Raw genomic sequence first — 57,671 nt, forward strand, 5'->3', positions numbered from 1 at the left:
TTGGGCGCCGAGCGACTCAGGCCGCCGCGGGGCGGGCCAGGCGCACCGCGTGCATCCAGGCGCGGCGCAATACGGCAGGCGAACGCGATTCCTCCGGGATCAGCAGGAAGCCCTTGTCGCGCAGCGAGTTGCCAAGGGCGATCTGGCTGGTCAGCACCGTCAGCGGGATTGCGAGCAGCAGCGGCAGACCGACAGGCATCAGCCAGGCCAGTGCGCTTGCATCGATCAGCGCGATGCCCACGGCCAGCGCTGCGATCACCAGGGTCATCGGCGCCAGTTGAGCGACGGCGATCCGCCACGGCACGGCAGCGGCTTCTCGCGGAGGCGACTTCCAGTCGAGCTTGATGCCGGTCAGCGCGACGACCACGAACAGCGAGTGCGCGAGCATGCGAACGGGCGCCTGCACGATGGCGAGGGAGCTTTCGAGCGCGGCGCTCTTGAGCAAGCCGCCCAAGCCACCGAACTGGCGTTGTTCACCGCGAATCACCACGGCCACGATGCCCAGCACGCGCGGCAGGAACAGCAGGCACAGCGTCCACAGCCACAGGCCGGCCAGTTCCATCGGCATGGCGAGCCAATGCTCGACGACGCTCGAACCCGTGAGCCAGAGGGCGGTGCCCAGCGTGAGGAACGCCAGCCACAGCGGCGCGGACACATAGGCCATCGTGCCAGTGACGAACATGGCGCGGTGCACCGAGTGCAGGCCTGGCTCTGCCATCAGGCGAGCGTTCTGCAGGTTGCCCTGGCACCAGCGGCGATCGCGCTGCAACTCGGCCAGCAGGTCCGGCGGTTGCTGCTCGTAGCTACCGACCAGATCGGCCACCAGCCACACGTGGTAGCCGGCGCGGCGCATCAGCGCAGCCTCGACGAAGTCGTGCGACATGATGCCGCCGGACATGCCGCCCTTGCCCTTGATCGGGGCCAGCGCGCAATGGTCCATGAAAGGCGCAACGCGGATGATCGCGTTGTGGCCCCAGTAGTGCGATTCGCCGAGCTGCCAGAACTGCATGCCGAGCGTGAACAGGCGGCCCGTCATGCGCGAGGCAAACTGCTGTGCGCGGGCATGCAGCGTCACGTGGCCGATGGCCTGTGTCGCGGTCTGGATGATGCCGGCGGTGGGGTTGGCTTCCATCAGCTTGACCATCGAGGTCAGGCAATCGCCGCTCATGACGCTGTCGGCGTCGAGCACGACCATGTAGCGGTAGTCCTTGCCCCAGCGGCGGCAGAAGTCGGCGACGTTGCCGGCCTTGCGGTGCGTGCGACGGGTGCGCAGGCGGTAGTACACCTCGACCTGCGGCTTGTTCGGGCTGTCGGCCAGTGCGGCGCGCAGGTCTTCCCAGGCGGCGCGCTCGGCGGCGGCGATCTCGGGCGTGTAGCTGTCGGACAGCACAAAGACGTCGAACTGTTGCGCATGCCCGGTCGCTGCGACCGATTCGCAGGTCGCGCGCAGGCCCGCGAACACGGTGGCGACGTCCTCGTTGCAGATCGGCATGATGATCGCCGTGCGTGCCTCGGGGTTCATCGGGTGGTTGGCCACCTGCTTGGCGGACAGCGCGTGCTTGTCCCCGCGCACCGAGACGTAGAAGCCCATGAGCGCGGTCACGAACCCGGTCACGACCCAGCCCGACAGCAAGCCATACAGGGCGATCTGGCTGTATTCGAGCCAGAGGTTGTCGTAGTCGGGCTGCACACGCGCGAACAGCGTGGAGGCGATCACGGTGCTGACCAGCGCGAGCGCCACGAAGGCGAGCCGGCGCTGCGTGGCCGCGCGCTGCCATGGCTGCTGCGCGGGGGCCTTTGCCGAACCGGCGCGCGAGGCCTTCGCGGTGCCGCCGGCACCGAGCTTGACCAGCAGCGCGGTGCCGATGCTGTTCCAGAACCCGCGCCAGGGGCGGGGCGCCATCGAACCGCGGTTGATGGGGGGAGCGGTCACCGAGTTCGGATGGCGCTCTTCGCGGAGGTAGCTGCGGCGCGAAAAGTCGCTTTCCGACAGAACCTTCAGTTGGGAGAATTCATTGGGCTTCATGGCGCTTTTACCGTTGCTTCTGGACGGAAGGCGTGTCGCCGATTGCCGGAAAGCGCTTGAACACGCAATCCGGCGCGATGCCGCTGGAAGCTTCGAGTGCAGCCAGCGATTGACCCGCGGCGCGGGGCCGCGAGAGGGAAAACTGCTTTTGACGCAGGCCGTCGCGTTGCGGACGCATCGCGAAAGAGGGGCTGGTAAGTGCTGTCATGCCTCTACTAGGGCAATCCCTGTGCCAGCGCCAAAAAACCCTTTCAAATCAATCGCTTGGGCTGATTTTTCCGGGCTCGGCCGGGGCTTGGAGGCCTGAATGGCTCCAAAAGCCCCGAATCTGTCGCCGAATCCCGACAAGCCGTCGAGCCTGACTGACAAAAGTCAATCAAATCAACGATTTAGGGGTGTCGCTGGTCAGCGACCGCCTTCGGGTCCCGGTGACGGCACGTCCGCCTTGAAGTGGCCGGGCGTCAATTCGTGCTTCTGCAGCAGCCGGTAGAACTCGGTCCGGTTGCGGTCGGCGAGGCGCGCCGCGTCGGCCACGTTGCCGTCGGTCAGCTTGAGCAGGCCGACCAGGTAATCGCGCTCGAAACGCTGCTTGGCCTCGGCGTAGGTCTGCACCTCGACGCTCGGCACACGCAGCGCGCGCTGCACGAGCGCCAGGGGAATCAGGGGCGAGCTGGAGAGGGCGCACACTTGTTCGACCACGTTGAAAAGCTGCCGCACATTGCCCGGCCATGACGCAGTCGTCAGCGCCTTCAGTGCCTCGGGCGCAAAGCCGGACAGCCGCTTGCCGTACTTGGTCGACAGCCGCTGGAGGAAGTGATTGGCGAGCAGCGGAATGTCCTCGCGCCGCGCCGAAAGCGGCGGAAGGCTCAGTGTCACGACGTTGAGACGGTAGTACAGGTCCTCGCGAAACTGGCCGGCTTCCATCGCGGCGTCCAGGTCGCGATGGGTGGCGGAGATGATCCGCACATCGACCGCGATGGACTGGCTGGCGCCGAGCGGCCGCACCGCGCGCTCCTGCAGCACCCGCAGCAGCTTGACCTGCAGCGCCGGCGGCATGTCCCCGATCTCGTCGAGCAGCAGCGTCCCGCCATCGGCCTGCTGGAACAGGCCCTTGTGGTTGGCGACGGCGTCGGTGAACGCGCCCTTCATGTGGCCGAACAGCTCGGATTCCAGCAAGGCCTCCGGGATGGCGCCGCAATTGACCGCTACGAAGGGTTTGTCGGCCCGCGGACTGGCGCGGTGGATCGCGCGGGCGAGCAGTTCTTTGCCGGCGCCGCTGTCTCCCCGCAGCAGCACGCTGGCGTCCGACTTGGCGACCATGCGCGCTTCGGCCAGCAGTTCGGACATCCGATTGCTGCGGCTGACGATCTCCGCGCGCCAGCTTTCGTCGCCGCCCTTGCCGGGCGTCGCCGCAGGTGCGCCGAGCGCGAGCGCCTGCGCGATCTTGTCGAGCAGCTCGCGGCCGTCGTAGGGCTTGGTCAGGTAGGTAAAGACACCACGTGCCGTGGCTTCGACCGCGTCGGGGATCGTGCCGTGCGCGGTCAGCAGGATCACCGGCAGGGTCGGGTGCCGCTTGCGGATCTCGTCGAACAGCGCGAGCCCGTCGCGTCCCGGCAGCCGGACATCGCTCAGCACGAGCTGCGGGTGTTCGATCTCGAGTTGCGTCAGCGCCGATTCTGCGGAGGTCACGGCAGTGACCTGGTAGCCGACCGATGTGAGTCGCATCGACAGGAGCCGCAGCATGTCCGGGTCGTCGTCCACGACCAGCAGCCGCGCGCCGCGTGCTTCACCGCCCGGTGCCGAGGCGGGGTCCTTGGCGGGGGAAGGCGATGCGGGCGTGTTCACTGGGCGGGCTTCGTGTTGTTCGCCGGGGCCGGTGCCGCGGACGGGGTCGGGCGCGTAAAGCTGCGCTCGATGGCGCGCAACGCCTCGATCCGGTCGTTGAGCTGGTCGATGCGGCGTTGGCTGTCGCGCACCTGCTGCGCCTGCTTGTCGCGATCGTCTTCGACGCGCCGCTGTTCCGCGTAGCGCGCCGCGAGCACCCGTGCGAGGGGCTGCAGGGGCAGCGCATCGGCGGATGGGTTGGTGATCACCCGCTGGAGCAGTCCTTGCGCCTTTGCGAGGTCGGCCGGCACGCGCGTCTGGGCGAGCACGATGGCCGTCTGCATCTGCGTGGTGGGCGTCTCGATGAGGTCACCCAGGCGTGCCAGTTCGTTCGCGAGTTCAGGTGGGCCGAGTTGCCGCACCTTGTCGGCGTACGCAATCATGGCGCCGACCGGGCCTGGGGCCTGTTGCGTGAAGAGGCCGCCGGGCAGCGTGGCGGGCGCGATCGGCTCAGCCTCCACCGGCGTGATGGGCGGCGGCGCAGGCGCCGGGACGACGGCCACAGCGACGGCTTCAGCCGGCGGCTTGCGTGGCGATGCGCAGCCGGCAAGCAGCAGCGGCATGACGATCGTCACGGCGAGAACGGATCTGCGAAAGATCGGAAAGCACATGGGTCGGAAAGGCGCGTGGGGCGGTGGACGTCAGGCGGAGCGCGGCAACTCGACGCGGAATCGCGCACCCGGCCCAACGGGCAGCAGCGTGATGCGGCCGCCATGGGCTGCAATGTACTCCTGCACGATCGAGAGGCCGATGCCGGTTCCCTTGACCGCATGCTGCGGTTGCCGTTCGCCGCGGAAGAAGGGTTCGAAGATGCGATCGCGGTCGCCATCGGCGATGCCAGGGCCGGCGTCGTTGATGTCGATGTAGACGGTGTCGGCCGTGCTCGAAACCGCCATGGTGATGGTGCCGCCGCGCGCCGAATACCGGATCGCGTTCGACAACAGGTTGGCGAGCGCGGTGCCCAGCTTGACCGGGTCGACCACGACGGAGATCGGCTCGCCTTCGGCGCGGACGGTCAGCCCGTTGGCCTGCCATTGGAGGCGCTGCGCCTCGATCTGGTCCTCGATCAGCGGAATCAGCGGCGTGCGTTGGCGGTGCAGCTGTCGCGCCTCGAAGGCCGCGGCGTTGAAGCGCAGCAAGGCCTCGATCTGGCCCTGCAGCGAGATCGTGTTCTGCTGCAGGATCTGCGCGACTTCGCGCTGCGCGGGATTCAGCGCACCGGTCACGCCGTCTTCCAGCAGGGAGACACCTTCACGGAGGGCGGCGAGCGGCGTCTTGAGTTCATGCGAAACGTGTCGCAGGAAACGTGCCTTGTCGGCGTCCAGTTCGGTGAGCCGCAGCCGCAGCCATTCGAGCTGCTGGGAGACGCGGCGCACGTCGGAGGGACCGTGGATGTCGATCGGTTCGTCGAGCCGGTTTTCGCCCAGCCCGACGATGGCGCGCTGCAACCGCTTGAAAGGTCGCGCCAGCCACACCCCGAAAGCGAGCGCCAGTGACACGGCCAGTGCGCTGGCGGCCACCACCAGGCGCATCAATCGCGTGCGGGCGGTCTCGATGCGTTCCGCGAGTGCCTTGTTCTGCGTCTCGATCAGGAACTGCGCCTGTTGCGCGATGTCAGTGTTCACCGCATCGAGATCGCGAAACTGCATCGCCATGGAGCTTTCGCGCGCCAGCGCCGTTTCAGGGGCGCCGCTCATCAGCCCCTGGATCACGTCGAGCTGTGCGCGCCACTTGTCCGGGCCGACTGCCGAAAGACCATTCGTGGCCAGGCGTTCAAGCACCTGGCGGGCATCGCGGGCGGCGTCGTCGAAGCGGCGGCGCAGCACGGCGTCGTTCAGCACCAGCGACTGGCGGGCGGCGCGCTCCATCGCCGCGCTGCGTTCCGCCAGCGACTGCGCCGCACCCGACAGAGTAAGCGCACGCGCCGCCGCGTCGCGGCTTTCGGTCATCAGGAGGTCGTACTGGAAGACGGCGCGCAGTGCAACGCCCACCAGCAGCGCGGTGATCAGGAGGAACGCGAACAGCAGCAGTTGCTGGAAAGAACCGCGCGCGGCCTTCAGCTTCGCCATCAGGCAGCCGGCACCAGTGCACTTCGGTCGGCCGCCTGTGTCGACTCGGCAGTCACGACCTCGCCGCGCAAGGTGTAGGCCAACGAGCGCGTGATGCGCAGGTCGACCATCTGGCCCACGAGGCGCGCGTCGCCTTCGAAGTTGACGACGCGGTTGCACTCGGTGCGGCCCATCAGTTCGCTGGCGTCCTTGCGCGAGGCGCCCTCGACCAGCACGCGCTGCACCGTGCCGACGCGGCTTTCGCCGAAGCGCTTCACGTTGCCGTCGATCACGGCCTGCAACTGCTGCAGCCGTGCGAGCTTGACCGCATGCGGCGTGTCGTCGTGCAGCGCTGCGGCGGGCGTGCCGGGGCGGGGGCTGAAGATGAAGCTGAAGCTCGCATCGAATTCGAGGTCGTCGATGAGCTTCATCATCTTGCCGAAGTCCTCGTCGGTCTCGCCGGGGAAGCCGACGATGAAGTCGCTGCTGAGGGCGAGCCCGGGGCGAATCGCACGCAGCTTGCGCACCGTGCTCTTGTATTCCATCGCCGTGTAGCCGCGCTTCATCGCCATCAGGATGCGGTCGCTGCCATGCTGCACCGGGAGGTGGAGGTGGCTCGCGAGCTGCGGCACGCGTGCGTAGGCCTCGATCAGGCGCGGCGTGAATTCGTTCGGGTGGCTGGTCGTGTAGCGAATGCGCTCGATGCCGGGGATCTCCGCGATGTACTCGATGAGCAGCGCGAAGTCGGCGATCTCGGCGGTGTCACCCATGCGGCCGCGATAGGCATTGACGTTCTGCCCCAGCAAAGTGACTTCCCGCACGCCCTGGTCCGCCAGTCCGGCCACCTCGACCAGCACGTCGTCGAGCGGCCGGTTCACCTCCTCGCCGCGCGTGTAGGGAACGACGCAGTAGCTGCAGTATTTGGAGCAACCCTCCATGATCGAGACAAATGCGGTCACGCCCTCGACCCGGGCGGGCGGCAGGTGGTCGAACTTCTCGATCTCGGGAAAGCTGATGTCCACCTGCGGTCGGCCTTCGCGCTCGCGCTGGTTCAGCATTTCGGGCAGGCGGTGCAGGGTCTGGGGTCCGAAGACCACGTCGACATAGGGCGCTCGCGCGATGATGGCCGCGCCTTCCTGGCTCGCGACGCAGCCGCCCACGCCGATCTTCACGCCCTTGGCCTTGAGGTGCTTGACACGCCCGAGGTCGGAGAACACCTTCTCTTGCGCCTTCTCGCGCACGGAGCAGGTGTTGAAGAGGATCAGGTCGGCCTCGTCCACATTGGTAGTGGGCTCATAGCCTTCGGCGGCCCGGAGGACGTCGGCCATCTTGTCCGAGTCGTACTCGTTCATCTGGCAGCCGAAGGTCTTGATGAAAACTTTGGGGGTCATGGTGCTCTCCCGAAAAATTGGAACGGCGCTGAAATCGAGCTCAGGCGGCTCGCGAGACACCGCGGAACTGGCTCCGCCAGGCCGCAGGTGTCGCCCCCGGCAGGGGGTGGGCGGCTACACGAAGTGAGCAAGCCTGGGGGCGAGCGTCTACTGGCCGTATTTGGGCAGTTGGTCGAACGGCGTCTTGCCGTCGTCGCGTGGTCCGCTGTCGGCCACGAAAGGCCAGAAGTTCAGCAGCGGCTTTTCGGCAGATGCGCGCTTGGCCTTGGCTTCGTCCGGCGTGAGAATCCACACTTCGCGAACCAGGCCCGCAGCGTCGCGCGTGTAGTTCACGAGCAGGTTCTGACCGGTGATCGATGCGGGCATGACGAGCATGCGATTGGCGCTGAGGATGCGCGCGCCGGGTGACAGGCGTTCGGCCTGGCCGTCGAGCAGGATCTCCGGCGCATTCACCACCATGAACTTGCCGCGCAGCGTGCCGTTGGGAAAATTGCGACCACCGTTCGCGGCCTCGTTCTGGGTGGCCGACGGATCTTGCAACTGCGCGGCGGCGCTTGCCGAATAGAGAGCTGCAGCGGGCATCAATACTGCGCTCAGCGCTATTAAAATCAGAGCGTTCAGGGGGTTTTTGCAGCGGTTCATGGGGTACATCCAGAGGCTGTGGGAGCGGCGATTCTAGCGGCCGCATCTCGTCAAACGGAAGCCGCGGAACGTGCTGTCGTGCATGAACGCTTTACTTATCTTTACGGCGGCCATGGGCTCTTTTTTGCTTGCGCTGCTCCAATAGCTCCCGCCGGGAGAATAGTGCCACGCGTAGACCGGCGACCCTTTCGATCCAATATCAACGCCCCATGAAGAAGAATCTCGTTCTCACCCTGTCGGGTGTGCTGGTCGTGGCCGCGGCAGCGGGCACCTGGTGGTGGTCGGGCGCCAAGATCCGCGGAGCCGCCGAGGGCGGCACGGCAGTCAGCGCCAGCAAACCCGGCGCGGGGGCAGGCGCTCCGGCGCTGGTCACGCTCGCAGCCGCGAAAAAGCAGGATGTCCCGGTCATCGTGCAGGTCAACGGCAGTGTCGTTTCGCTCAACAGCGTCGACCTGCGGCCGCAGGTGACGAACACGGTGAGAGAGGTCCACGTGAAGGAGGGCCAGTTCGTCAAGGCCGGCCAGTTGCTCTTCACCCTCGACGACCGCCCCGACCAGGCCAATCTGGCCAAGGCCAAGGCGCAGCAGCAGCGCGACGAAGCCATGCTGGCCGACCTCGAACGGCAATACAAGCGCAGCCAGGATCTCGTGGCACAGAACTTCATCGCCAAGAGCGCCGCCGATGCCACCCTGTCGCAGCTCGAGGCGCAGCGTGCGGCGGTCGCCGCGGATCGCGCGGCGGTGCAGTCGGCGCAGGTGGCGCTGGGCTACGCCACTTTGCGTGCCCCCATCGCGGGGCGCATTGGCGCAGTCAATATCTATCCGGGCACGCTGGTCCAGCCGAGCCTGTCGCTGGTGACCATCACGCAACTCGATCCGATCGCCGTGAGCTTCCCGGTGCCTGAAGGAAAGCTGCAGGACCTGCTGGCGGCGGCGCGTTCGCACACGCCGGTCGAAGCGGTCGTGACCGGCCGCAAGGAGCCCTTGAAGGGTTCGCTGAGCTTCGTCGACAACACGGTCGATCCGCTGATCGGCACCGTGCGCGCCAAGGCGGTGTTCGACAACGGGGACCAGAGCCTCTGGCCCGGCCAGTTCGTAGAAACCCGCGTCACCGTTCGCACGATCCAGGACGCGACCGTCGTGCCGGCCTCCGCTCTGATGATGCTGGCGGACGGCGTTTCCGTCTACGTGGTCGACGCCGACAAGAAGGCGTCGCGGCGCAAGGTCGAAGCGCTCTACACCTTCGGCACGCAGGTCGCGGTGCGCGGCGTCGAGGCGGGCGAGCAGGTGGTCATCGAAGGCAAGCAGAATGTGCGACCGGGCGGCAAGGTGCGCCTCGATGCGCCGGTACCGACGCAAAGGCCTGGAGACTCGGCGGCGCCCGGCCCGGGCAGCGCCGCATCGGTTGCGCCCTCCAACGCCAGCCTCGTCGCCGAGCGGGAGCACACATGAACATCTCCGAGCTGTGCATCCGTCGTCCTGCGATGACGGTGCTGCTCTCCGCCGCGGTGGTGGTGATCGGCATCTTTGCCTATTTCCAGATTCCGGTCGCGGCCCTGCCCAGCTACAACACGCCAGTCATCAACGTCAACGCGCAATTGCCCGGCGCCAGTCCGGACACGATGGCGTCATCGGTCGCATTGCCGCTCGAAAAGCAGTTCTCCACCATCCCTGGCCTGCAGACCATCAGCTCGGTCAACACGCAGGGCGTGACCTCGGTCACCCTCGAATTCGTCAGCACGCGCGACATCGACGCGGCCGCGGTCGATGTGCAGGCGGCACTGTTGCGCGCGCAGCGGCAACTGCCGCAGGAGCTGACGCAGCTGCCTTCCTACCGCAAGGTGAATCCGGCCGACGCGCCGGTGCTGTTCATCGCGATGGTCTCGAATTCGATGACCCCGGCCGAGCTGAACGACTATGCAGAGAACCTGATCTCGCCGACCTTGTCGACCATCGACGGCGTGGCGCAGGTCGGCGTGTACGGGCAGAAGCGCTTTGCGGTGCGCGTCAAGGCCGATGCCAACCTGCTGAACGCACGCAACATCACCCTCGACGAACTCGCCAACGCCGTGCGCCTGGCCAATGCCAATACGCCGGTCGGCGTGCTCGACGGTCCGCGCCAGACGCTCACCATCCAGGCCAACGAGCAAATGCTCAAGGCGGCGGACTTTGCGAAGGTCATCGTCGGCCAACGTAACGGCGCACCGGTCCGCCTCGACGAGGTCGCGACCATCGAGGACAGCTTCGAGTCCGTCAAGACCGCCAGCAGCTTCAACGGCGAGAGCTCGATCTCGCTGGCCGTGCAGCGTCAGCCCAACGCCAACACGGTGCAGGTCGTCGATGCCGTGCGCGCGCTGATGCCGCGCTTCAAGGAAGAGCTGCCGCAGTCGGTCGAGATCAACCTGGTCAACGACCGCTCGTTGTCGATCCGCGAGGCCGTGCATGACGTGCAGCTCACGCTGCTCGGAACCATCCTGCTGGTGGTGCTGGTGATCTTCCTGTTCCTGCACCGGCTGGTGGCGACGCTGATCCCGGCGCTCACGATCCCGATCTCGCTGATCGGTGCGGTGGCGCTGCTCTACGCCTTCGGCTACAGCCTGGACAACGTGTCGCTGCTCGGCATCACGCTGGCCGTCGGCCTGGTGGTGGACGACGCGATCGTCGTGCTCGAGAACATCATGCGCTACGTCGAAAAGGGCATGGAGCCTTTCGCGGCAGCGTTGCGCGGCGCGCGCGAGGTGGGCTTCACCATCATCTCGATCTCGATCTCGCTGGTCGCGGTGTTCATCCCGATCTTCTTCATGCCTGGCGTCATCGGCCTGCTCTTCCACGAGTTCGCCGTGGTCGTGGGCCTGGCCGTGATGGTGTCGGCGATCGTATCGCTCACGCTGGTGCCGATGCTGGCGAGCCGGCTGCTCAAGCACACGCCACGCGAAGGCGGGACGGTCGACCACGAGGAAGAGCATCCCGAGCCAGGCACCGCCATTGGCCGGGCCTTCGAGCGCGGCTACCGCTGGGTGCACAGCAACTACATGCGCACGCTCGACTGGACCCTGGGTCACCGGCCGATCATGCTCGCGCTCGCCGCCTCGACCTTCGCGCTCACGGCCTGGATGTTCATCAGCATCCCCAAGGGCTTCTTCCCCGAAGAGGACATTGGCCAGATCCAGATCACGACCGAAGCGGCCGAAGACATCTCCTTCCCCGCCATGAAGGCCCTTCAGGATCGCGTGGCGGAGGCGCTGCAGGCCGACCCCAGCGTGGACTACGTCAATTCCTTCATCGGCGTCGGGGGCCCCACGGCTACGCAGAACTCGGGCCGGCTGTTCGCGGTGCTCAAGTCCCGCAAGGAGCGCCCGCCCATGCCGCAGGTGCTCGAATCGCTGCGCAAGCGCTTCCGCGAAATCCCGGGCATCGCCGTCTACATGCAGCCGGTGCAGAACCTGCGCCTCGGCGGCCGGCAGAGCAAGGCGCGCTTCCAGTACACGCTGCAGAGCGTGAATGCCGGCACCATGGGCGTCTGGGCCGACAAGCTGATGGAACGCATGCGCGCCGATCCGGTCTTCCGCGACGTCACCAGCGACTCGCAGAACCGCGGCCTCCAGGCCACGCTCGACATCGACCGCGACAAGGCCGGCGTGCTCGGCGTCGCGGTAGGCGACCTGCGCACCGCGCTCTACAACGCCTATGGCGACCGCCAGATCGGCAGCATCTACGGTGCGAGCAACACCTACCAGGTGATCCTCTCGGCTGCCGACAACGACCGCCAGTTCGAGGAAGACATGTCGCGCCTGTCCGTGCGCAACAAGGCCGGGCAACTGGTGCCGCTGTCGGCCTTCTCGACGGTCAAGCGCACGGTGGGTCCTACTTCGGTCAACCACCAGGGCCAGCTCCAGGCGGTGACCGTGTCGTTCAACCTCGCACCCGACGTGCCGCTGGGCAATGCCACCGCCAAGATCGACCAGTTCAAGGCCGAGCTGAAGATGCCGGCCTCGATCATCACCAGCTACGGTGGCGATGCGGCGGTGTTCCAGAGTTCGCAATCGAGCCAGGCGGTGCTGCTCATCCTGGCGGTGCTGGTGATCTACGTGCTGCTGGGCGTGCTCTACGAGAGCTACATCCACCCGCTGACCATCCTGGCGGGCCTGCCTTCGGCCGCGGTGGGCGCGCTGCTGTCGCTCAAGCTCTTCGGTTTCGACCTGACGCTGATCGCCACCATCGGCATCCTGTTGCTGATCGGCATCGTGAAGAAGAACGCGATCATGTTGATCGACTTCGCGCTCGAAGCGCAGCGCACCGAGGGCATGAAGCCGGTCGAAGCGATTCGCGAGGCCTGCCGGCTGCGCTTCCGTCCGATCCTGATGACCACCCTGGCCGCGATGATGGGCGCTCTGCCGCTCGCGCTGGGCCTGGGCGCCGGCGCCGAACTGCGGCAGCCGCTGGGTGTGGCGGTGGTCGGCGGGCTGATCTTCTCGCAGGTGATCACGCTCTACATCACGCCGGCGATCTACCTGGCGCTCGACCGCTACAGCGGCAGCGGACCGATGCAGGAATTGCCCGGCGAAAAGGTGCCGCACCCGGCTGGCGCGGCGACCTGACCGCCGCCCGTCGCGCGAGCGCGGCGGTCAGGGCAGCGCGTCGCGCGCGAACGCCTGCGCGGCGCGCGGCGCGGTGGCCCGTCCGGCGGGGCGGCCGGCTGCCGCCATTGCGGGCTGCGACAACGTGGACGTACCACCGTGCGTCACGCGCAAGACCCAGTCGCACACCACCGCCATGAAAGTCTGTTGCGCAGCCATCGACGTCAGGCCGTGGTCGATCTCGCCGATGAACTCGTATTCGAACTGGCGCATGAAGGGCTCGTTGGCAAACGGGCCGAGCTGATCGCGATTCCGGTCCGTGACGTGCATGGTCCCGGTGTAGAGCAGCAGCACGGCCAGGTTGCGCGCCGCCACCTGCGACATCGACCGGCGAAATGCCGCGGCGGTCACTTCCGGCGGATCGGGCTCGAAGATATGCGGCGCCGCGGCGGCGGCCGCGCTCGGCGACAGCTTGCGCTGGATCCAGCGCGCGGTCTTGCCGATGAAGGCCGGATTGGTCGGCGCTGCGAGCGCCCGGCGCAGCATGCGCTCCATGCGGGTGCGGCGTCCAGGGAACGCGTAGCCGTCGAACATCAGGAGCCCGACCACCCGCGCGTCGGCGACGGCGAGGGAGAGGCCGTTGGTTGCGCCCGAACACAATCCGATCACGATGAAGCGGCGCACCCCGAGCATGGTCTCGATGAGATTCATCGCGGCCTGCAGGTCGTAGACCGCCTGGGTGAGGAAGTGCTCCGACCCGCTCGCCGGGCCGCTGTCGCCCAGGCCCGCGAGGTCCAGCCGGATGCTGCTGATGCCGCGGGTCGCCAGCTGGCGGGCCAGCTTCACGTTGATGCGTCGCGGACCGATGTGATGGTTCGCACCCATGTTGAGCATGAGGCAGGCGACCGGCGCCATCGGCCCGTCGGCAGGGGTCGTGATGATCCCGATCAGCGAGCCATCGGCGCCGAACTGGACCGGGGTTTCCTTGCAATCATTCATGAACTTCTGCTAGCAAACGTTGCAGCGCTTCGGTCGGGACCATGGCGTTGTTGGGGTGCGGATCGGAGGTCCAGATCAGCGGGTGGTGGAACTCTGAAATCTTCACCGGCATGTGGCGACCCGCCTCCGCTTTCGCCCACTGGTGTGCTGCATGGTCTTCCGCGTCCGCCAGCATCACGGTTTCGTGCAACGCGGTCAACTGCAATGTTGGGGATGACAGCGCGCGCAATTGCTGCCGCATGGCGGGCGAGACGCCAAAGCCGAAGAGTTCGTCGGTGAATGCGTCCGGATCCTTCCCGAGCCGGCGACGCCACGTCGGATCGGGAACGCAGTAGGAGCGTTCGAGCGCGTCGACGTGGCCGGCGCGCAGCGTATCCAGATAGCGGGTTCCGTCGACGATCGGATCCCAGAGGATCAGCCGCGACGGGTCGCAGCGACCGCTCTTGGCCGCCAGCACTGCAACTGCGGCACCCAGGCGCGAGCCGAGCCAGATGATGCGCCGCGCGCCCGCCCGCCTGCGCAACTCTTCGTGCGCAGTGCAGACGTCGCGCCGCCAGCCCTCGAGTTCGCCGTCGGTGTCGTCGCCCGGCGAGTCGCCGGTGCCGTAGTAGTCGAACCGGAGCACCGCGACCCCGGCGCGCGCGAGCCGATCGGCGAGCACGCGGAACAGGCGGTGCGCGCGGATCGCTTCCTGGCCGAAGGGTTGGCAGATCAGCACGGAGACGTTGCCGTCGCGCTCCGGCGCGTGGTACAGCCCGAACAACTGGCGCGAGGCCGGGCCAAAGAGCATCGGGGTCATGCGTACAACTCGCTTTCCTGCATCATGGGGCGTGGCGCGATCGCCTCGACCGCCACCACGCGCGCGACCGCGCACACGACGCCCTGCCCGCCATCGAATGAACTCAGCGCCAGGCGCACGACGCTTCCGTCCCCGGTAATCTTCACTTCACGCGCATCGCCGGCAAGACCGACCTCGAAACTGCGGGTGTCGGCACTGAGGCCCATCCCCGTGGCTTTCAGGCAGGCTTCCTTGCGCGTCCAGCAACGCAGGAAGGCGCGGTCGCGCTCGTCGGGCGCAACGGCTTTCAGCGCGCGAAGTTCCGTGTCGGTGAAATGCATTTCGGCCAGTGCCTCGGCGTCCGGCAGGTGGCGCAACAGCTCGACGTCGACACCCACTTCCGAGTCCATGCTGATCGCGATCAGCCCCACCGACTGGCTGTGGCTCAGGTTGAAGCGAACGCCGACCGGGTCCACCAGCCTGGGCTTGCCAAATGCGCCATGCGAGAAATCCAGGAATGCGCCCGGGATGCCCGTATGGGCAGACAGCGCGCCGCGAAGCGCCGAATGGGCGGCGACGAAGCGATGGCGGTCCCGCGCGAAGACGAAGCGATGGGCCCTTTCCCACTCCTCGTCCGACAGGCATGCCGCCGCCTCGCGTCCCGGCACCACATCAAGGTCCACGCGCCACAACTGGCAGTGCGCCACCGAAGGAATCTGGACGATCGACATGGCAACCCTTCAGCCCTTGCGGCTCCAACCCGAAAACACGCGACCGAGAAGGCCGCGTTTCGATCCGCTGTCCGCAGTGGCCTCCGCGACAGCTTCATTGGCTTCGATGGCGGTACCCGCGGCGGCCGAGGCCAGTTGCCCCAGGCTTTCGAACACGTAGCGCCGCGGCTCCACCCGGAAGCCGAGCACTTGTTCCGCCTGCCGCAGCACCCGCATCGCCAGCAGCGAATCGCCGCCGAGGTCGAAGAAGTTGTCGTTGGCGCGGATGTCGTTGACGTCGATGCTCAGCGCGCTCGCCCAGATCTGCGCCAGGCGGGCCTGCTCGGGCAGCAGCAGCGCGGGCGGTCCCTTTTCCTCTTGAACGGGGGCCACGGCGGGCGCGGCCTGCGGCGGCATGTTGCCGGCGGCGAGGCGCTTCAGGTAGCTGGTGCTTTCGGATTCACCCGAAGCCCACAGCGCTTCCAGCGTGTCGTCCGGCCGTTGCGCCACGAGCGTCAGCAACTCGACATAGCGCTCCTTGAAGGCGGCGCCCGTTTCGCGACGGTAGATGTCGGCGTTGTACGTGATCGCGCCTTCCAGCCCCTTGGCCTTGTCCATGAGCCAGATGCCGAGGTCGTCCGTCGCGCCGCGCTGCAGCAGGTGCATCTGCCGGTCCTGGAGGTCGCCGATGCCCGGCGGCCGTTCGCGCGCATCCTGGAAGGAGAAGAGCGCCTGGTAGAGCCCCACGCCCTGGGCGCGCTCGACGAACTCGGGCTCGACCACCAGCCGCTCGAAGGGCACCTGCTGGTAGTTCATGACCGACAGCAGCTCCTGCTTGACGTAGCGCATGAACTCCCCGAAACGCAGTGACCCGTCGACCTGGAAGGACAGCGGCAGCACGTTGTTGAAGAAACCCATGATCGATTCGGTCTCGGGCGCCTCGCGGCCGCGCACCGGGGTCGCGATGACGATGGAGCGGGTGTCGATCACGCTGCTCATCATCAGGATGTAGACACCGAGCGTCAGCATGTTGAGCGTGACATTGTGGCCGCGCCCGACGTCGCGCAGCCGCTCGGTCAGCGCCTTGTCGACGCTGATCCAGTGCGTGCCGCCCTGGCCGCTCATGCCCGCGCGGCGCGGCATGTCGGTCTGGGGCGCCTTGGGCGTCGGCGAGTTCGCGAAGCGGTTCTTCCAGTATTGGAGCTGGGTCTCCATCTCCGGCTGCTCCAGCCAGTTCGCGTACCACTCGGCGTAGTCGCCGTGGGTGACGGCAGGCTCGGGCAGTCCGTGCGGGACGCCACGCACCATGGCGCCGTAGATCTGCGACAGCTCGGACTGCAGGACGTCGAAGGACCAGCCATCCCACACCAGGTGATGCGGCACGAAGACGAAGGCATGGTCGTCCTCCGCGACCTTGTAGAGCGCGGCATGGAAGAGCGGTGCCTTGTGGATGTCGATCGGGCGATCGGCCAGCTCCTGCATCAGCTCCAGCAGCTCGTTCTCTCGCTGGTCCTCGGGAAGGCTGCCGAGATCGACCAGCGGCAGTTCGTAGTCGATGTGGTCGGCGATCAGCGCCACCGGCTCTCCAGTCTGCGGATCGACGCCGACCGACGTGCGCAGCGAAGCCTGCCGGCGGATGATCTCGCGCAGCGCCGCATTGAACTTGGGAACGTCCAGCGGCCCGCCGAGCCGGTGCGCGGAAGGCGCGTTGTAGACCGAGCGGCCCGGGTGCATTTCCTCGACGAAGCGGATGCGTTCCTGCATCGGCGTGAGCGGCGCGCTGCGACGGCCGGCCTTGTGGGGAATGGGCTCGCTGTGCGGTGCGTCGTCGCCGCTGAGGCTGTCGATCGCCGCGGCCAGCCGTTCAGCGGTCGGGGCTTCGAACAGGGTGCGCAGCGGCACGGTGATGCCGAACTCGCGGCTCAGCAAGGTCGACACGCGTGCGGCCAGCAGCGAATGCCCGCCGAGCGCGAAGAAGTCGTCGCGGATGCCGAGCCCGGGCAGGTTGAGCACGCGTTCCATCGTCTCCATCACGACGCGCTCGCGGTCATTGCGCGGCGCGATACGTTCGGTCGTTTCCTGGCGGGTCGCGCTCGGCTTGGGCAGGGCCTTGCGATCGACCTTGCCGTTCGGCAGCAGCGGAATGGCGTCGAGCGTGACAACGTGCTGCGGCACCATGTACTGCGGCAGGCGGCTGCGCAGATGACGGTCCAATGCCGCGAGGTCGACCGTGGCGCCGGGGGAGTTCGCGAGGTAGGCCACCAGGCGCACATCGCCGGGCTGGTCCTCGCGCGTGACCACCACGCTGCGGGCGACGCCGGGTGCCTCGTTGCAGCGTGCCTCGATCTCTCCGAGTTCGATGCGATAGCCGCGCACCTTCACCTGGAAGTCGAAGCGCCCCATGTGCTCCAGCAGCCCGTCGTTGCGCCAGCGGCCGCGGTCGCCGCTGCGATAGATCAGCGTGTCCACGCCGTCGATGGCGGTGGTCACGAAGCGCTCTGCCGTGAGTTCGGGGCGATCGAGATAGCCCAGCGTCACGCCCATGCCGCTGATGCAGATCTCGCCCGGCACGCCGATGGGGCAGGGCTGCAGATTGCTGTCGAGGATCCAGACGCCGGTGTTCGCCATCGGGCGGCCGATCGAGACGCCGCGCGCCGCGATGCGCGGGCGCTCCATGCGCCAGACCGTGGACCACACCGTGGTTTCGGTCGGGCCATACAGGTTCCAGAGCTCCGAACTGCGGTCCAGCAGTTCGAGCGAAAGGTCCGCCGGCACGGGTTCCGCGCCGATCCAGGCCCGGAAGCCGCGTGCGCCCGACCATTGCGCGTCCAGCAGCAGACGCCACATGCCGGGCGTGGCCTGCAGGATGGTGATGGATTCCGATTCGAGCAGTCCGCGCAGGCGGTTGCCGTCCATGGCGACTTCGCGCTGCACGATCACGATCTCGGCGCCCGCCGCCAGCGGCAGCATGACTTCGGGCACGGCCATGTCGAAGGACAGCGTGGTCACCGCGGCCAGGCGGTCCTGCGCGGAGATGCCCGGTTCGCGCTGCATGGTCTGCATCAGGTTCGCGACGGCACGGTGCGGCACGCACACGCCCTTGGGCTTGCCGGTGGATCCGGAGGTGTAGATGACGTAGGCCGTGTCCTCGGCCTGAGCATCCTCGGGTCCTGCCGCGAGCGGCGTCGCCGGTTCGTCGAGCCAGGCAGTCTCGCGATCGAGCAGGAACACGCGCTGCGCGGCATCGGCGCACCAGTTGACCGGTGCGGCGGCGATCGACGAGGCGGTCAGCAACAGGCCCAGGCGTGCGTCTTCGGCGTAGTAGTCGAGTCGGGCCTGCGGGAACGCAGGGTCCAGCGGCACATAAGCAGCGCCGCTCTTGAGCACGGCGAGCAGGGCCACGAACATGTCGGTGCCGCGGTCCAGGCACAGGCCGACGCGCTGGCCGCGGCCCATGCCGCGAGCGCGCAAGGCGTGCGCCAGGCGGTTCGAACGCGCGTCGAGTTCGCGGTAGCTCATGCGCTTCTCGCCGTCGCGGAGGGCCGGCCGCTCGGGTTGCGCGGCTGCATGCTTCACGAAGCCGGCGTGCATCAGCGGCTCACCGTCGAGTGGCGTCGGGGCGGGTTGAAGCGCGGTGAGCGCACGCGCCTCGTCGGCCGACAGCACCTGCAACTTGCCGACCGGCTGCGCCGGATCATTCACCACGGAGCGCAGCAGGCATTCGTACATGCCCAGCCAGCGGCGCACCGTGGCATCGTCGTACAGGTCGGCGTTGTATTGCGCCTCCATCTGCATGCCGCCGATCACGGGCGTGATGTTGAGGAAGAGCTCGAAGTTCTCGTAGCGGCGCGCGATGGTGCTCTGCTCGACGCGCAGGTCCGGGAAGTTGCCTTCGTTGGGCGCGGCGTCGCGGTCGACGTTGAACAGCACGTTCACCAGCGGAAGCCGGCTCGGGTCGCGCGGCACCGGCAGCTTCTTGAGGAGTGAGCCGTAGGTCAGCGTCTGGTGCTCGAAGGCATCGAGCAGCAAGCTGCCCGACTGGCGTGCCAGCGCGTCGAAAGGGGCATTCGTGTCCACCGCCACCCGGATCGGCAGCAGGTTCACGCAGTGGCCCACGAGGCTGGGCATATCGCTGGGCATCTGGCCCGCGGCGGCGATGCCGACCACGAGATCGTCCTGCGCCGTCAGCCGATGGAGGGTCGCGGCGAAGGCGCTGAACATGGTTGCGAACAGGCTGGTGCCCGTTCCCGAGCCGACGCGGCGCAGGCCGTCGATCAGGCTCTGGTCCAGCACGTGGTCGATGCGGTAGGAACTGAAGGTGCGCACCGCAGGCCGCGGGTGGTCGATCGGCAACTCCAGCACCGGCAGGCTGCCGCCGGCGTAGCGCGACAGCCAGTACTCCGTGTGCGCCTGCATCTCCGGGCTCGCCGATTCCTCGGCCTCCCAGGCGGCGTAGTCCGAATAGCGCGCAGCCGGTTCGAGCGCCGGCCCTGCGCCGGTCTGTTCCGCGTAGAGCAGGCCGAGGTCCTGGCTGATGACGCCCCACGACCATCCGTCGCAGATCGCGTGGTGCGCGGTCATGACCAGCACATGGTCGGTCGGGGAGAGCTGGTACAGCGTGGCCCGGAAAAGCGGCCCCTTCTCGAGCGTGAAGGGTTCCTGCACGGCGGCGAGGCCGTCTTCTTCCAGTCGGCGCTGCTGGGCGGCCGCATCGAGATGGCGCAGGTCGTGCTCGTTCAGTCGCAGCGGTGTGGCCTCGCCGATCAGCAGCTCGGTGCCATCCGGAGAGATCGTCGAGCGCAAGGATTCGTGGCGTGCCACAAGCTGGTCGAGCGCCGCGCCCAGCGCGCGCGTGTCCAGCCGGCCCTTGAGGCGAAGCCGCAGCGACTCGTTGTAGGCCAGCGATGCCTGCGGACTCAGGCGATCGCCGAGCCAGACTTCGCGCTGCGCCTCGGTCGTCGCGACGACGCGCTCGATCAGGCCCGCCGCAAACGGGTCGAACTCGTCCACGGCGCTGTCGTCGGAGGGGGTGAGAACGGCTGTGGTCATGCTTGGAACTTCATGAATTTGCCTTGGGCAGTCGGATCGGGAACGAACCATGCGGGCTGGCCGTCCTTGTCACGACCCAGGCGTGCGTTGGGCACGGGCGGATGGGACGGGTCGAAGGCCGGCTTCGGTGCCGCGCGGCGCGGCAGCAGTTCGGCCTCCTGCATCTCGGCGATCGATTCCTTGAAGGCGGACTTAATGGTCGCGATGTCCTGCTGCGTGTGCGCGGTCGTCATGAAGCAGGGGAAGTTGTCCAGGATGTGCACGCCGCGGCTGCGCATCATGGCGAACAGCAGATCCTGCAACGGATGGTCTTCCAGCCAGCTCACGCGCCACAGCGACGAGAAGTAGCGAATCTCGAGCGGCGCGCCGACCTCGCGGCAGAAGGCCGACAGCTCGTCGGCCATGGCCGCAGTGTGCAGGTTCAACTGGGTCTGCAGCTTGTTGTTGTCCTGCTTCAGGTATTCGAGGGCGGCCTTCGATGCGGCAAGTGCGAGCGGGTGCCGCACGAAGGTGCCGGCGAAGTAGGTCACGCCCACGGTAGGCACCGAGTCGTCACCGTACTGCCACGGGCCGCCATCGAGCGCGTCCATGTAGGTGCGCTTGCCGGCGATCACGCCGACCGGGAAGCCGCCGCCGAGCACCTTGCCGTAGGTGGCCAGGTCAGCGCGGATGCCGAACACGGCCTGTGCGCCGCCCAGGTCGCAGCGGAATCCGGTGATGACCTCGTCGAAGATCAGGCAGGTTTCGGACTTCTCGGTGATGGCCCGCACCTCGCGCAGGAATTCGCGCGGCTGGAAGTCGGGTCGGCGGCTCTGCACCGGCTCGACCAGCACGGCGGCCAGGTCGTCGGCATTGGCGCGGATGAACTCCAGCGCTTCCGGCGTGCCGTAGTCGAGCACCCGGACGTCGCCGAACATGCCCTGCAGCACGCCGGGCGCCGCCGACATGCCCTTGGCATTGCGCCCCGCGCGCACCAGCACTTCGTCGAAGGTGCCATGGTAGGAGCCAGTGAACAGCACCACGGTGCTGCGGCCGGTGACCGTGCGCGCGATGCGCAGCGCGGCCATCACGGCCTCCGAGCCGGTGTTGCACAGGCCCGCGCGGTCGAAGCCGGTGAGGTCGCACAGGAGCCTTGTCACGTCGGCCGCGAGCGGATGCTGCGGGCCGATTTCGTAGCCCAGGTCGAGCTGCTTGCGCACCGCGTCGTTGATGAAGTCCGGCGTCCAGCCGAAGAGGTTCATGCCGAAGCCGTTCAGCGTGTCGACGTATTCGTTCCCGTCGATGTCCCAGAGCCGCGAGCCCTTGGAGCGTTCGATGACGATCTGGTAGGTGATCTCCTTGGTCGCCGGGCGGAAGCCATTGACCACGCGCGGATCGGCCATGTGCGAACGGTTGCGCTCGGTGAAGGCCTTGCTGCTGCGCGTGCGCTCCACGTACCGCCGCATGAAGGCCGCCAGGCGCGCCTTCTGCCGCTCGGTCGGGTCCTTGCTCTGCGTGTGGATGCGCGCGATGGCGCCGAAGGCTTTCTTGACGTCGTACTTCTGCAGAGGCGCGGCGGGCTCCTCGGCAGCAGCCGGCGTGGGGGAAGTGGACGCCGTGGCCGCGGCGGTGGCCATGGGCGTGGGTTGCTCCGTCGCCGGCGCCGGCAGCACGGGGCTGACCGGAACCGTCGGCGCCGCCGACAGCAATGCGAGTTGCTGTTGCATCAATTGCATCTGTTGCGCGATGACCTGCTGCATCAGCGAGCCATTGCCGGCGGCGAGACCCGCCACGGGCTGGATCGCCGGCATGGCGGGCATCGACATCGTCGCCGCCTGTTGCGGCACGGCCGCCGCTGCGGGCGCTGCCACCGGCGCCGCGACCGCCACCGGGTCGGGGGGCAACGTGGCATCCAGGAACTCCGCCAGCGCATCGAAGCTGCGATAGCTCTCCATCAGTTGCCTGAAAGTGAGGTTGACCTTGAAGTTCTTCTTGACCTGCATCGCGGCCTGCGTGAGCGTGAGCGAGTCGAGCCCGATCTCGACGAAAGGCGCCGCACCTTCGACGTCGGTCATGTCGACGCCCGAGAGGTTCTCGAACAGTTCACGCAGGCGCGTGACGAGGGATGCACGGCGCGCGGGGGGCGCGGAAGAGGCGACAGCAGCGACAGTCATTGTCAACTCCGGGATCGATGTGGAAAGTGGGACGGAAGGGGCGGAAAAGGCGGAAGCGTCGAAAGCAGGCGCAGCGGCAGCGGCCGGCACGCTGGTCGTCTCGGGCACGGCCGCGGCGGCAGGCACCGCCGCCATCTCGACCCAGAAGCGCTTGCGTTCGAAGGGATAGGTGGGCAGGCGCACGCGATGCTTGCGTCCGCGCGTGTCGAGGGCGCCGAGATCGATCTCGACGCCTTGCGCCCACAGGCGGCCGGCGGCGAGTCGCCATGCGGCGCTCTCGCCCTGCGCCGGGTCCGGCAGCAGCGACGTCGCAGGTGCGGGCACGGCCTTGGTGGCGTGCTGGCGCACCAGCGTCGCCAGGGTATTGCGGGGGCCGATCTCGACGAAGAGAGGATGCGCGAGCTGGCCGAGCACTTCGCGCACTGCGGGCGAGAAGCGCACGGTTTCGCGCAGATGCCGTGCCCAGTAGTGCGGGTCCGTGGCTTCCTCGTCCGTCAGCAGGCGGCCGGTGAGTGTCGAATAGATCGGCAGGCTCGGCGCCGACAGCCGTGTCTCGCGCACCAGCGCCTCGAAGGGCGCGACAGCCGCTTCCATCATGGCGGAGTGGAAGGCGTGCGAGGTCTGCAGCGTCCTCGCCACGATGCCCTTGGCCTCCAGCGCGGCGCGCAGGTTCTCGATCGCATCGCTCGGACCCGCGGCCACGCAGACGGCCGGGCCGTTGTCGGCGGCCAGCGAGATGCTTTCGGGCAGCAGCGGCAGCAGCTCGGCGGCCGCGAGCCGCACCGACAGCATCGTGCCGGCGGGCAGTGCCTGCATCAGCGCGCCGCGCCGTGCCACGAGCCGAGCGGCGTCTTCGAGGCGCATCACGCCAGCCAGCACGGCGGCGGCGAACTCGCCCACGCTGTGGCCGATCATGGCGGCCGGCGTCACGCCCAGCACCATGAGCTGGCGGGCGAGCGCGTATTCGAGCGCGAAAGTGGCCGGCTGGGTGACCGATGTGGGCGTGAGCGCCGAGGCTTCGTCCGAGAACATGCGTTCGCGAAGGTCGAAGCCCAGGACGCCGTCGAAGGCGCGCAGGCACTCGTCGAAAGCCGCGCGGAAGACGGCATCGCCAGCGTGGAGTGCACGGCCCATGCCGGCGTACTGCGCACCCTGGCCTGGGAACATGAACACCGGTTGCGGCACCCAGGCATTGACGGAGCCGCCTGCGCGCGCAGCCGAGTCGGCGGTGCGCAATGCCACAACGGCCTCATCGAAAGACTCGGCGACCACGCAGGCGCGGTGCGCGAACTGCTTGCGGCCGACTCGCAACGTGTGGGCGACGTCGGCCAGCGCGACATCGCGATGCGCGTCGAGGTGATCGGCCAGTCGCGTTGCCGCAGCGGCGAGCGCTGCCGGTGAACGGGCGGAGAGGGTCAGCAGTTGCGGCCCTGTGGCGGCATCGGAGGGCTCTCTCAGCGGCGCCTCCTCGATGACGATGTGCGCGTTCGTGCCACCCACGCCGAAGCTGCTGACACCCGCGCGCCGCGGCGTGGCCTCGCGCGGCCAGGGGCGCAGCTGGGCATTCACCCGGAAGGGCGAAGCGTCGAAATCGATGGCCGGGTTCGGCGACTCGTAGTGCAGGCTGGCGGGAATCGCCTCGGTGTGCATCGAGAGCGCGGCCTTGATGAGGCCTGCCGCGCCGGCGGCCGTGACCATGTGGCCGACATTGCTCTTCAGCGAACCGATGGTGCAGAAGCCGGTGTCCGCGGTGTGCGCCGCATAGGCGCGGGTGAGGCCTTCGACCTCGATCGGGTCGCCCATCGGCGTGGCGGTGCCGTGGGTCTCGACGTAGGAAATGCTGCGGGCCTCGACGCCGGCCGATGCCAGTGCGGCCTCGATGACCGCGGCCTGTCCGTCCACGCTCGGCGCGGTGAAGCTGGCCTTGGCGCCGCCGTCGTTGTTGACCGCCGCGCCGCGCAGCACGGCATAGATGGTGTCGCCGTCCGCGATCGCGTCGGACAGCCGCTTGAGCAGCACGACGGTCGCGCCATCGCTGAAGACCGTGCCCTTCGCATTCGCGTCGAAGCTGCGCGTATGACCGTCGGGCGACAGCATCGAGCCTTCGTTGTAGAGATAGCCGCTGCGCGGCGGGCAGGTGACCGACGCGCCGCCCGCGAGCGCCATGCGGCACTGGCCAGTGCGCAGCGCATGGAAGGCCTGTGCCACCGCCACCAGCGAGGTCGAGCAGGCCGTGTGCACGCTCACGGCGGGGCCTGTCAAGCTGAGCCGGTTCGCCACGCGGGTGGTGATGTAGTCCTTCTCGTTGCCGAGCATCACCTGGAATTCGCCGACCATGTCGATCAGGTCCGGGTGCGCCGACACGTGGCGCTGGAAGTAGGTCGCGTTGAACATGCCGCCGTAGATGCCCACCGGGCCGGGCGCCTGGTCGGGCACATAGCCGCCGCGCTCCAGGCATTCCCAGCAGATCTCGAGGAACACGCGTTGCTGCGGGTCCATCAGTTCCGCCTCCTTCGGGTTGATACCGAAGAAGGCCGCGTCGAACTGCTCGATGTCGTCGATCACGCCGCGTGCGCGCACGTAGGACGGGTCGGCCCGCAACGCGGCGCTGACGCCGGCGTCCAGCGTCGCATCGTCGAAGAAGGTGATCGATTCACGACCCGCCATCAGGTTGTCCCAGAACTGCTCGACGTCCGCGGCGCCCGGGAAACGGCCGGCCATGGCAATCAGCGCCACCGGCTCCATGCCCTGCGTCGCTTGCGGCGCGGGCTTGGCAGCCTCGCGTTGCGGCGTGGCGGGCTCGCTGTCCTGCATCCCGGTGGCCAGGGCCGCGGGCGTGGGCTGGCGGAAGAACAGGTTGGTCGACAGGCGGCGATCGCTGCCGCGCTGCAAATCCTTCAGTACCCTGAGCACCAGCAGCGAATCGCCGCCGAGGTCGAAGAAATTGTCATTGCGGCCCACCTGGTCGATGCCGAGGGCGCGTGCGAAGGCCGCGCATACCTTGCGCTCGGCATCGTCGCGGGGTTCCTCGAAGGTTTGCGCGAGTTCGGGGCGTTGCCTCGGAGGCTCCGGCAGCGCGCGGCGATCGAGCTTGCCGTTGGTCGTGACCGGCAGCTGTTCGAGCCAGACCTGCGCCGCGGGCAGCATCGCTTCGGGCAGGCGCTCGGCGAGGTGTTGGCGCAGCGTCGTCCACGGCACCTCGGTGCCGCGCGCCACCAGGTAGGCCACCAGGCGAAGTCGGCCAGACGGATCGGCGCGCGCGATAACCGCGCAGGACTTGACGCCCGGGTGCGTGAGCAGCGCGGCCTCGACTTCGCCGGTCTCGATGCGATGGCCCCGGATCTTGACCTGCCCGTCGATGCGGCCGATGTACTCGATGGTGCCGTCGGGCAGCCAGCGCGCCTGGTCGCCGGTGCGATAGAGCCGGTCGTCAGCCCCGCCGAACGGGTCGGGGACGAAGCGCTCCGCCGTCAGGTCGGGGCGCTGCAGATAGCCGCGCGCCAGGCCGCGTCCGCCGATGCAGAGCTCGCCGACGAGGCCGGCGGGCAGCATCGCCATCGTCGGGCTGAGCACACGCAGGGCGGTGTCGTTGATGGGCCGTCCGATCGGCACCGAACGCGCGTCGGCCGCCAGGTCGCGCGGGATGTGGTGCGTGGCCGCGAAGGTCGTGCATTCGGTCGGCCCGTAGCCGTTGATCAGCATGAGGCCGGGCAGGGCGGCCATCGCGCGCCGCACATGCGGCACCGACAGCGCCTCGCCGCCGGTGAGCAGTTGCCGCAGGCCGGCCAGTTGCGCGGGATCGTCGTCGACCACCGCATTGAAGAGCGCAGCCGTGAGCCAGGCGGTCTTGACCGAGTGCTGCGCAATGGTGCGCGCCAGTCCGCCGCCGGTCGGCACCTGTTCGTCATGGACCACGCAGATGCCGCCGTTCAGCAGCGGGCCCCAGATCTCGAGCGTGGATGCATCGAATCCCAGCGGCGCGGCGTGCAGCATGGCTTCGCCGGGCGGGAGTTCGACATAGCGGGCACCGACCACGAGACGAAGAATCGAGCGGTGGCAGATCTCGATGCCCTTGGGCGTGCCGGTCGAGCCCGACGTGTACATCACATAGGCCACCGATTCGCCGCTTGCCGCCGTGGTCGTGAGCGGCGGCAGCGATGCGTCGTCGTCCATGGCCTCGTCGATCGACAGCAGCGCCCGCCCGGCAGGGACGAGCGGCCGGTGCGCGGACTGGGTCACGACCAGCCCGACATCGGAATGCGACAGCATGAATGCGATGCGTTCGGCCGGAAAGTCCGGCTGCACGGGAACATAGACCGCGCCGGCCTTCAGGATGCCGAGCAGGACGACCACCGCGGCGCTCGACCGGTCGAGCATCACGCCCACGGTATCTCCGGCGCGAACGCCGCGCGCCTGCAGCCTGCGCGCCATGCGTCCGGCGTGATCGGACAGCGCGCGGTAGCTCACGGGGCCGTCCTCGCCGATCAACGCGATGGCGTCGCCTTGCGCCGCGACCTGGCGTTCGAACAGGGCGTGGACGGTCAGTGCCGGGTCGTAGTCGGACGCCGGGGTGTTCCAGACCTCCAGTTGCTGCCGCCGGTCGGATGCCTGCAGCGTGCGGATCTCGCGCATGGTGGCCATCGGCCGCTCCAGCAGATCGGATGCCGTGTCGATGAGTGCGGCCAGCAGGCTTTCGGCGACTGCGCTCTCGAGGACCGCGGCAGCGACCGTCATATGAAGTGCGGCTGTCTGGCCAGGCGGGAAAGCCGTCCCTAGCTGAAGCATCGGACCGTCATTGCCGACGTCGGGCGCTCCGTCGCGAAGCCACAAGGCAAAGGGAGGGACGTCGGTCGCTGGGACGGTGCCCGGGCTGCGACGCGCCTGATCGACATCCGAAAGCCACTGGCCCACGGTCGCATCGCCATCGCAACGGATCACGGCAGCGACCCTGCGGGCAGGCCCCGATGCGTCGACCACGGATTCGCGAAGCTCCACCGTCGGGGTTCCCAGCCAGCGTGATTGCAGGAGGCACCAGGCTGCTGCAAAAAGCGTGTCTGGGAGCAATCGGGATGCGTGGGCCCGCTCCGCCTGCTGGACGGCGAGGACCGCAGGCAACGCGGAGCTGCTGGTTTGACGAGTCTGGGGCGCGCTGCCGGAGGGGCGGACGAACAGGTCGATCAGCGAGAGCGACTCCGCCTCGGGCGATGTGGGGGAAAGAGGCTGTTGTTCCATGGACTGCTGACTCCGCGAATGAAATGACCGTTGCCCTTCGGGTAAGCCCTGCTTGTTTCAACCGTTACGTCTTTTCAGCGGAAGATGTATCAGAGCCAAGAGTAATCACAAAGCGCTAATTTTTCAGCCGAGACTCCATATTGCCCCCTGCAACGCCCCGGCGCCACCGTACGAAAGGCCATGTCGGCCAGCCTATGTCGTTTGGACGCTCTGCAACATTCGACGCACTTGGTTGCGTTTTGGCTGTCGGAAGAATCCTTCAACGCAGATACGATTCTGCACTCATTTATACAAAATGAATACAAATGGCTGACATCATTCGTCAGGTCGCGCCGTGAAAAAAGGCTCAGACGGTCGCTTCGTCCAGCGTTCCGTCGCCAAGAAGATGGGCGGTGTCGGCCCAACCCACCAGCGTGAATCCTTGCGGCGTCCACAGCAGCCTGTTGATCGCCGCGTTGCCCAGGTCCCAGGTACGCGGCGCCTGCAGTTCCTGGCGCGTGGCAGCACGGTAGAGTACGTCCATGACGCCACCATGGGCGACCATGACCACGAGTTCACCGGGGTGCCGCGCTGCCAGCCGGGCCGCCGTGCCCGTCACGCGTTCACGGAAAGTGAGCAGGGACTCCCCGCCTTCAGGCATGAATTCCGGGTCACGGGTGCGCCAGAGGCGCGCCTGCTCCGGCAACTCGGCGTCGATCTCGGCGAAAGTGCGGCCTTCGAAGAGCCCGAAGGCCCGTTCGCGCAGTCCCGTGTCGGCGGTGACCTCGATGCCGTGCGCCTGCGAGATCGCCTGGGCGGTCTGCCATGCCCGGGCGAGGTCGCTGGCATAGATGGCCGTGATGGGCTCCTCCTCGAGCGCCTGCGCGACGCGCCGGGCCTGCCACAAGCCCGTCTCGTTGAGCGCGATGTCGAGTTGGCCCTGGAGGCGGCTGTCGGCGTTCCAGGCGGTCTCTCCGTGACGGACGGCGATGAGTCGGGTGGGCTCCATCCGCAAGGATTCTAGGGTGAACCCCTAATCCTCAATTCCTGGCCGTCGGGATCTCGATGTTGACGCGCCGTTCGCCCTCCGGCGGGTTGGGAAAGCCCTGGAGGGCAGCCTGGAACATCACGGGCAGGACCGCGTCGCTCGCGGTGTAGGGTCCGTCATTGCGCGCATGGGTTTCGTAGACGACGCGGTTGGACGGCAGCTCGCGCAGCACGACGCTGACTTCTCGTGCGTACCAGGGCGACGGGGGCGGGAAAGCGGGACCCCACCATCCGCCTGCGCCATACCAGCCGCGGCCGTACCAGCCGGGACCATAGCCCCATCCGCCGAACCGGGGGCCAGGGCCCCATCCCGGGCCCCACCCGGGGCCCCACGGCCCACCATAGAACCACGGATCGGCCCAGGGCGACAGCTCCGTGGTCACGCGGGCGCCGATCAGCGCGCTGAATTGGGCTTCGGTGTCGTCCCGGCGCAGGCCCGCGCCTTCGAGCGCCGGCACGGCCATCGCTTCCAGTCGCTGCTGGGCCGCCTCGTCGTATTGCTGTGAAGGCAGGCGCTCGAAGCGGAACGTCGATCCGGTCGGCACCGTCTCGATCTTCGAGAAGGTCCGTACATCGCTGTCCACCACCCAGCGGGTCGCGCAGCCGGTGAGGCTGGCGACAAGCAGCAGGGCCGCGAGCAGGCGATTCATGGTGTCAGAGTTGCACGATCCGGAGCGGCGAAGCTGCCGTCGGGAATTCGGGCGCGTCGAAGGCCTTGTCCCCGTCGGCGTCCGCGACGCCCGTCGCCTTCAGACCCTTGAAGTCAAACGACGTTCCGTCGAGCAGGTGCGAGGGCACGACGTTCTGCAGCGCGTTGAACATGTTCTCGATGCGGCCCGGGAACTTGCGGTCCCACTCGCGCAGCATCTCGCCGACCTGCTTGCGTTGCAGGTTCTCCTGGCTGCCGCACAGCGTGCACGGGATGATGGGGAACGCGCGGTGCTGCGCCCAGCGGATCAGGTCCTTCTCGGCCACGTAGGCGAGCGGGCGGATGACGATGTGCTTGCCGTCGTCGCTCACCAGCTTGGGGGGCATCGACTTGAGCTTGGCCGCGAAGAACATGTTCAGGAAGAAGGTCTGCAGCATGTCGTCGCGGTGATGGCCCAGCGCGACCTTGGTGGCGCCGAGTTCGTCCGCCACGCGGTACAGGATGCCGCGTCGCAAGCGGCTGCACAGGCCGCAGGTGGTCTTGCCCTCGGGAATGACGCGCTTGACGATCGAATACGTGTCCTGTTCCTCGATGTGGAAAGGCACCCCCAGGGCGCTCAGGTAGCCCGGCAGCACGTCCTCGGGAAAGCCAGGCTGCTTCTGGTCGAGATTGACCGCCACGATGTCGAAGTGGATCGGCGCGCGGGCCCGGAGCTTGAGCAGGATGTCGAGCAGCGCATAACTGTCCTTGCCGCCCGAGACGCACACCATGACCTTGTCGCCTTCCTCGATCATGTTGTAGTCGACGATCGCGCGGCCTACTTCGCGGCACAGCCGCTTCTCGAGCTTGTGCGTCTCGCGTTCGATCTTCAGGTTGTCGGTGGACGAGGGCGTCTCGTCGATCCATACGGCACTCATTTACTTGCTCCGAAATACTTCGACGCCTACGGCATCACAGTCGGGGTAGACGTCGGGTTTGGCGGTCGACACGCGCGCGGCCTGCACTTTGGGATGCGCCAGCACCTGCGTGAGGATGTCGTCGCACAGCGTTTCCTGCAAGTGGATGTGGCCCTTGCTCAGGCGCGTGGCGACGGTGCGGCGGATGAAGTCGTAGTCCACCACCTCGTCGAGCTCGTCCGACTTCGGTGTCGAGACGTCGAGCGGCACGTAGAGATCGACGTTGATGATCACGCGCTGCTCGGCGCGCTTCTCGAATTCATGCACGCCGATGTTGATCCACACCTCGTAATCGCGCAGGAATACGCGCCGGCATGAGAGCAGCAGGGGGTCGAGGGCGGCAGTGGTCATGGGGAGGAAGCTTTCAGCAGGTCGTCGACGACGAACATGATGTCGCGCGGCAGCGGCACCAGGTGCTGGCCGTTGTCGACGCAGAGGGTGGTGCCGGTCACGCTGGGCGTGCCGGCGAGGAAGACGCAGGTCCTGGCGACATCGGCCGGGTCGGTCGGCCGGCGCATCAGGTTCGCGCGCGAGGCCTTCTCGAAATTGTCCGCGGTCTGCGGCCCGCTCCTGAAGAGGATGCCCGGCGCCACGCCGCAGACGCGCACTGTCGGCGCCAGGGACTGGGCCTGCAGTGCGACGGCGCGCTCCAGGGCCAGCTTGGACACGGTGTAGGAGAAATAGTCGGGGTTGAGGTTGTAGACCTTCTGGTCGAGCACGTGGATGGTCGACCGATCGATGCCGTCGCCCGCAGTGGCTGATCTGGCGAGCAGCCGCGCAAAGGAAAGCGGCGCTATCAGGTTCACGCCGATCTGGCGCATCGCCGCGTCGGCTTCGAAGTCGAGCCCCGTGTCGGGCTCGAAGGCGGACGCATTGTTGACGATGCACGCCAGCGGACCTTCTGCCGAAATTTGCTCGACCAGCGCGCGCCGCTGGTCCTCGGAACCGATGTCCGCTTCGACTGCCGTGGCGTCATGGCCTTCGTCGCGCAGCCGCGCGCACAATGCCTGCGCCTGTACCCGCGAGTCGCGGTACTGGCACCACACCCGCCAGCCCGCGCGCGCGAAGGCCTCGCAGACAGCGGCACCGAGCCGCTGGCCGCCGCCGGTCACGAGCACGCCGTGGCGTGGGGTTGATTCAGCCATCCTGATAGATTTCCTGCAAATGAACCTGGAGCAAGGCGCCGAGCGCGCCACCCCTTTGACCCGGATTATCGATGCCGCGTTGCAGCGCGCCGGTGGCTGGCTGCCATTCGACCGCTTCATGGCATTGGCTCTCTACGCACCGGGACTGGGCTACTACGCCAACACGAGCCGCAAGTTCGGGCAGATGCCGTCCTCCGGCAGCGACTTCGTGACCGCGCCCGAACTCACGCCGATTTTCGGCCGCACGCTGGCCATTCAGGTAGCGGAAGCGCTGGAAAAGACCGGGACGAGCGAGATCTGGGAGTTCGGTGCCGGCTCCGGCGCGCTGGCCCTCCAACTGCTCGATGCGCTCGACGATCGCGTGACACGCTACCTTATCGTCGATCTCTCCGGCACGCTGCGCGAGCGCCAGCAGCAGACCCTGGGTAAGCACGCCGGCAAGGTCGAATGGCTCGCCGAACTTCCCGAAACCATGCACGGCGTGGTGGTCGGTAACGAGGTACTCGATGCGATGCCGGTGCAACTGCTGGTGCGCAGCCAGGGCCGATGGTTCGAGCGCGGCGTGGTCCGGCAAGACGATGGCTTTGCATGGGAGGACCGCACCACCGACCTGCGTCCACCCTTGGAAGTGCAGGGCGCTCACGACTACCTGACCGAGATCCACCCTCAGGCCGAGGCCTTCATCGCCACCCTGGCCGACCGCCTGAAACAGGGCGCGGCCTTCTTCATCGACTACGGCTTTCCCGAGGCCGAGTACTACCACCCGCAGCGCCACATGGGCACGGTCATGTGCCATCGCGGCCACCAGGCCGACCCCGATCCGCTGGCGGATGTGGGCGCGAAGGACATCACCGCGCACGTGAACTTCACTGGCTTGGCCCTCGCCGGCCAGAACGCCGGCCTCGAAGTGCTGGGCTACTGCAGCCAGGCGAGGTTCCTGCTCAACGCCGGCATCCTGCCTCTGATGGAGCAGGCCACGCTGGCCGAGCGCACGCTGGCGGCGCGGCTGATTCACGAACACGAGATGGGGGAACTGTTCAAGGTGATCGGCTTCGCAGCCGGCCCGCACTGGGACGCGATCGGATTCGCCGAAGGCGACCGCACGCACACGCTGTGAGGCGTGCATAAGCTATGAACAATCATTTCCTTTGAGTTCGACCGGGCGAGTCCTAAAGTGACTGCTTCGCCGCGCGGGCGAGGACCCGCCCCGATGCGCGGCGCCACGATGGATTGACATGACAGCTACTCTCTCTCCCGAAGCCAGCACGCGCAACGCGCCGCCGCAGAATTTCGAAGTTCGCCCATTCGATGCGCCAGTCGGCGCCGAGATCGTCGGACTCGATATCTCCAGGCCAATCAACGACGCCGATTTCACGCGCATCCACCGCGCACATCTCGACCATCACGTGATCGTGTTCCGCGACCAGCAAGTCTCGCCCGCGGATCACATCGCTTTCAGCCGCCGCTTCGGTCCGCTGGAGATCCACGTGCTCCACCAGTTCCACCTCAAGGGGCATCCAGAGATCCTGATCGTCTCCAACATCAAGGAAAACGGCGAGCCCATCGGGCTGGGTGACGCGGGCGTGTACTGGCATTCCGACATCTCGTACAAGCCGAAGCCCAGTCTCGGCTCGCTGCTGCATGCGCAGGAACTGCCCAGCGAAGGCGGCGACACGCTCTTCGCAGACCAGCATCTCGCGTGGGAGGCGCTCAGCCCCGATTTGCAGAAGCGCATCCTGCCGCTCAAGGCCGAACACAGTTACCTCGCCAAGTACGAAGAGTTGCGCGCGAAGAACCCGTGGCGCCCCAAGCTCTCGCAGGCGCAAATCGACCAGGTGGCGCCCGCCGTCCAGCCCGTGGTCCGTACGCACCCGGAGACCGGTCGCAAGGCGCTCTTCGTCAGCGAGCATTTCACGACGCGCATCGTCGGCCTGCCGCAGGATGAGAGCGACGCGCTGCTGGCCGAGTTGTTCGCGCACAGCGTGAAGCCCGAGTTCGTGTACCGCCACCACTGGGCGGCGCATGACCTGGTGTTCTGGGACAACCGCTCGCTGATGCACCTGGCGGCCGGCACGCCCGACGAACTGCGCCGCAGGCTCTATCGCACCACTGTCGAAGGGGACGTGCCTTTCTGACTTTCCGCCGGGAAGGTCGATGGGCGGCTGGGATCGGCTGGGGTCTAATCGGCCCTCATGAGCCCGAACTTTTCTCCTGAAGAAGACCTGCGCGTCGCCCACGCATTGGCTGGCGCCGCTGCGGCGCATTCGCTGCGCCTCTTCCGCACCCCGCTCGACATCATCGCCAAGGCCGACGAAAGCCCGGTCACTCAGGCCGACCGCGCCGCGGAGACGGCGATGCGCGACATCCTCGGTGCCGAACGTCCGTCCGACGGCATCTTCGGCGAGGAGCATGGCCAGGTGCGTGTCGACGCCGAGCGCGTCTGGGTGCTCGACCCCATCGACGGCACCCGAAGCTTCATCACCGGCTCGCCGCTGTGGGGCACGCTGATCGCCCTGGTGCGCGGCGGCCGTGTCGAACTGGGCATGGTCGACATGCCAGTGCTCGGCGAGCGCTGGATCGGCCAGGCGGGCATCGGCGCGCAGCGCAACGGACACCCCGTTCGCGTGCGGGATTGCAAGGCGATTGCCGAGGCCCGCATCGTCACGACCTCGCCCGACATCTTCAACGCGGCCGACTGGCAGGCCTTCGACCGCCTGAGCCGCCAGTGCGCGATGCGCCGGTTCGGCGGCGACTGCTACGGCTACGCGCAACTGGCCGGCGGCACCATCGACCTGGTCGTCGAGACCGGCCTGCAGCCCTACGACTACCTCGGCCCGACCGGCCTCATCGAGGCGGCGGGCGGTGTCGTTACCGATTGGGAGGGCCGTCCGCTCGGCCTGCAGTCGGATGGGCGCGTGGTCGCCGCCGCAACGCCCGAACTTCACCGACAGGCGCTGGCCCTGCTTGCGGCCTAAACTGCACCCATGATTCGCTGGCTGATCGTCGTTGTCCTGGCGCTGGTGCTGATGAGCGGGCTCACCGCCTGGCTGCGCCGCTTCGGCTTCGGGCGGCTGCCCGGCGATTTCGAGTTCCGCGCCTTCGGGCGCGAGTGGCAGCTGCCGATCGCGAGCACCGTCGTGCTCAGCATGATCGCGGCATTGATTGCACGATGGATCTGAATCGATGAAAGCTTGCGTCGACCTCGGCGGAACCAAGGTGGCCGTGAGCCTGTCCGCGACGGGTGTCCCGCCGCTGATCGGCCGCCGCAGCGAACCCACCGCCAAGACCGGCAACAACGATGCGGTGGCCGTGCAGATCATCCGGCTGATCGAAGAGGCCTGTGCGGAGCAGGGCTTCGACGTCGTCGACATCGACCGCGTCGGCGTTTCGTCGGCGGGCCCCTTCGAATTGCGCGACGGCATGGTCGAGCTGGCGACGCCGAACATCTGCGGCGGCATTGCCGGCCCCGCGCGCGGGCTGCCCAACCAGTGGATGACCGCGCTGCTCGAGGCTCCGCTTCGCCGCCGCTTCGGGCATGTGCGCGTCGAGAACGATGCCGTCGCCGCGCTCGAGGCCGAGCGGCGCTGGGGCGCCCTGCAGGGCGTGAGCCATTGCGCCTACGTCACCTGGAGCACCGGCATCGGCGTCGGCCTGTGCGTGGACGGTTCGGTCCTCCACGGCAAGAACGGCAACGCCGGCCACGCGGGACACAGCTTCGTCGCCGACGACGACAGCAATGCGCTGTGCGGCTGCGGCAACTTTGGCGATGTCGAGGGCCTGAGCGCAGGCAACGCGATCGCGCGGCGCTTCGGGCAATCCGCGCGCGACCTGTTCGCGGCGGCCGTGAGCGGCGATGCACAAGCCATTGCCACGGCGGACGGCTTGTGCCGCGTCATGGGGCGCATGCTCTACAACCTGATCGCGACGCTGGACTTGGAACGCATCAGCCTGGGTGGCAGCGTGTTCTGGAACAACCGCGATTTCCTGTTGCCGCGCCTGCAGGCGCAGATCGACGGCAAGCTTGTCGCATTGACGCGCGGCGCCGTGCTGATACCCGCCGGCCTGGGCGACACGGTGGGCGACTACGGGGCGCTGGCGTTGGTCGCTTGAGGTTGGGGGTCAGCGGGCTCCCGGCTTTCCGATGGACCTGCGGGCGATGCGCAAGCGGCGTTGAACTTCCGAGTCGATGAGCGCGTGCAGGGCGTTCAGTTCGGTGCGTGTGAAATGGCGGTGGGTGGTGGGCACGTGTTCCACATGGATGAGTAGGCAGCGGACGCAGGCAGCGGCGTGATATGCCTCTTGCAGTGCGGCGAAGGCGCGTGTTGGTTGCATGGTTGGCTTCAGGCCTCGCGCTCAGGCGCTTGCAGCGTGGCCTTTGGCCTCGTCCCATCGAAAGTCCTGCGCCTGTCGATCCTTGAATTGCTGGATGCACGCGCGAGCGCACGGGCTGACTTGGCCATTTCTTGGGCCTCCCTAGTGAATGCGGTTTGCCTAAACCGACGCACCCGCTTCCAAACGAAGGCGGCGGCTCGAACGGGTTGGAAGACCGGGCATTCACTACGGCAAAAACCGGCAGGGCTCGCGCCCTCCCGCTCGAACCGCCAAAAAAGAGGCACGAGCGACGAAGCCGCAGGCCGATTGGCAACTGCGGCTTCCGCCGTAATTAATGCTGCGGGCTTCCAAACCCGATTACGCCGTTGCCGACGTGACTTGGACAGTATGCCAGCACCTGACTTGTCGATCGCGCGTCCGCAAGCTACTGCAGGTGAAGACTGATTGCTGAAGTTCCCCCGCGAGGCGCGAAGGTCGCAGATGGGCCCACAAGAGACATCCACTCCGCTCTGAAGCGGTCGTTCGCCGCTATTCCCAAGACTCAGGCGAAAGGCATGACGAAGACGCCGCCTGAACCTCAGAGCCCCACATCGAAGAACTGATCGACACTCGTGCTTGTCCGTTCCTCGAATTCGCAGGCTTGCCGGTTTCCCCCACGCTGGACCCTTGTGGCCTCGATGGTGATACCTTGCGTACGCCGGATGTAATAGCGGCCGTTCACCTTGTAGATATTCTCGATGGTGTTGCCGAGCTCTTGAAGCCTGGTATTCAACGGCCCCTTCACGCTCTGGCCATGGTCCTGGGAAAGCACTCGCAGCCATTGGGGCTCTGAGCCGCAGCCCGAGGCCGAGGCGTATTTGAAGAGGCCCAGTTCCTTCGGCTTGCCCGAGCCGTCAATGTCCACGCGGAGCAACGTCAATGAATCGGCATACTCGCCGTACCGCGCCTCGAATTCATCCCTGCGGCTGGGCAATGAATTGAAAGGCAATTGCTGCGTGATGTCGCTCCCCTTGATCGGATTGATCGTTTGTCGCGCGATGGCGTTGCACACAGCCGGCTCCGCTGCCTTTCTCACCTCCAAGCGGTCGATCTTTGGAGAGAGCAGGCAAAGGCGCCGAACTCTTCCGTCGGGCTTGATCCACGAGACCATGTACAGCTTGTTTGGATCGCTGAGGCTGGTGGTGACCATGAAGTTTCGGTTGCGGTGAAAGATAGGATAGTCGCCTCCGTCCCAATAGCTCCAGCGGATCTGCTCGTTCGGATCGGGCACCTCGTCGATTCCTTCATCCTTGCCATTCGAGTCCAAGAGCCGTTGGACCCCAAACACCTCCAAGGAGGGGCACGAGCCTCCCGTCGCAAATTGTGCGAAACGCGTGGAGGCCGGGTCCGATGTGAGCCGCAGCCTATAGCTGGTGGCGGCCCCGTACTGATGCGGAGCGTCCCCGGTCCGCAAGCGGTCCCACTCTTCATCGGAAACGTCCCCCGCTGGCATCGCCGGAACAGCGAGATCGCCGAGGGCCTTGCCATCGGCCAACGCAGCAAGCTCGCGACAGACTCTCTGCGCCTCCTCGTTGGTCAGAGGCGCTTCATTCACCCTCTGCAGGGCGAGGCTCTTTTCGATCGAGGCCGCCCGCCGTGCATCAGTCACGCGCACTCGTGCCTCGATCGCCTCGATGCGAGCCTGGTAAACCTGCAGTAGGCAGTAGGGCGTCTTGCAGACGTCGCGCGTCTTTCTCCGCCACTGACGATGATCGGCGGCTAGCGCCGCAGCATCTTTCCGAGACAGACGCAGGCGCGACTCCGCCAAATCCAGCGACAGGTCCAGGCCGGAAAGCGAGGGATCCGCACAAATCACTGCGTTGGCCGCCTTGCCGGATGTCGGCGGACATTGAGGCATCGCGTTGGCTGCCGCGGCTGAAACTAGCCAGGCACCGGCAAAAACAAGGGAAGCGAGGCACCGGATTCGATGTATCGCTATGGTCATTTTTTTATCGTCGCGCATGCGTGCTTTTCAAATGGGATGCGGAATTTTGGCCAACCCGTGGGAAGTTAGTGTGAAGTCGGAGGATGGAATAAAGAAACTCCGGCAGGATAGAAATGCGCACTTTCGATGCCCGTCCTGTAGCTGGCGCACGGCGTCATCGACCTGAATTGTGCGAATCGCACTTGGCAATTCAACGTCCGCTTCCCCGCGGTTTCCGACCCAATGTTGAGCGGGCCGCTTCTGTTGGCCGAGTCGCTATCCAGAAGACCGCCGCCAGGAGCGACCCGTAGAAGGCCATGCCAACCAAGGTGAGCCCGGCGACCGTGACAACTCGCCTTCCATCCAGAACGAAAGTTAGCGCTCCTGCGGCATGGATGCGAGCCTCATTGCCGTTCAGTGCTTCGCCGCGCCATCTTCCAAAGGAAAGCAACCGCACAAGCCTGACCCCAATCAGGACACAAGTTGCTTCAGCGATGGCTGGAACTACCGCAAGGAATCGCAAGGATGGCTTTCATCAGGCTCTGTGGAACGTGTGGTCTTTGGCAATTATTCATGCGTCCGCAGCCGAAAGCGGCTCGGATGGCTTCTGACGCACGTCATGAGGTCAATGAAAGGCACGGAGTGACCGCATCAACAATGGCCGGCACGCCACCGGCAACCACAAACGCCTTCCACAAAACCTCCATGGCGTCGACTACTGAATCGACGTCGGCCTCTTCAAGCTTCTCGTCCTTGCGCCAGATGCGCGTGTAGGTTGGGCTGATAGCCGCATTGACGTCAGAGCGAAAAGCGCTTCTCACCCGTTTCACGACGTCCGCGCGCAATCCTGTTTCCGCATACTTAGGCAGCAGGGGGCCGATCTCGAGGTACATCCGCAGCCGCTTCTCCTGTTGCCATTCGTACCAGAGGTGAACCGGGGATGCGCCTCCCCAACCGGGCGCGGCGAGCGCGAAGCCTGGGAGCTCCTCCAGGTCCTTGACAAGAAGATCGACCCGGTTCGAACTTCCTCTTGAGGCCGTCGGCATCAGTTCGGGGTGGTTCAGAAGAAACCGGCGCGCACCTTCTTGTATCGGTGAGGTGCGGCCGTGGGTGATTACTGCTTCGATGGCCGCGCGGTGTCTGATGTAGAGAGCCTTGCAGGCGGCAACTAGGTTGGGATCCACGATGACCTCATTCCTCAGGAGTTGGCAGTAGTGCTTGAGCGCCATTCGCACGTCAGGCATGGCCGTGAATGTCGGGTCGGCCTGCAGCGTTTGCAGTTGCGCATAGACATGTTCGTAGCTGATGCAGATCCAGCTGTCGTCCGCGCCTTCGTATCCGTTGACGGTGAGAAAAACGCCCAGAAAGTGCTGCTCGGGATAGAGCTGCTTGACCTTCTCCCGGTACTTTTTAAGCTGGCCGTCGCTTTGTTTGGCTCCGATCTTGTTCTCGACGACAACGAGCAGCTCTTGGGCGGGCAGCCAAATGGTGATGTCGAAATGGTCTCGCTCGGCGTAGACCTCTGCTTGCGAGATGTCTGCCAGCAGCAGCTCGAGGCGCGAGATCGGCGCATCGCGAGCGAACTTCATCACGTCATCGAGAAATGCCCGCAAGAAGGCGTCTCCGAGCCCGTGCGGGCCGGATGGACGCAGCATGTGCGCAAGGAAGCGCGTGTGCTTGATCTCGCTCCTGCCCATGTCCACGGCATCGAAAAAGTTGAAGCTCGCGTCCAAACCGTGCTCGCGTTCAAGCGTCTTCACGTCGTCGAGGAGAGCGATCAGCTCGTCTTGTTGGTGTGTCAAGCCGGAAATCCTGAGTTCGGATGGAGAACAAAACCAAGAGCGGAGTATCGCTGGGGAGGCTGTCGACCAGGTGTCCGCAAAACCGTGGGCGATGCCCACAATTAAACGGCAAGGCTGCGAACCAATCCTTCGCGCGCCACGGGCGTCCGCTATCTCACGAATTCTGCGGCGAAGCCGACCGGCCGCTTCTGGCCGACTTCAGCCTGTCGTTTGAACCCGACCCGCAGTGGGACTGGGCGTCAAAGCATGCTCCCTACAGTGAAGTGGCGTCCTTCGACGTCTCAGAAGGAAACCACAATGCGTCCTCCTAGAAGTTGGCCCAGGCGAGCGCTAATACAAGTACGCCGCTCCCGCCCCGGTCACGCTGTTGTCCTCCCTGTCACCATCGATACCCGTCGCGCTGCTGCTTTCCGCAAACGAGCCCACGGCAAGCGTAGCTCCGTCATCGGACATGCTTACAGCCCACCCGAACCTGTCCAAGGGGTCCGGATTCGGTGCTTTGATGAAAGCAGTCTTTGTCCATCCGCCTGCGTCCCGTCGGTATTCCTGGACGCCCCCCGAAACATACCCACTCGCGCCCGGCGCAGGGGTGCTGATACCGCTTCCCGTGGAGTAGTCGCCGGGAGAGCCGATTGCCAGTACGGAGCCGTCTCTCGACAGCGCCACAGAGTAGCCAAAGCCTCCTTCGTAAGAAGGCGAATCAGGCTTCACGAAGGCCTCTCGGGTCCACGATGAATCGCCCTGCTTCGCAAAGACGTAAGCGGCTCCGTCGCCGGTCAAGACATTCGTTTGCGCGGGAGCTCCAACCGCGAGGGTCTTTCCGTCCTTCGATAGAGACAACGCAAAGCCAAAGTCAGCGTAATCCAACTCAAGAGCGAGTCGTACTGGGGGCGCCATGGAGAGCGCGCGTGGCTGGTTGAATACATACACCGCCCCTGGGGACGTGCGCACTGTCGAAGCGCTGCCTGAGGGATATTCAGTCCTTGCGCCTACGGCCAACGTACTTCCGTCGCCCGACAGGGCCACAGTCCATCCGAATGACGACCCGGCTTGGTGAGTTGGCGCCGCGGCTTGATTCAGCGCCCACCAATGGCCGGCTTGCTTGAAATAGACCGTGACAGCGCCACCGCGAGAGGGGGTTGATGCCAAGCCATCCCCAGGGGCGCCAGCAGCAATCAATGAGCCATCGTCTGAAATGGCGACGGAGTGCCCGAAGTATTTAGCTGATTCCGTGCCCCAGTTCTTGAGATAGGCCTCCTGGAGCCAACCAGAGGCGCCGTTTCGAAAGACGTAGACGGCCCCAGCACCGGGGGTGAAGTTGTCATTGCCGGGCACATCCCATCCGCCCTGACTTGCCCCGGCTTCGCCTTCAGCTCCAATCGCCAATACTGAGCCGTCCTTTGAGAATGCAAGTGACGTGCCGAACTTGTCGGCAGCCTCGCTGTTCGACCCCTGTAGCGCCGCATGGAAACGCCATGAGAAATCATCTCGAGCGAAAACATAGACGATTCCGGTCTCGCTCATGAATCCCGGCGAGCCAACGGCCAACCAACGGCCGTCGCCGGAAACAGCGACGGCTTGTCCCGCATGCCCATTGATAAAAGGACTCAGCCCCTTGAAGTAGCCGATGGCCTTGCCCATATCCGGCGTCACAGGCGCTGACCTCGTGCAACCGGCCGCGTTGCAAGCATTGACAACGAAATTAGGATTGGCGAGCGACGCGAGGTCGATGTTGACGAGCTGGTAGCTCGTGTTCAAGAGGTCATCTGCCCGCAGGGCAAACGCGGAGTTTCCAAGTGGGGCATCATCAAGGATTTGGTAGTACGTCGCACCCGGACTTGTAGCCCAAGTGAAAGTCAGCGACTTGACGCCATAGTTGACTGCAATTCCCTGTGGAGCACTGGGAGGGGTAGACGCCGCGTTCTCGGTGCAGGTGACCACAATGCTATTCACGTCCGCAGCAACACTGCCTGCGGCATTGCTCACAGAGCAGGTCTGGCCCGCGGGTTGGGTCCGCACGGCGACCGAGTACGCCGACCCGGCAGGCACCTGCGAGGCAAAGCGAAATGAGCCATTCGCCGTGATGGTGAGTGTCTCGCCGTTGTTGCGCAGCACGAGCGCGCCGCGCAGCAGTCCTGCGACATTGCCGCCCACGCTGTATGAAAGAGTCGAGCACACGACACGAACGCTTCTGACATCGTTGCCCGAACTCCCCGACCCATTGTTTACCGCGCAGGTCTGAGATGTCGGTTGCGAGACCACGGAGACCGAGTACGGATTGCCGTTCGGAACACGGGTGGCGAACTGGAAGGCGCCATCGCCGGTCAGCGCAAGCTTCTCGCCGCCGGCATTCTGAAGTACGAGCGTGCCGACGAGGCCTGCAACTGACCCGCTGACCGAGTAAGTTGCCGCGACGGGGTTGGTCGATGGATTTGTCGAGGGGTTCGACGAAGAATCCGATGACGAACTTGTCGTAGAGACTTCAGATGAAGACGAAGTACCTGCAGTCGTTGCAGGGCTGGTGGCTGGAATCGCGGTCGGCACGACTGCGCCTCCTCCACCTCCACCCCCGCCGCCCCCGCACGCAGCCAGCATCAAAGCCACTGCACTGCTCGTAAGAGCACGCCCGATTGGCGCACGGCTTTTCCCGCCCGCGCGGGCCGACAGTTCTCTTCTATCCATCTCCGACCCTCAAATGAACAGTTAGTTACATTCGCAATGTAACACTGAAGTGGTCAGTAGTGGGGCAGTTTGATGGCAAGCTTGTCTAGCCTCCGCGGCGAATCGAGCGGCGCGAGTGACCGGCTGGTTTTGGCTGCGGATTCAGTAGCACTTGGGAATGACCGCTACTGGCCGAGTCCGTGTGGAAACGGCTTTGACTTGCGAGTATGCCGAACGCGCGGCGTTGTGGTCGTCATCGGCGCGAACGATTCATCCAGTAGTCTCGTCGCACAAACGCGTAAGTGATCTGGTGGAGAGTGGCTGCGCGAGCTGCGAAGGGCCGTTAATGAGGCTCACGCCCCCACCAGCCTGACTGCCTTCATCGTTCCGGCAATATCGAGGATCGCGATCACCCGCTTCAGGTTGTAAGCCAGCACGTGCAGGCTCATCTCGGTGTTCACGTGCTCAAGTTTTCTCGTCAGGAAGTGCGTCCAGCCCATCCAGTGTTTGAGCGTGCCGAACACGTGTTCCACGGTGCACCTTCTCAGCGTCATCGCGACAGGCTTGCGGTCCAGGCGCTGCTGAACGCGTTCGAGTACATCCTCGTGCTCCCATCGACGGATGCGGCGATAGTCGCCGGTCGTGCACTGCTTTTTCATCGGGCATGAGGGGCAGGCACTGGTCCAGTAGAGGCGCGCTTGGAGCCCACTTCGCTCGAGCGTGCTGAACCTGTAGATCGCCCGTTCACCTGCGGGGCACCGGTACTCGTCATCCTTGGCGATATAGATGAAGTCGCTCTTGTCGAAGCGGCCCTCGGCCTTGGCGCCTGAGGTCATGGGCTTGGGAACGTAGGCCGTGATGCCTGCTTCCTCACAGGCCTTGAGCTCCGTGCCATTGAAGTAGCCACGGTCGGCGAGCGCTTGCAGCTTGGTTTTGCCCATCGCCTCGCGCGCAGCCTGTGCCATCTTGCTGAGTTGCGCACGGTCACTGCCGACATTCGTCACCTCGTGTGCAACGACCAGGTGGTGCTTGGCGTCAACCGCCGCCTGCAAGTTGTAGCCCACCAGGCCCGAGCCCTTGGCCTGCGAGTTCATCGAGCGCGCATCGGGATCGGTGAGTGAGCGTTGCCCGTCGGGTTCCTTCTTCAACTCTTCCCTGGTGTCGTCGAGCTGCTTCATCTGCTCGCGCAGCTTCTTGATCTTGTCCTGCAGCCGCTCGGTCTTGGCCTCGACCTCCGGGGGCTGCGTGCGGTCGGCCGTCTCCAGGGCGTCGAGGTAGCGCTGGATGCTCTGCTCGATCTGCCGCTGACGCGCATCAATCTTGCCGGCGGTGAAGTTGCGATCACGGCTGTTGACCGCTTTGAACTTGCTGCCGTCGATGGCCACGATGGCGTGAGAGAACAGTTTGAGATCGCGGCATAGACCGATGAAGCGACGGCAGACGTTGCGGATGCCCGCTGCGTTGTCATGACGGAAGTCTGCGATGGTCTTGAAGTCAGGCGCGAGCCGGCCAGTGAGCCACATCAGCTCGACGTTGCGCTGCGCTTCGCGCTCCAGGCGGCGGCTCGACTGAATCCGGTTCAGGTAGCCGTAGATGTAGAGCTTCAGCAGGACTGACGGGTGATAGGAAGGCCGACCGGTTGCTGCGGGTTCAACGCCCTCGAAGCCCAGTGAACAAAGATCCAGTTCCTCGACGAAGGCGTCGACGACTCGTACGGGGTTGTCCTCACCGATGTAGTCGTCAAGACATTCGGGCAGCAGCGTCACCTGCTGTCGATCTTCGCCTTCGATGAATCTCTTCATGGGCCACCACCTCGCTAAGACGGGTTGGCTCAATATAGGCGACCATCAAGGGAGTTTCCACACACCCTCGGCCAGGAGCGGACGGTCGACATCGCCGCTCAATCACGCCAGCTCCCCGCCCATTCACCGAAAAGAACATGCCTAGCTCTGACGATTCGTGGCCCTTCGAGGATGCACCAAACGTTGCCTGCTTCACCGTGAACTCAATCATGAACGGCGCTAAGCCGATTCTGATGGTGTCGCACGACGCCGACGACGGGTCGTGGCAGATGCTTACCGGCGACGCGTTCGACATGTCAGAAGCGATGCTCGTAGGGCTAAAAGAGTTGGTCGAGCGCGACGCAAGCCTGCTAGCGCTTTCCGACCTGCCATTAGGTTGGTCGGCTTGGCGCGAGCGGCCTGGTGTGCCGTGGGTTCGTCGCGCAGACGCGGAGCAAACGGCCGAGTAAGACGGGGGAGCAGGACGCGGCCATGACCAGCCGTTCGTCAATGGCGCTCAATTTGCCCCGGAGCCGACCTTCGCGGCGCGCACACAACGATTTCTGCAAATCTGGGAACTGCTGACTCTGAAGCGCGTGCACACCTACTGACGGCACATAACAATCGGGCGCCGACCTCTCACGTCCACACGTCACATGCCCCAAGATTCCGCAGCACCAGCCAACCTGCGAACCCGGCCACAAAGCCTCAAGTGGCTTGCGCGCTATGCCGTCTGGGGCATGCCCCTTGCGTATCTCGTCCTGGTCGGCCTGGCCGTGCTCGGCCTCAATGTGCCGACGGTGGTTTTCAAGGTGTTCGTCGGCGGGGGAGCGTTGTTTGGCTTGCAATCGCTGCTCAAGAAGGAGCCGGACAACGAATACGCGTCGGGCGCGCGCAAGACCGCCCGAATTCAGATGGCTGTGATGCTCCTGGCCGAACTCATTACGCTTCCGTTCTTGTTTGTTTTGCCACGCGAGCATTGGGCGTCGGCAGCAGGTATCGCGGTGTTCGCAGCGTTCGGGGTACACATCCTCGTGGGCATCCTGGGGTCGAATCGGCTTCAGGCGATTGCCGAGCGCTTCGCGTAACGGCCAGAACCGGAACTTCGTCGCCGGCTCACAACGAAGCCATTGTGAGCGTGTGCGCACCAACCCCTTCGCGGCCAACAATCAACCAAAGCAGCCGTTCACCGGGACGGCCCAGCCAGTCTGTGCATGCAACACTACGCGCGCACCTACAACTTGACGGAGAGGGAAACCAATGCGATTTACGTTTGCGATGGCAGCCTGCGTTGCTTTGGCAGCATGCAGTACGCCAACGGGCGTCGTCCCCATCGGGGACGGCATCTATATGGCATCGGACATGGATGGGATGTCTTGGTCGGGCGGCTCGGTCAAGGTTGGGCTCTACAAGCAGGCTGGAGAGTTTTGCGCCAAGCAAGGCAAGGAAGTTGTTCCGTTATCGGACAAGTCGAACGATGCTAGTACCTTTGGCAATTACGCCTCAGCCGAGGTCAAGTTTCGTTGCCGATAGCGCCTTGCGCATCCGGCTGTTTGCCGGGCCTGATGAACGGCCCTAACCGGCCAATTCTGTTGAAAAACTCGTCTCGAACGCCGGGCCGCCCATGAGACGCGCACTAGCTTTTAGGTTCCGAGTTCGTCACCAGGATCGATTCTGTCGCGAAGTTCCTTCGGTGCTTTCACGCCGTCTTGAGCTCCATTGTTTGTACGCTTGGCATCAATCGCTTTGCCATGCGTCTCAGGTTCTGAGCGGTTGCCGCTAACAAGAATTCGTCATGTGCTCCGCTCAATCCTCGTAGACGCAGCCGATCGAGTTTGAGAATGCGCTTGAGGTGCGCAAAGAGCATCTCGACTTTCTTTCGATCGCGCCGCGACTGCTTGTACTGCGGCGTGTCGGCGAGCTTGCGGGCGACATCCCGTGATCGCTCATGCACGCTGCGCGTGATCTTTCGGTTCGGCACGTTGGGACAGCACTGTTGCTTCATCGGGCATGCGGCGCAGTCATGCTGACTGGCGCTGTAGAGGATCGTTCCGGCCTTGGTGATACGCATGCGCGGCTTGATGAACTGGCGGCGATCGCTCAGGAGCGCGTGGCCTTGCGGGCAGCGGTATTCGTTGGCTTGCTCATCCCAGCGGAACTCACTGCTCGACAGCGTGCCGTCTTTGCGCTCGCTCCTGTCCCACACGGGTACGTGCGGCGCGATGCCCTTGTCCTCGACCATCCACCCGAGCATCGGGCCTGTTCCATAGGCCGTGTCGCCAACCAGGCGCTGGGGCTTCATGCCGAAACGCTTCTCAACGCGATCGATCATCGTCTTGGTCGATTCCACTTCGGATGTGCGGTGCGCGGGCGTGGCCTCCACATCCACGATGATTCCTGCCTGCAAGTCGATCAGGTAGTTGGTTGAGTACGCGTAGAAGGCGGGGCCGCCTGGAGCGGCCGTCCATTGCGCTGCAGGGTCGGTCAGCGAGATGTTCTTCCCGGAGGTTGAGGGTCCCGGCGGATCATCGGAATCGTCGCCCGTCGGATTGCTCTCTTCCAAGGCGGCAAGGTATTCGCGTACAGCGCGGCTTGGACCATCGCCCTGGCTCCACTCACTGGTGTCGGCTCCCACGCCACCCCGACTGCGTTTGGCGTCCGCCTTGATGATGCTAGCGTCCACCGCAAACCCTTCGCCGCGTACAAGACCTTCGCTCATGCAGCGCAGCAGCACGATCTCGAAGACCTGCCGCAATGCGTCGCTATCGCGGAAGCGCCCGTGCCGATTCTTGGAGAAGGTCGAATGGTCGGGCACAGCGTCCTCCAGGCCAAGGCGACAGAACCATCGATAGGCCAGGTTCAAATGGATCTCTTCGCAAAGCCGACGCTCGGAGCGAATTCCAAAGCAGTAGCCCACGATCAGCATGCGCATCATCAATTCGGGATCGATCGATGGCCGCCCAGTGTGACTATAGAAAGGCGCGAGATGGTGGCGCAAATCGCTGAGATCAAAGACCCGATCGATGCCCCTCAGCAGGTGACTTTGCGGAACATGATCATCAAGGTTGAATGAGTAGAAGAGCTTGTCTTGCACGCCACCTTGATGACCCATCATGTCGATGCACTCCTCAGCTAGATGCAACCAACATAGTCGAGACGGGTTAAATTTCCAGTGGGTTTTTCAACAGAATTGGCCACAACCAGTCATTCGACGGATCACCTCAAATCCGCCCGAAAGCGGTCACTGGGACCGCCAACTCTGCCCGCCTTGAAGTAGGGGTACTGGCCACTGCTGCGGTCCGGCGAATGCGTCCCCGATGACATTGCCAAATGCATCACGCAGGTTGCCGCTTGGCGGCCGGGCTAACCACTACCTGTAGCTTTCCCAATCAGTGGGCTCGTCGCTCGGATCTTCTTCTTCCTTTTGAGCCCACTCTTTCAGTTTTTCGCCCTCAAGCCACAAGGGTACTCCCGGCGTACCAAGTGCTTCATCAATTCGCGTCAAAAACAGTGACTCGTTGGCAGATATTTGTCTGCATATGCGATAACAGTCATTCTTCAACTTGATATCTACTATCCGATGAAAATCGGGATAGTCAACTGCGCCTGGCGGAACTTTGGAAATCAATTCCGGGTGCGATCTAATTAGCTCCAGAATTCCAAGAGAATCCCCGGAGCCGATGAATTTGTTCAGCTCCATTTTTAGCAAAACTTGAGCGTCATTCATTGCTAGTTTAGTCAGTTAGAGTAATAGATCCAGGCGGAGAGTCGCCGAAAGGACGGAATTTTATTGTCAAACCTTGCTTTCCTGGTTTGAGTCCTTCGAACAGGTCGGGATACTGTTGTACTAGGGTTTGTCTCAATGCGGGTGCTGGTCGCAATCTGGAGCCAAACTGTTCTAGCAACGTATCACTTTGCACGAAGAGATCCAAGTCAAATGCCCCCGGATTGATCGGTTGACCAAACGTGGCCTTGTTCGGATTTCCGACGCGACCTGTAGCGGCACTTCCCGTTAACCCGACTTTGGCTGAGGGATCAATGGCTCGAAGATCAGCCAGTTCACCGGCGGCTGCATTTTGTCTCAAAGCATCGTGCACCCGGCCCACGAATTCATCGACGCTACCGCGCCGAAACCCAGTCGCGCCAACCGCCACCGCTCCCGAGTTGACGACCTGCGCGCCTATCTTGCTCCAGTCGCGATCGGGGGCGTAGAGCGATTCAACAAGTCCGATTCCAGGCGCACCACGCACTGCACCCACGATGCCGCCCCCCACCGTACCCGCTACACCGTTTCGCTGGAAACTCTGAATCAGCCCGCTGGTGGGTTGATATGGAACGGTCTCGCCAGTTAGCGCGCTCCGCTGCGGGAACAGTGCATTGCCGGCATAGCCCGCCGCATCACGTACTAGGTTGCCAACGCCTACAGCGGCCCGCGGCAAGACTGTCGCTGCGTCGTACGCAGCGCCGGCTGCACCTTTTGCAAATCGGCCAGCTGGATTGAAGGTGAAGAAGCCCTCAACTTGACCGATCGGAGTGATCGTTCCGGTAGCCGCCGCCGAAGGAGATTTGCCCAGGCCATTTGCCGCATCAAATGCTGCTGCTTCGGCTGCCGTCATGCGCTCGCCCACCATGGTTCCACCGATGTCCTCCGGATACCAGCGGTCACCGCTCAGTGGGAGACTCTCCGTCGCGTCGCCAGTGGCCCCTGTCATGCCACTGGCCTTGTACGCCGCCGCCATGTCCGACATGTTGTTGAGTGCGCGCTCGGTCTCCATCTGAGCCGCCAGCGCCTTCAGATCCTCCGTGGTTTTCGCGATCGTGTTTATGCGGTCCGTCAGGGCTCCACGAGATGCGGCGTCGCCTGAGCCAGGCACAAGATCGACATGGAGTTGGCTCTTCGCTGCGACGTTTTCGCCACTGAAGGTGTCGACGTACTGCTGACCCCTCGGAGCAGGAGTGTTCCAATAATCTGCCTCGCTTAGGCCACCGCCTGGATTGGCGGCGAAGTAGTCGAGCGCCGCATTGCTGCCTGTGCCCGGCCCATCGGCGAAGTACCCGACGATGCGTGACCTTTCATCGGCGCTCACCGGCCCAGGCATGGCACCACCGCTAACGCTGCCCCTTGCCAGCGCATCCCCGATGACATTGCCAAACGCATCGCCCAGGTTTAGCAACCCTCCCCTGGAAGCAAGTCAAGCGCTGCTGCTTTTACTCAGTTGTCGTTGTCATGATCGTCTGGCCTTCGCTCTTTTGCCAGGCCGGGATGTGACTGTGCGTGTACTCGCTGTAGTTTCCGGATGGACACGTGCGCATAGATCTGCGTGCTGCTGATGTCCGCGTGCCCGAGAAGTGCCTGGATGAATCGAATGTCTGCGCCGCCCTCGAGCATCAGGGTTGCTACTGTGTGCCGCCACAGATGGCAGCCACCCTTCTTTTCGATTGCGGCGGCCTTGACGCGCGCTGTCACTAACGTCGACAGCCATACCGGTGAGAGTCGACGTCCCTCATTGCCCAAGAACAGGGTGCGATCCCGAAGATCCCAACATAGCTGGTCGCGCGCCTTGTCCAGGTACAACTGCAGCCACTTCAAGGCCCGACCGCCCAGTGGGCACAAGCGGTCTTTTTGCCCCTTGCCCTGGCGGATAAGCACCAACTGCCGCTCCGCGTCCACGTCGTCGATGTCTAGGCCGACAATCTCCATGCGGCGCATTCCAGTCGCGTAAAGCACTTCAAGCATTGCCCTATCCCGAATTCCGATTGGGCTGCCAAGGTCAATACAGGCCATGACGCGCTCCACTTCTTCCGCGGAGAGGACTGCACGGGGAAGTCGCTTGATTTGACGCGGAAGATCCAAGTCGGCCGCTGGATTGATCGAGATTTCCCCTTCACGGGCAAGCCACTTGAAGAAGCCACGCAATGGGATGATCTTCGAGCGCTGGCTTGCCTGAGCAAGCGACGCGCCATTCTTCTTGCGATAGTGGAAGATCCAACGCTGATAGTCCTCAAGGACCGCGCGGGTGACATGCTGTGGATGTGTGACGCCTCGAGTGTCGGCCCAGGCGATGAACTCACGGATGTACCGCTCCGCGCCAAAGCGCCCAAGGGCGGTGTAGCCCTTGATGCCCAGGTGCTCGATGTAGTGGACCATGACTGAGGCGAGGCCATGCGGGTCGTCTTGAACGGACGAGGAGCGGATACTTGCAAAACGGCGCCGGGGATCCGCCTTGCGTTGGTAGGGATGGGCACCGGTGCGCATTGCCAGTCCCATGCTCAGGTGGCAACCACTATCTCGATGACGAAGAAGACTTGCGCCCTGGGCCTTCGTCTACTGCGTTGGCGCGCTGCAACCGCGAAACCTCGCCTGTGATCCAGATGGTTGTTGCTGAACACTACTTTCATTTGTTCCCCAGATGTGATCGCAGTCCAGCTCAAACATCGGCCAGCCTGCGTCAAATAGATCGGAGGAACTGGGAGAACGTTAAGGGATGACCACAGCGTCACTGGGTGATTGTCAATCGCATGGAACCTACTACTCCGGCTCGCAACTGCCGTCCGGCTGATGCGTTGGCGAGCGACCGCTCTCAGCCGGCTCGGAAGACTGCTTAGGGCACGGAGCGCCGGGTGGCCAACAGGCTACAGTCGGCCAAATCCGGACTTTCCGGTAGGCTTCGCGGTTGTAACCGGCAGATGCGTAAAGCTCCATGTCGCAACTTGTCTTCGTTTTCGGAACGCTGAAGGAAGGGTTCCCCAATTTCGCGACCAACAAGGGCGCGCGAGTCGCGGGAGACTTCGTGACAGTCGAACGCTATCCGCTGTACCTTGTCGGCGAGCGGTTCTCACCTTGGCTTATCGATGCCGCGGGGGAAGGTGAGCGAGTCGTCGGCCAGGTGTTTGAGGTCGACGAGGCGACGTTGGTCGCCATGGACGAGCTGGAGCGCGTTACGAAGGCAGACGGATACCGTCGCGTGATGCTCGAGGTAGAGCCGCTGCAGGATGGCCGGAGGGCCCCCTGCAGCGTGTATGCGTACATCAAACCTCGAGAACAATTCACCGCTGCAGCGGCCCAGCTCGGGCCCTTGCAGGAATACACGCGCGAGCACGCGGCGCTGTACCGCAGTCGCGAGACGACATAGGTCGCCGGACGGCCAAAAGCGGGCCTTCGTGGCAGCCTCACAACGAGGCTATGGTCAGCGTGTGCGCACTGACCGAAGCGCCGGCAACAATCGACCATTCTTCACCCTCACCTCAGCTCTGCGCATGACGTTGCTTCGACTTCTCGGCATTCCTTGGCTGGCGTGCTTGTTCCTCATCTCTTTGCCGGCGATGGCTCAGGGGCCGGCGGCTCCGGAATTTTCTAAGGCTGAGCTTTCCACCACTCCAGCAGCTGTTAAGAGCTTTCTCACGCTTATCGACAGCGGGAAGTATTCGGAAGCTTGGCCTATGGTCAGTAAGCACGTCCAGGCTCTATCAGGCCCAACCGTTTGGGCCGTCGGCATGCGCGGACTTCGGACCGCTGCTGGTCCGTTGAAATCCAGAAACGCCGTTGCTGCCGGACCTGTTCCAGCGGACACCAAGATGCCGGCGGGCGGACGCTACTTCGCCGTGTTTTACGAAGCATCGTTTGCCAACATCGAGACCGAGGAAAAGGTCATTCTTTCATTGGAAGGCGGCGACTGGAAGGTTGTCGGCTACTTCCTCTCCAAATGCTTCGGAACACGCTGCGGGTAATGCCGAGAGCGCTGCTTCCGGCCACCAGCGGACCTTCAAAATTCACGCATGAATCGCCTCATTTCCCCAGGTTACCTTGTCAGCATAACGGTCCTGCTATTCGCGGCAATTCTCTGGTCATGCCGCGAAGCGTCCGTGCCACCTCGGATTGAAAGAACTGCAAGTGGTGTCGAAGGCTTCGACTTGGTATTCGATGACTCTGACGCGCCGGCGGAGTTCGGATTGTTTGCACCCGGGTATGCCATCAAGGCGAACTACGGCTACTTCACCTACCGGGGAAAGCTATACAGCTCCGTTGGAGGTGGCAGTGTCTTGATACGTCCGACCCAGAGCTCGCCGGCCGTATTCGTGGTGCGTGAGACGGCGCAGTCAAGGGATGAGCGTGGGTATGTCAAGACATCGATGCTTCAGATTTTGGACAAAGGAAACGGGCGAGAGCTTGCACGCCGTGGATTGGTTGCTCACGCCGTTGAAAATGGCACGGGCTGGACCGGAGACCATGCACTAAAGTTTGTCCGAGAGGTTCTGAGTTCGCCAAACGCGCCCGGCCGACCGTGGGGAATTTCCGACTATCGGTCGGCGGAGGCCCAAGTCGAGCTTTCGAGGGCGCTCGAGTCGTCGCCTTATCCGGCGCAAGTGACGCCAAAGCATTGCCCAGAGGCTCTTAAGATTCAGCGCCGGCCTCACAGCAGCACGATAGGTGGAGAAGGCTTTGAGTTTTTGCCGAGTCATCCGTTGAGCTTGGTTGCCTGCGATTCAGGGCGTGTCCTTGTCACCTCGGGGGTCTACGCATCCGACCTGTACTTTGATGTTTTGACTTTGAAAGGCGAGCACATTGCCCAGGGATACGCGCGCTTGCCCCTTCCGATGGGGGCTCAATGGGCCGAGTTATCGGAAGTCAGCCTCGATGGGCAAAGCATCAGAGCCAAGCTACTCGTGAACGAGCAATTGGACTTCAAGTCGCCCTTATCCGCGTACGCTGTTGTGCATGTACATGCGACCCAAGAGTGACGCAACCGATTGCTGGAAGGGTTCAGGTTGCGCTCCATCTATTTTCCCTGGAGCGGGCCGTACGGCCGCTTCGGGGCCCGGCGCGGCGCGCAAGCGGCGGGCTACAGTCGGCCAGAAGCCGACTTTGAATGTCTTCGTCAATCGTAGGTGCCGTACTCGACCAGCAAGTCGCTCATGGCGTCGTCGACTCCGTAGCCGATGTTCCGACTGAGGTCATGCACGAGGTCGAGACGTTCCATGAGCCGCGGTCGCTGCGCATCCGGCAGTCTCGCAATGGCCTGCAGCGCCTGCTCGAACATGCGCACCAGTGCGACGAAGAAGCCCTCGTCCTGAAGACCAACCTCGACGCTGAAGCCTACCGCGCGCTCGCAGTAGAAGACCATCAGTTCTGCCAAGCCCTCTGCATGGCCAATGGCCTTCCTGTAGTCAGAAATGGACTTCTTGGCCTTGGCCACGGACGCATGCTGGTTTCGGAACATGTCGGGACAGAGCCAACGGTTGATGCTTGCTTTGTATGGCTCCAGGACATCTCCACCCAGCCCAAAACGAGCGTGAAGAAAGACCTGGTTGTCTCGATTGGCGGCGTACAGGTCATGCACGAGGCCGACCAGACCGTCGTGGTCGAAATGGCTCAGCTTGGTCTTGACGTCGTTCCAGGATGCCGCTTTCATCTTGCTTGCCTTCATCTCTGTACGCTGCTGAAGCTCAGCCGGCAGCTCTCCGACGGGCATACCGTGTGGCTGGTGTAAGGCCGAATGCCCGAAGTACCATCGTAGAGCCGAACCGCCGCCGTGCGGCGGCTGTAGCAAGTCATCGGTGGGCCATCGCAGGACGGTCCGTCGTTCTGCTGACGAGAGGAGCGACGCCATGAAATACGACATGGTCAAAGTCGAAGAGACGCTTCTAGCGCTGCTCGGCGTCTTCGCGTTCGAGGACGGACGCGTGTGGAAGCGCTATGACTTCGCAACCATGGATGGGCTGCATGAAAAAGGGCTCATCACGGAACCCCACGGCAAGCAAGAGTCCGTCTACCTGACTGACGAGGGTCTGCGCCGCGCCAAAAAACTTGCAGCGAAGCATTTCGGGACCAACGGGCTGGCGCCGGAGCGCCGATAGCTACTGCAGAATGCGGCCAACACCGGACCTTCGAACGCAACTCAGAATTTGCGGAGCAACCTGCCCGGAACCTCCCCATCGCCTATGTTCAAGCGCGCCTTAAACCTGTTTCGCCCCGCCGCTGCGCTTTCCGAGCAGGCCGACACCATTGCTCCAGGAAATCCGTCGGAGCCGAGCATCCCGCTCTCGCTGGACGCCTTGTATGCGACGATGGCTCCGTATCACCGCGACAAGCGATGGATGGACCTGTTTTTTGAGTTCCTTGTTCTCGACGTGATAGGTCAGCTCCCGGCGGCGACACAGGAATCAATCGATGCACTCGTAGCCAGGCATCCGGTCTTCTTCGCGGACACCAAGGGTGACTGGCGAACGGGGACCAGGAAGTCACTTCAGCTATCCGAGACCATCGACATAGCAATACTGGACCTCTGGTTTGGTAAGAGCACAGAGGCGAGCGAAGGAGGCTGGCTCTACCACCCGTGGAGCTTTGCCAAGGACTTTCTCCAGCAGTTTCTGGCGGACGGCAGCCGAGTGGATGTTTGGGAAGGCGATAGCTTCGAGCTCGCGAAGGCGCGGATAGCTGCTGCGCGGGCGGCTCCCCGGCACTGAAGAAGCTAAAGCGGAGCGGTCGACCACAGCATTCGAAGCGCGTGCGCACTGACCTCTGGTCCGGCAACAATCAACCAACTGCCGTCACCGGCCAAGAGCGGACCTCCGCTACGATGAGCCAACCGTTTCCACCCTACAAGTCCGTTTGAATACCAATGGATGTCACTGAAGCCCACCTTCACTGCGGAAACCATCGAGCGGAGATTGAGGCAAGCTCCGCCTGTGGGTGCTTCTATTGCCTTGAGACGTACCCGCCGGCGGCCATCGAGGAATGGACTGACCGAGGAACTACGGCCATCTGTCCCAAATGCGGCATCGACGCCGTCATTGGTTCTTCTTCGGGGGTACCGCTTTCTGAAGACTTTCTTGGCCTCATGAGGAGCCGCTGGTTCGACCAGTGACTTCAAGCGGCCAGGACCAGACGTTCGGCGACGACCTTCAATTCGCTAGTAAGCAGACCTTCACCCTGCGAGCAGCAAGCATCTCTGCCTCATCGACCGAGCAGCCCTCATCCTTTTTGATGAGGGCGGTCGCCGAGCTGAGTCTTTTGCCCCTTGCCACGTCGACTGGTAACAGAACGTATGCTTTAATCGTCCCCAAATTTGAGAACGAAAGTAGAGGGTTTGATGGGGCCGGTTCTTAAGGGGCGAGCCAACCTCCTTGTGGGCACAAGTGCCCCGAGCTCGATAACTGCGGGCCGACAGGCTCGACAGAATTTGTTCGTCAGCAGCTAAGCGCGCTTCTCGGTCGAAATGGCTCGATTCGAACAGCGCCGCGACCCTGTGCTGCTGGAGGGCACAGGTGCTGGCACTTCTACTGAAGACTTCGCCGAAGTCTCGTTTCTGCGTGTTCGAGACTCTGACCGGGCCGTAGGCCCTCTCTTATGGACGCTCGCAGCAATCCTTGCCACGGCGCTGGTGGGATTTGCACTCAAATTTCATTTACCGGACAAGGCGACGCCGTTCTATGCACTCGGTGTAGGCATCGGCGCACTCATCATTCCCGGCATCGCGGTGGCCATCGCATCCCTATGGGGTGATGGTCCAAGCAAACGCAAGAGCCTAAAGGTCTTCGTCGGCGCGAGCATCGTCTTGCTCGCAAGCTCGACAGCGGGAACGCTGATGGAGCGCGGCTACGCGAAGCGCTTGCTCAACGGGTCCAATATGACCGCCGAAGAATTTCGGGAACAAGCAGCGAAGTGCGCTCGCCTGGGAGATTTGCGGTGTCAGGAGGACAACTGGCGTGACTATCTTCGCCTCCGGCCGGATGACGGCTTGGGCACTGCGAACCTCGGCATTGTTTTGAATCTACGCGGTAAACACGAGGAAGCCATCGCGCAGTTCAAGCGGTCTCAGGAAGAAGGGGTTGGCTCGTACGACCTCTTCGCCTACATGGCTGATAGTCATGAAAAGCTCGGCCAGACCGCCGACGCCATCGAATGGTCCTACAAGGCGTTGTCGGTGGTCCCGACACTTGTTGATGTGCGCGGCAAGCTGGCTCGCCTGCTGGTGAAATCCGAGCGACCCTATGAGGCGCTTTCGCTCTTGCAAGGCTATGACAGCCAGCTTGAGGCGCGAGGCCTGCAGCCGTACTTCGCGGCTCAGCGCATCTCTATCGAGACCTCACTTGACCAGGCAGCGGGCGACAAGGCCAGTGAACAGAGCGCGTTGCGCCTGCCAGCCTACTCGGGGCACTTCTTCGCACCTGTCACGCTGGGCACAGCCAAGCCCAAGCCATTCATGGTCGACACCGGGGCGACCTTAACGAGCGTGAGCGAGGCAGTGCTGCGCGACTCGAAAGCTTCGTACCGCGTTTTGGACCCGAAGACCCAGATGCGCACTGCGGACGGCCGCAAGGTACTTGCAAAGACCGTGATGGTCGATGTGCTTCGGGTGGGACCCTTCGAGGTGAAGAACGTGCCAGCAGTTGTTTGTCCGGATTGCGTGCCTTTGCTCGGGCAGGCCACTCTATCGAAGTTCGACATGCAGTCCGTGAGAGCCCAAGGGGTTGACTTCCTCCTGCTGGCTCCGCGCGGCGCGCCATGAAACGAACTCGACGCCTTTACTTTTGGCGGAGTTGCCGGAGCTACCGCTGCACGAGACTTGAGGCGGGTTCACCGCCATTGGCGACGACGGCTCAAACATCGGAGAAGTATTTTGAATATTGACAGTGCCGCGCCACGACGCGGCCTCATGGCCTTCTTGGTTCTCGCCCTTGCGGTAGTCCAGCTCGTTTGGCTACTCTGGTACGGAGAAGGCTATTTCGAACTCGTCAAGACTGGCGCAGTTTCGATAATGTCCGCGCTGCCCGCGTTTCTCGGATGCGTTCTACTTTACGTAGCCTCGGGCCGTTTTGCGTTCAGCCGAAGCCATGGCAATCGCCTTTTCATGGCGTCTGGAGTACTTCTGCTCCTTTCACTGGGCGGGTGGCCGCTCCAATATCGCTTCTCTTACCCATTCCTGTTGGCTGCAGGTTTGTCCATCGTTGGCTGGTGCTGCTCTTGGCGAGTTGCTCGAACCTAAGTAGGAAGTACGCGGACCAGATAGAGCAATGCCAATACAACTCAGACCAAGCGCAGCGAACCGCATGTTTCGTGCTCTCGTAGCTCTCCTGTTTTCCTTCGTTGCTGTTGGTGCTGGCGCCCAAGTCAGCGGCGCGCGCCTGAAGATTCCGGGAACCGGCGTCGAAATCATCCCACCTCCAGGACTTGCCCTAGCCGTGGCAGGGCCGCAGCTTATCGACAAGACGGGCGAAACGTTCATCACCTTCGTGATGGGCGAGGCGCGATACCGGCTTGACACTGACCCGACCTGGCGCAAGCTCTTCTCGAGGGAGCCGGAGAAGATTGGAGGGGCGCTTTCTGGAAACCTCCTTAGACGAACGAGAGCGGCAGATGGAGGCAGTTGGGACGGTTGGGTTCTTACTGCGTTTAAGGGCGGAAAGGTTCTGACGGTCATGGCGGCGTACACGGGCTCCTCCGCCAACTACTTTCAGAGCATTCGAGATTATCTTTTGACCACCACTTGGGACGACGCTATTGCCGACCCGGAACTGGCGGTCGGCGTGGCTACGCGTCCAGAAGGGCTAAAGCTCGTTCGTGGAGGCTTCGGCGCTCTAAGCTACAACTCTTCAGGAACTGCCGGAAGCCCTGGTCCAACGCTCCTTATCCAGGCAATGCCAATACCTTCCAACCGAGCCGATGCCGTGTTCCCCGCAGGGTGCCAGCAGACGATTTCTGCAGTCTTCGGAGGACGAAAGTTTGCTGGGCCCACGGCCCAGGAGAAGGGACTCATGGCCTACTGTGAAGGTTGGAGCCAGGAGCCGGAATCCGAGATGCACTACGTCGCCCTTGTCCGCACGAAGACGGGCGCGCTGCTCAACATCCTTGGTAGTGCACCGCCGGC

The 57,671-nt window shown here is 64.5% G+C and carries 42 protein-coding genes (1 of these 42 running past the window's edge); 16 read left to right on the forward strand and 26 right to left on the reverse strand.

The features are described from left to right. Window positions 1-16: 16 nt before the first annotated feature. The 7 genes from mdoH to AC1D3B_RS27775 all read right to left on the reverse strand — a co-directional run bounded on the left by mdoH (window position 17) and on the right by AC1D3B_RS27775 (window position 7,991). Window positions 17-2,026 carry a glucans biosynthesis glucosyltransferase MdoH gene (gene mdoH / locus AC1D3B_RS27745; protein WP_478193887.1) on the reverse strand — a complete coding sequence of 670 codons (2,010 nt, stop codon included), beginning with the start codon at window positions 2,024-2,026 and terminating at the stop codon, window positions 17-19. A 7-nt stretch (window positions 2,027-2,033) separates the two neighbouring features. Next, entirely contained in the window at window positions 2,034-2,234 is a 201-nt protein-coding gene (locus AC1D3B_RS27750; protein ID WP_286601838.1) for a hypothetical protein, read from the reverse strand. 197 nt (window positions 2,235-2,431) lie between these two features. Next, entirely contained in the window at window positions 2,432-3,796 is a 1,365-nt protein-coding gene (locus AC1D3B_RS27755) for a sigma 54-interacting transcriptional regulator (RefSeq protein ID WP_478193934.1), read from the reverse strand. A 71-nt stretch (window positions 3,797-3,867) separates the two neighbouring features. Then, window positions 3,868-4,485 (reverse strand): hypothetical protein, encoded by a 618-nt coding sequence (locus AC1D3B_RS27760; protein ID WP_478193888.1) that lies wholly within the window; start codon window positions 4,483-4,485, stop codon window positions 3,868-3,870. Between the two features lie 66 nt (window positions 4,486-4,551). Further along, a complete protein-coding gene (locus AC1D3B_RS27765; protein WP_478193889.1) occupies window positions 4,552-5,979 on the reverse strand; it encodes a sensor histidine kinase in 1,428 nt (475 codons plus the stop codon). Further along, entirely contained in the window at window positions 5,979-7,349 is a 1,371-nt protein-coding gene (miaB, locus tag AC1D3B_RS27770; RefSeq protein ID WP_478193890.1) for a tRNA (N6-isopentenyl adenosine(37)-C2)-methylthiotransferase MiaB, read from the reverse strand. Before miaB ends, AC1D3B_RS27765 begins: the two co-directional genes overlap by 1 nt. Before the next feature lie 147 nt (window positions 7,350-7,496). Continuing rightward, window positions 7,497-7,991, reverse strand: a complete 495-nt coding sequence (locus AC1D3B_RS27775; RefSeq protein WP_478193891.1) for a hypothetical protein — start codon at window positions 7,989-7,991, stop codon at window positions 7,497-7,499. Between the two features lie 209 nt (window positions 7,992-8,200). Here AC1D3B_RS27775 and AC1D3B_RS27780 point away from each other — a divergent pair, with 209 nt between their 5' ends. Then, window positions 8,201-9,442: an efflux RND transporter periplasmic adaptor subunit gene (locus tag AC1D3B_RS27780; RefSeq protein ID WP_478193892.1), complete on the forward strand. Its 1,242-nt coding sequence runs from the start codon at window positions 8,201-8,203 to the stop codon at window positions 9,440-9,442. Beyond that, complete coding sequence (locus AC1D3B_RS27785) at window positions 9,439-12,588, forward strand: efflux RND transporter permease subunit (RefSeq protein WP_478193893.1); 3,150 nt, start codon at window positions 9,439-9,441, stop codon at window positions 12,586-12,588. Before AC1D3B_RS27780 ends, AC1D3B_RS27785 begins: the two co-directional genes overlap by 4 nt. Before the next feature lie 27 nt (window positions 12,589-12,615). On the opposite strand, the gene AC1D3B_RS27790 is transcribed toward AC1D3B_RS27785, so the two are convergent. From AC1D3B_RS27790 to AC1D3B_RS27835, 10 genes are all read right to left on the reverse strand, one after another. Continuing rightward, on the reverse strand, window positions 12,616-13,566 hold the full coding sequence (locus tag AC1D3B_RS27790) for a serine aminopeptidase domain-containing protein (protein ID WP_478193894.1): 951 nt from the start codon (window positions 13,564-13,566) through the stop codon (window positions 12,616-12,618). Next, the gene (locus AC1D3B_RS27795) at window positions 13,559-14,365 is read right to left on the reverse strand and encodes an alpha/beta fold hydrolase (protein WP_478193895.1); all 807 of its coding nucleotides are present in this window, start codon (window positions 14,363-14,365) and stop codon (window positions 13,559-13,561) included. Before AC1D3B_RS27795 ends, AC1D3B_RS27790 begins: the two co-directional genes overlap by 8 nt. Next, window positions 14,362-15,075, reverse strand: a complete 714-nt coding sequence (locus AC1D3B_RS27800; RefSeq protein ID WP_478193896.1) for a 4'-phosphopantetheinyl transferase family protein — start codon at window positions 15,073-15,075, stop codon at window positions 14,362-14,364. The genes AC1D3B_RS27795 and AC1D3B_RS27800 overlap by 4 nt, the downstream gene beginning before the upstream one ends. A gap of 9 nt (window positions 15,076-15,084) precedes the next feature. Next, window positions 15,085-20,103 carry an amino acid adenylation domain-containing protein gene (locus tag AC1D3B_RS27805; protein WP_478193897.1) on the reverse strand — a complete coding sequence of 1,673 codons (5,019 nt, stop codon included), beginning with the start codon at window positions 20,101-20,103 and terminating at the stop codon, window positions 15,085-15,087. Then, window positions 20,100-27,488, reverse strand: coding sequence for an amino acid adenylation domain-containing protein (locus AC1D3B_RS27810; protein ID WP_478193898.1), 7,389 nt, complete (start codon window positions 27,486-27,488; stop codon window positions 20,100-20,102). Before AC1D3B_RS27810 ends, AC1D3B_RS27805 begins: the two co-directional genes overlap by 4 nt. 346 nt (window positions 27,489-27,834) lie before the next feature. Continuing rightward, a complete protein-coding gene (locus AC1D3B_RS27815; RefSeq protein ID WP_478193899.1) occupies window positions 27,835-28,476 on the reverse strand; it encodes a histidine phosphatase family protein in 642 nt (213 codons plus the stop codon). Window positions 28,477-28,507: 31 nt separating this feature from the next. Continuing rightward, window positions 28,508-29,164, reverse strand: a complete 657-nt coding sequence (locus AC1D3B_RS27820; RefSeq protein WP_478193900.1) for a DUF4136 domain-containing protein — start codon at window positions 29,162-29,164, stop codon at window positions 28,508-28,510. Window positions 29,165-29,168: 4 nt separating this feature from the next. Then, entirely contained in the window at window positions 29,169-30,080 is a 912-nt protein-coding gene (gene ttcA / locus AC1D3B_RS27825; protein WP_478193901.1) for a tRNA 2-thiocytidine(32) synthetase TtcA, read from the reverse strand. Continuing rightward, window positions 30,081-30,470: a dihydroneopterin aldolase gene (locus tag AC1D3B_RS27830; RefSeq protein ID WP_126837247.1), complete on the reverse strand. Its 390-nt coding sequence runs from the start codon at window positions 30,468-30,470 to the stop codon at window positions 30,081-30,083. It abuts the gene before it with no gap. Further along, window positions 30,467-31,264 carry an SDR family oxidoreductase gene (locus AC1D3B_RS27835; RefSeq protein ID WP_478193902.1) on the reverse strand — a complete coding sequence of 266 codons (798 nt, stop codon included), beginning with the start codon at window positions 31,262-31,264 and terminating at the stop codon, window positions 30,467-30,469. Before AC1D3B_RS27835 ends, AC1D3B_RS27830 begins: the two co-directional genes overlap by 4 nt. 19 nt (window positions 31,265-31,283) lie before the next feature. Here AC1D3B_RS27835 and AC1D3B_RS27840 point away from each other — a divergent pair, with 19 nt between their 5' ends. The 5 genes from AC1D3B_RS27840 to AC1D3B_RS27860 all read left to right on the forward strand — a co-directional run bounded on the left by AC1D3B_RS27840 (window position 31,284) and on the right by AC1D3B_RS27860 (window position 35,374). Continuing rightward, a complete protein-coding gene (locus AC1D3B_RS27840; protein WP_478193903.1) occupies window positions 31,284-32,381 on the forward strand; it encodes a class I SAM-dependent methyltransferase in 1,098 nt (365 codons plus the stop codon). 118 nt (window positions 32,382-32,499) lie between these two features. Then, a complete protein-coding gene (locus AC1D3B_RS27845; protein WP_478193904.1) occupies window positions 32,500-33,399 on the forward strand; it encodes a TauD/TfdA dioxygenase family protein in 900 nt (299 codons plus the stop codon). Window positions 33,400-33,456: 57 nt separating this feature from the next. After that, window positions 33,457-34,239, forward strand: coding sequence for a histidinol-phosphatase (gene hisN / locus AC1D3B_RS27850; protein ID WP_478193905.1), 783 nt, complete (start codon window positions 33,457-33,459; stop codon window positions 34,237-34,239). Window positions 34,240-34,248: 9 nt separating this feature from the next. Beyond that, window positions 34,249-34,443, forward strand: a complete 195-nt coding sequence (locus AC1D3B_RS27855) for a DUF2905 domain-containing protein (protein ID WP_028251900.1) — start codon at window positions 34,249-34,251, stop codon at window positions 34,441-34,443. A 4-nt stretch (window positions 34,444-34,447) separates the two neighbouring features. After that, window positions 34,448-35,374: an ROK family protein gene (locus AC1D3B_RS27860; RefSeq protein ID WP_478193906.1), complete on the forward strand. Its 927-nt coding sequence runs from the start codon at window positions 34,448-34,450 to the stop codon at window positions 35,372-35,374. Window positions 35,375-36,173: 799 nt separating this feature from the next. On the opposite strand, the gene AC1D3B_RS27865 is transcribed toward AC1D3B_RS27860, so the two are convergent. The 4 genes from AC1D3B_RS27865 to AC1D3B_RS27880 all read right to left on the reverse strand — a co-directional run bounded on the left by AC1D3B_RS27865 (window position 36,174) and on the right by AC1D3B_RS27880 (window position 43,824). Next, entirely contained in the window at window positions 36,174-37,598 is a 1,425-nt protein-coding gene (locus AC1D3B_RS27865; RefSeq protein ID WP_478193907.1) for a lysozyme inhibitor LprI family protein, read from the reverse strand. A gap of 578 nt (window positions 37,599-38,176) precedes the next feature. Beyond that, window positions 38,177-39,361 (reverse strand): PDDEXK-like family protein, encoded by a 1,185-nt coding sequence (locus AC1D3B_RS27870; protein WP_478193908.1) that lies wholly within the window; start codon window positions 39,359-39,361, stop codon window positions 38,177-38,179. A 330-nt stretch (window positions 39,362-39,691) separates the two neighbouring features. Further along, complete coding sequence (locus AC1D3B_RS27875; protein WP_478193909.1) at window positions 39,692-41,905, reverse strand: hypothetical protein; 2,214 nt, start codon at window positions 41,903-41,905, stop codon at window positions 39,692-39,694. Window positions 41,906-42,375: 470 nt separating this feature from the next. After that, a complete protein-coding gene (locus AC1D3B_RS27880) occupies window positions 42,376-43,824 on the reverse strand; it encodes an IS1182 family transposase (RefSeq protein ID WP_478193910.1) in 1,449 nt (482 codons plus the stop codon). A gap of 137 nt (window positions 43,825-43,961) precedes the next feature. On the opposite strand from AC1D3B_RS27880, the gene AC1D3B_RS27885 reads away from it, so the two are divergent. Both AC1D3B_RS27885 and AC1D3B_RS27890 read left to right on the forward strand, forming a co-directional pair. Continuing rightward, a complete protein-coding gene (locus AC1D3B_RS27885; RefSeq protein WP_478193911.1) occupies window positions 43,962-44,273 on the forward strand; it encodes a hypothetical protein in 312 nt (103 codons plus the stop codon). A gap of 270 nt (window positions 44,274-44,543) precedes the next feature. Continuing rightward, entirely contained in the window at window positions 44,544-44,891 is a 348-nt protein-coding gene (locus tag AC1D3B_RS27890; protein WP_478193912.1) for a hypothetical protein, read from the forward strand. 611 nt (window positions 44,892-45,502) lie between these two features. On the opposite strand, the gene AC1D3B_RS27895 is transcribed toward AC1D3B_RS27890, so the two are convergent. From AC1D3B_RS27895 to xerC, 4 genes are all read right to left on the reverse strand, one after another. Then, window positions 45,503-46,918: an IS1182 family transposase gene (locus AC1D3B_RS27895; protein WP_478193913.1), complete on the reverse strand. Its 1,416-nt coding sequence runs from the start codon at window positions 46,916-46,918 to the stop codon at window positions 45,503-45,505. 255 nt (window positions 46,919-47,173) lie between these two features. After that, window positions 47,174-47,530, reverse strand: a complete 357-nt coding sequence (locus tag AC1D3B_RS27900) for a hypothetical protein (RefSeq protein ID WP_478193914.1) — start codon at window positions 47,528-47,530, stop codon at window positions 47,174-47,176. Window positions 47,531-47,537: 7 nt separating this feature from the next. Beyond that, window positions 47,538-48,977, reverse strand: a complete 1,440-nt coding sequence (locus tag AC1D3B_RS27905; protein WP_478193915.1) for a hypothetical protein — start codon at window positions 48,975-48,977, stop codon at window positions 47,538-47,540. A 38-nt stretch (window positions 48,978-49,015) separates the two neighbouring features. Continuing rightward, window positions 49,016-50,059, reverse strand: coding sequence for a site-specific tyrosine recombinase XerC (gene xerC / locus AC1D3B_RS27910; protein WP_478193916.1), 1,044 nt, complete (start codon window positions 50,057-50,059; stop codon window positions 49,016-49,018). 445 nt (window positions 50,060-50,504) lie between these two features. On the opposite strand from xerC, the gene AC1D3B_RS27915 reads away from it, so the two are divergent. The 3 genes from AC1D3B_RS27915 to AC1D3B_RS27925 are packed head-to-tail and all read left to right on the forward strand — an operon-like array spanning window position 50,505 to window position 52,542. Continuing rightward, window positions 50,505-50,936, forward strand: coding sequence for a gamma-glutamylcyclotransferase family protein (locus AC1D3B_RS27915; protein ID WP_478193917.1), 432 nt, complete (start codon window positions 50,505-50,507; stop codon window positions 50,934-50,936). 28 nt (window positions 50,937-50,964) lie between these two features. Next, entirely contained in the window at window positions 50,965-51,531 is a 567-nt protein-coding gene (locus tag AC1D3B_RS27920; RefSeq protein ID WP_478193918.1) for a DUF4019 domain-containing protein, read from the forward strand. A 48-nt stretch (window positions 51,532-51,579) separates the two neighbouring features. After that, complete coding sequence (locus AC1D3B_RS27925; protein ID WP_478193919.1) at window positions 51,580-52,542, forward strand: hypothetical protein; 963 nt, start codon at window positions 51,580-51,582, stop codon at window positions 52,540-52,542. A 137-nt stretch (window positions 52,543-52,679) separates the two neighbouring features. Here AC1D3B_RS27925 and AC1D3B_RS27930 read toward each other — a convergent pair whose 3' ends face one another. Next, entirely contained in the window at window positions 52,680-53,213 is a 534-nt protein-coding gene (locus AC1D3B_RS27930) for a hypothetical protein (protein ID WP_478193920.1), read from the reverse strand. Between the two features lie 196 nt (window positions 53,214-53,409). Between AC1D3B_RS27930 and AC1D3B_RS27935 the strand changes: the two genes are divergently transcribed. The 4 genes from AC1D3B_RS27935 to AC1D3B_RS27950 all read left to right on the forward strand — a co-directional run. Continuing rightward, a complete protein-coding gene (locus AC1D3B_RS27935) occupies window positions 53,410-53,658 on the forward strand; it encodes a DUF6429 family protein (RefSeq protein WP_478193921.1) in 249 nt (82 codons plus the stop codon). Between the two features lie 84 nt (window positions 53,659-53,742). Beyond that, entirely contained in the window at window positions 53,743-54,267 is a 525-nt protein-coding gene (locus AC1D3B_RS27940) for a hypothetical protein (protein WP_478193922.1), read from the forward strand. Window positions 54,268-55,019: 752 nt separating this feature from the next. Continuing rightward, on the forward strand, window positions 55,020-56,312 hold the full coding sequence (locus AC1D3B_RS27945; RefSeq protein ID WP_478193923.1) for an aspartyl protease family protein: 1,293 nt from the start codon (window positions 55,020-55,022) through the stop codon (window positions 56,310-56,312). Window positions 56,313-56,853: 541 nt separating this feature from the next. Continuing rightward, on the forward strand, window positions 56,854-57,671 hold the 5' portion of the coding sequence (locus tag AC1D3B_RS27950) for a hypothetical protein (protein WP_478193924.1). The gene runs 82 nt beyond the window's last position; the window shows 818 of its 900 coding nt (coding positions 1-818); it begins with the start codon at window positions 56,854-56,856; its stop codon lies off the right edge, out of view.

The sequence above is a fragment of the Variovorax sp. P5_A3 genome (assembly GCF_056400665.1).

Excerpts from the sequence above, each read along its gene's own strand:
- mdoH (WP_478193887.1), bottom strand. The coding sequence starts at position 2,026 with ATGAAGCCCAATGAATTCTCCCAACTGAAGGTTCTGTCGGAAAGCGAC.
- AC1D3B_RS27750 (WP_286601838.1), bottom strand. The coding sequence starts at position 2,234 with ATGACAGCACTTACCAGCCCCTCTTTCGCGATGCGTCCGCAACGCGAC.
- AC1D3B_RS27765 (WP_478193889.1), bottom strand. The coding sequence starts at position 5,979 with ATGGCGAAGCTGAAGGCCGCGCGCGGTTCTTTCCAGCAACTGCTGCTG.
- miaB (WP_478193890.1), bottom strand. The coding sequence starts at position 7,349 with ATGACCCCCAAAGTTTTCATCAAGACCTTCGGCTGCCAGATGAACGAG.
- AC1D3B_RS27775 (WP_478193891.1), bottom strand. The coding sequence starts at position 7,991 with ATGAACCGCTGCAAAAACCCCCTGAACGCTCTGATTTTAATAGCGCTG.
- AC1D3B_RS27780 (WP_478193892.1), top strand. The coding sequence starts at position 8,201 with ATGAAGAAGAATCTCGTTCTCACCCTGTCGGGTGTGCTGGTCGTGGCC.
- AC1D3B_RS27785 (WP_478193893.1), top strand. The coding sequence starts at position 9,439 with ATGAACATCTCCGAGCTGTGCATCCGTCGTCCTGCGATGACGGTGCTG.
- AC1D3B_RS27790 (WP_478193894.1), bottom strand. The coding sequence starts at position 13,566 with ATGAATGATTGCAAGGAAACCCCGGTCCAGTTCGGCGCCGATGGCTCG.
- AC1D3B_RS27795 (WP_478193895.1), bottom strand. The coding sequence starts at position 14,365 with ATGACCCCGATGCTCTTTGGCCCGGCCTCGCGCCAGTTGTTCGGGCTG.
- AC1D3B_RS27800 (WP_478193896.1), bottom strand. The coding sequence starts at position 15,075 with ATGTCGATCGTCCAGATTCCTTCGGTGGCGCACTGCCAGTTGTGGCGC.
- AC1D3B_RS27805 (WP_478193897.1), bottom strand. The coding sequence starts at position 20,103 with ATGACCACAGCCGTTCTCACCCCCTCCGACGACAGCGCCGTGGACGAG.
- AC1D3B_RS27810 (WP_478193898.1), bottom strand. The coding sequence starts at position 27,488 with ATGGAACAACAGCCTCTTTCCCCCACATCGCCCGAGGCGGAGTCGCTC.
- AC1D3B_RS27815 (WP_478193899.1), bottom strand. The coding sequence starts at position 28,476 with ATGGAGCCCACCCGACTCATCGCCGTCCGTCACGGAGAGACCGCCTGG.
- AC1D3B_RS27820 (WP_478193900.1), bottom strand. The coding sequence starts at position 29,164 with ATGAATCGCCTGCTCGCGGCCCTGCTGCTTGTCGCCAGCCTCACCGGC.
- ttcA (WP_478193901.1), bottom strand. The coding sequence starts at position 30,080 with ATGAGTGCCGTATGGATCGACGAGACGCCCTCGTCCACCGACAACCTG.
- AC1D3B_RS27830 (WP_126837247.1), bottom strand. The coding sequence starts at position 30,470 with ATGACCACTGCCGCCCTCGACCCCCTGCTGCTCTCATGCCGGCGCGTA.
- AC1D3B_RS27835 (WP_478193902.1), bottom strand. The coding sequence starts at position 31,264 with ATGGCTGAATCAACCCCACGCCACGGCGTGCTCGTGACCGGCGGCGGC.
- AC1D3B_RS27840 (WP_478193903.1), top strand. The coding sequence starts at position 31,284 with ATGAACCTGGAGCAAGGCGCCGAGCGCGCCACCCCTTTGACCCGGATT.
- AC1D3B_RS27845 (WP_478193904.1), top strand. The coding sequence starts at position 32,500 with ATGACAGCTACTCTCTCTCCCGAAGCCAGCACGCGCAACGCGCCGCCG.
- hisN (WP_478193905.1), top strand. The coding sequence starts at position 33,457 with ATGAGCCCGAACTTTTCTCCTGAAGAAGACCTGCGCGTCGCCCACGCA.
- AC1D3B_RS27855 (WP_028251900.1), top strand. The coding sequence starts at position 34,249 with ATGATTCGCTGGCTGATCGTCGTTGTCCTGGCGCTGGTGCTGATGAGC.
- AC1D3B_RS27860 (WP_478193906.1), top strand. The coding sequence starts at position 34,448 with ATGAAAGCTTGCGTCGACCTCGGCGGAACCAAGGTGGCCGTGAGCCTG.
- AC1D3B_RS27865 (WP_478193907.1), bottom strand. The coding sequence starts at position 37,598 with ATGCGCGACGATAAAAAAATGACCATAGCGATACATCGAATCCGGTGC.
- AC1D3B_RS27880 (WP_478193910.1), bottom strand. The coding sequence starts at position 43,824 with ATGAAGAGATTCATCGAAGGCGAAGATCGACAGCAGGTGACGCTGCTG.
- AC1D3B_RS27885 (WP_478193911.1), top strand. The coding sequence starts at position 43,962 with ATGCCTAGCTCTGACGATTCGTGGCCCTTCGAGGATGCACCAAACGTT.
- AC1D3B_RS27890 (WP_478193912.1), top strand. The coding sequence starts at position 44,544 with ATGCCCCTTGCGTATCTCGTCCTGGTCGGCCTGGCCGTGCTCGGCCTC.
- AC1D3B_RS27895 (WP_478193913.1), bottom strand. The coding sequence starts at position 46,918 with ATGATGGGTCATCAAGGTGGCGTGCAAGACAAGCTCTTCTACTCATTC.
- AC1D3B_RS27900 (WP_478193914.1), bottom strand. The coding sequence starts at position 47,530 with ATGAATGACGCTCAAGTTTTGCTAAAAATGGAGCTGAACAAATTCATC.
- xerC (WP_478193916.1), bottom strand. The coding sequence starts at position 50,059 with ATGCGCACCGGTGCCCATCCCTACCAACGCAAGGCGGATCCCCGGCGC.
- AC1D3B_RS27915 (WP_478193917.1), top strand. The coding sequence starts at position 50,505 with ATGTCGCAACTTGTCTTCGTTTTCGGAACGCTGAAGGAAGGGTTCCCC.
- AC1D3B_RS27925 (WP_478193919.1), top strand. The coding sequence starts at position 51,580 with ATGAATCGCCTCATTTCCCCAGGTTACCTTGTCAGCATAACGGTCCTG.
- AC1D3B_RS27930 (WP_478193920.1), bottom strand. The coding sequence starts at position 53,213 with ATGAAAGCGGCATCCTGGAACGACGTCAAGACCAAGCTGAGCCATTTC.
- AC1D3B_RS27935 (WP_478193921.1), top strand. The coding sequence starts at position 53,410 with ATGAAATACGACATGGTCAAAGTCGAAGAGACGCTTCTAGCGCTGCTC.
- AC1D3B_RS27940 (WP_478193922.1), top strand. The coding sequence starts at position 53,743 with ATGTTCAAGCGCGCCTTAAACCTGTTTCGCCCCGCCGCTGCGCTTTCC.
- AC1D3B_RS27945 (WP_478193923.1), top strand. The coding sequence starts at position 55,020 with ATGGCTCGATTCGAACAGCGCCGCGACCCTGTGCTGCTGGAGGGCACA.